The organism is Erythrobacter sp. JB2-19 (assembly GCF_057365005.1).
Window position 1 is genome coordinate 1,016,363 of the sequence record NZ_CP200290.1, and the last position, 57,671, is coordinate 1,074,033.

A 57,671-nucleotide genomic window follows, 5' to 3' on the forward strand; every position below is an offset into this window, starting at 1 on the left:
ACTTACCGTTTCGACGACGAGAGCGAATTATGCAACGTTTCCGGCAGACAAAAACACTGCAGAAGTTCTCTTCCATCCACGCCAACGTCCACAACCATTTCAACGCTCAACGCCACTTGATCGATAGACAAACTTACAAGGACTGCCGCTCGGCTGCGCTAGCCGAGTGGCAAAATCTCGCTGCCTGAAGTGAGGCTGGGGTAGGGCGCTTTTTGCCAATCAGAGACGAGTTCGCTTTAGTCTGACAGCACCGACCCGGGCGATGAGTTGAAACGATGAAATGGACTTGGTGGTTTAGCTCTCGATTTGCGGCTCATACCCCGCTTCTAACTACGCGCGCCCTCGCCTGCCACGTTAGTCTGACAAGACCTTAGTCCGACAAGACCCCCCCTCAGGCAGGCTCTGGAATTCGCTCAACTTCGACAGGATCACCAACCAACTCTAGTTGAGCAAGGTCGTAGGAGCTTTGCATCCTAAGCATAGTAGAGGCGCTAACTCCGAAGGCCTTCTCAAATCTTCGGGCCATATCGGGGGTAAGTGCGGCCTTCCCATTGAGTAACCTGCTCATATTGGGTCTAGCGATTCCTAGATGCGCGGCCGTCTCCTGAATAGTGAGTCCATACGGCTCGACAAAGTTTCGCTTCAGCCACGATCCGGGGTGAACGCGGATAGAGGGATTAATCTTGATAGCCATCAGTGGTAGTCCTCTAAGTCGAGATTGCCGATGGTAGTTTCGTCAATCTTAGTAAATGTCAGCCGCCAGTTTTTAGTGACGGTCATTGCGAACTCACCCTTTCGGTTTCCCTTGAGGGCATGAAAGCCAAAGTTAGGTGGAACGGTAAGCTCACTCAAATTTTCGGCTGCATCGATGAATTCAACCATATCGAGAACTCTGCCGGCTTCGATCACACCACGAGCATCGCCAGTTTCAAGAAACCTACGGAGCTTCTTGTGTTTGACGTTCTCAATTTCCATAAGGTATGTATTGTCATACATTACACGTAATGTCAAGCAATACGCCAGTCGGTCTGGCAGCGATCAGTCTGCTTTGTCGCAAGGGTCTTGTCAGACTAACGTGGCAGGCGAGGGTTGGGGCTGCTAACCAGTTGCGATGAAGCGCAAATCGAGAGCCAAGCCGCCTAGTCCATTTCGGTATTTCAACTCTTCGCCTGAGGTGATCTCGCCTTGTCGTGATGATGTACGTGCGTTTTCCACTGAGCTTGCGGAACGTCGAAGATTTGCTCTTCGAACGCGGGGTCGACATTTGCCATGAGACGGTGCGGTTCTGGTGGAACCGTTTTGGGCCGCTGTTTGCGGCAGACATCAAGCGCTAGCGGATCAGTCGGATGCGCAGCTTTAGACATTGGCGCTGGCACCTCGATGAAATGTTTGTGAAGATTAATGGCGAAACTCACTACCTCTGGCGGGCGGTGGATCAAGAAGGCGAAGTTCTCGAGAGCTATGTCACCAAGAAACGCGACAAATCTGCGGCTCTGCGTTTCTTCAAGAAGACGTCGAAGCATCATTGGAGTCCGTTCGAGATCGTCACCGATGGTCTCAAATCTTACCCATCAGCGATGCGCGAGATGGGCATCGAAGATCGGCGCGAAGTGGGAAGGTGGCTGAACAATCGAGCGGAGAATTCGCACTTGCCGTTACGGCGAAGAGAGCGGGTAATGCAGAGGTTTCGGAGGATGAAATCCCTGCAAAAGTTCGTTTCAGTTCACGCCAACGCTCAAAACCATTTCAACATCGACCGACATCTCACCGACAGACAGACTTACAAGACCAACCGCTCGATCGCACTGGCTGAGTGGCAAGACCTCATGGCCTGAAGAGCGGCGAGCGTAGGGTGCTTCGCGTCTAGCGGAGACGAGTTCGCGTTAGACTGACAGCACCGCCACCTAGTCCTGCCCGGGTCTTGTCAGACTAACTGTACCCGATTGACGGATTTTGATGTGCGGGTAGGTCGGTTTGATGCCCAGACGCCGCACACCATCCAGTCCATTCAAGCGTTTCAACTCGTCACCCGAGGTAATCAGGCTTGTGGTGATGATGTATTTGCGTTTTCCGCTGAGCTTGCGGAACGTTGAGGATTTGCTGTTCGAGCGTGGGATCGACATTTGCCATGAGACGGTGCGTTTCTGGTGGAACAGGTTTGGTCCCATGTTTTCTGCCGACATCAAGCGCCAACGTATCAGTCGGATGAGAGGGTTCAGGCAGTGGCGCTGGCAACTCGATGAGATGTTTGTAAAGATCAACGGTGAGACGCACTACCTATGGCGAGCGGTCGATCAAGAAGGCGAAGTTCTCGAAAGCTACGTTACCAAGAAGCGAGATAAATCAGCTGCTTTGAGGTTTTTCAAGAAGGCGCTGAAACGGCATGGAAGCCCATCTGAGGTAGTTACAGATGGGCTCAAATCCTACCGATCAGCGATGCGTGAACTTGGTATCGAAGACCGACGCGAGATGGGTAGGTGGCTCAACAATCGAGTGGAGAACTCCCACTTGCCTCTGCGACGAAGAGAACGTGTCATGCAGCGATTTCGTAGAATGAAATCCCTGCAGAAATTCGCCTCCGTCCATGCAAACGTCCACAACCAGTTCAACTCCGACCGCCATCTCACCGATAGATAGACTTACAAGACCAACCGCACAGCCGCACTGGCTGAGTGGCAAAACCTCATGGCTTGAGAAGCGGCGAGGGTAGGGCGCTCCTTGCCAATCGGAGACGAGTTCGCGTTAGACTGACAGCACCGCATCAGCGTACGTCGTGACAAATTCAACATATGGACTCCATCAGTATCTAAGGTGTCCTTTGATAATCTGCCCACGCATGGGTGACTTGTCCGTTTCGCGGAAAAGCTTGCCGAATTCGCGGATACTTGATTTTGGGACGCTCTAGACTTGATCGCGCTTCAAGTCTCTCCGGTACTCGGACGGTGTCACACCTTCGCTGTGTTTAAACGCGCGGTTGAATGGCGACAGCGATTTGAAGCCGCAGTCCATCGCAATCGTGAGGATTGGAAGATGCTCCATATCTGGGTCTTCGAAGCACTTTTTGACCGCTGCAATTCGACATGCGTTTATGAAGACGCTGAAGTTCTGGTGACCGAGGGTTTGATTGATGAAGGCGCGCAGCCGATGCTGCGTAACACCCAATTGCTTTGCCAGGCTGACAATCGTCAAGTCGGGGTTTTTGAAATACTCTTCTTCGCCCATCAATGCCTCAAGCTGCATTGCTAGATCTTGATCTTGCGAGCTTGGACTTAATGAGCGGTCTGATACTGTTTGAAAGTTGAAAGCCGCTTTGTCTGCCTCAAGGAGCCAGTAGCATGCCCATACTATTGCAGGCCAAATCGTCGCTATCCAAATTGTCGGCCGTGGAGGATAGGTCGAATTGATCAAAACAGCTTCAACCAGAGCAGCGCTGAGCGCAACAAAGGCTATGACAAGCACAAAATAGAGACAAGCGCGGCGGCGATTCTCGAGCAAATCATCCGCACGCCCCCGCAAGGCCGTAAGGACTAAGTGCCCCATCAGAAGCAGCGAGAAGAATTCCGATAGATAGATGAAACGCAGCGGCTCCGTCGTGATCAGATTGAACTCATGCAACCTTACGATCAGGATCGGCACGCAGTAGACGCATGCGACCATCAAATGGACAGGGCGCAATGCAAAGCTCGATTGGAAGAGAGACAGGGCAAAAAGCCAAACGAAGACCAAGTGAGGAACATCAAGAAATCGCAACTATCACATGCAAGGCCTCAGGCAGCTTTAGCTGGTCTATTGTGAGGCCCAAAACGCAGCCGCGACTGTGAGGCACGCCATGAACAGATACGGAGCACCAGGCCAACTGCGTAAGTCTCGAATTGTGAATGTAGCCAGCAAGAGCAGAAGGCCAACGCCCGTAAATCGTATGAATGCATCAACGAGGATCATTGTAGGTATCAGTGGTCAGGCAATTGAGGAGCGTCGTGGATGAGCTGCTGCCAGCGTTGCCTTGTCCTTTAGAGGTGCTTTTGGCGTCCGACTTGCCGCGAAGTAAGCTCAGTGATGGCCTCAATCCGCTTCCTTCCATCAGGTTGTAGCCAGATAATTGCTAGCGCCCCATAGCATCAGTCCGAGTCGTAAATGCTGATCAGATCTTTCCAGCTCTTATCCACTTGCCGGCCTCCCCCAATTTTTAACGCAGTTGAAGAGTTCAAGTTTGAGGTTTTGTGACTGAGAGTATTCGTCACACGCGCTGAAGCTGGCGAACGCGATATTGACCATTTCATCGAAATAGGACGGAATTTCCTTGCTCTCGTCGCATTCATCACTTGATCTGCGCCAAAACTCGTCATTTTGGTTTGATGCCTCGACATAATACTCGTCGAAAGAGCAAAATCTAGGACTCGGAATAAAGTCTGGATCAGGATCCAAGATTGGTTCCGCTATTTGCGGTAGGATGGCTGCATCCAGAGCAATCAATTCGTTCCATTTATCTAACGACGTAGTACCGGTCATGGTTTTGGAGATGTAACCGCCAGAGGTGCCTTCTGACTTGCGCCATTGGCGGGTCTTCGCGCCTACTCGCACGATACGTTTCACGTAATCCACCTTTATCTCAATTGAAATCCGGCTAGATTTCCTCTCATTCTCTCTCCTTACATAAGTTCCGCGCCGAACGCTTCGCTCATGCCAATCGAGTTCTGAAAGCGATCCATAACCCGCCCAATCATCGGGAAATGTCCGATCATTTTCTGGATCCGCAGCCGATAGAGGGCTTGAGACGGCTAAAGCCCAAATGACAAAAAGGGTGCGAACCAAAGACAAGAGCATACCTTTGAAGTATGAGGAATCAGGGTCTGTAAGATCGACGGTACTTCGCGAAAATTGAAGCGAAAGTGCTGCTTGTACAACTGGATGGCCTAAGCGAAATTGAAAGTCAAAAGCTTGATCGTAACATTCTCCGCCCGCTGAGCGAAGGCACATGAGTTATCGCAAAGTTTTGAGGAAGATGGGCAATGCTCATCCGTCGTACCCTCACCGCCTCATTCCGCAACAGGTGCAGTTAGTCTGACAACACCGTCCTGTGAGATGCCGTGGGAGGAGCTACGTGATAGTGAGCGCGCCAACCTGACTATCCAGAACACGATGCGTCGGATTGTCGAGAACTACCTAGTTGTGCTCGGCGGCCTGCGCCCGGACGATATTGTTGCGAAGTTCGAAGGCCGCGAGCGCAGATTTGCCGTTCCCTTTTTCCTGGCCTCATGATCGATCCCATACTGTGCATGATGAAATCTATCTCGCCGCAGATGACAACGCCGTGCAACAATACTTAGGTGTGTTGTCAGACTAACTGCACCTGTTGCGGAATGAGGGTAGGGCGCGTTCATGCCCAGACGTTGCAAACCAGACAGTCCATTCAAACGCTGGCGGTGGCATCATGAATGACTCGGCGCCGTAAGTTGAACCGACTCGCTTTAGCCTTCGAGGCTCCATGTGGAGGCAGGTTCAGCGTGGAGCTTTTCAATCTAGCGCAGCGCTGGACCTGCCCTAGCGTAAGGTAACAGGCTGGCGCCCGGACCCATCGCTCCGCGATGGGCATTCAGTATCGCCTTCCAACAATTACCTAGCTTGCTGATGCGGATGTCGAGGGTCGAGGCCGGAACTTGGCGGTGCTCATTGCTGACTCACGTACCACCCTCAAGCGCGCTTGGGAGATCGGCTAAGCCTTCCACGTAAGCAAAAAGGGACGCAACCGTAGCAGCGGTGCGTCCCTTGGTGATACTATAGCAACCTCTAGTGCGCTTGTAAGCTAGTGAGAACGAGCGCAATGTGCAATGGGATCCTCAGCAAGCTGGCAGTTCTGACCCACATCCGTTATTTAGAGCAACTAGACTCGGTCACTTCGGCCGGAAGTGGTCCGCACACTCTTCAGCTTACCAGTGCCAAAGCAGACCTTCTGCTAACGGCCCAACTCCTGACTGCTAGGAACGACTGCATTTGGGGGTGAAAGCGGACATAATCAGGATCTACTCGGATTTCCTCAATTAGGAGGCTTTGGTGCTACGCTAGTTTGGCTTTTTTCGTGCTTCCACCATCGCCGAAAAGCCACGGTCAACGGACGCAATGGGCTTTGGCGTTTTCCGCACCCGGTCCTCCTGCTCAACCCTTAGACCACCAAATAAAGCCGGAATGTTGTCGAAAGCTTCGAAGAAGATTTGCACACCTTCAGGTTCGTTCGGCAGAAGTGTATAAACTCTGCGGTCCTCGCAGCTAACTACGAGGTAACAGTTCCCAACCAAAGATGCTATTGGAGCACAGTCTTGTCCGTATTGCCTGACGATTTGAAGCGCGTACCCAAAGCTATTTGGACCATCACCTGGGCCGAAGATCAGGTCTAAAGCAAGGGTGCCTTCCTCAGTTTCGAGACCTGATTTTTCCTTCGGCGAGAACTTGACAGAGCGATCAAAGACGATTGGTCCAAGGTAGTCGTTCCAAACCTCCTTCATTTCCGGTGGGGCATTTGGTGTCTCGGTAAACCATTGAGAGAACGACTCTTCGCTTATCGGTGAGCCAAGTGTCCTAGCTTGTAGCTTCGATAGAAGTGTCATCAGTCAATCCAAAAACTCAAAATCCTCAGCGAAAGCCCATTCGTGAATGTTAAAGCGCAAGGTGCTCGGGATCAACCAAGGCAGTCAGCGGAATATATGAAGCAGGTAGTATTCCGCCCAAAATGGACTCCCGAAACTGGGTCGGCAACAGACCGCCCGTTTTCAGCCACAGTTTCAGCCAAGCAGACAGGCCGCTCATAGGTGGTAACAGCGATACCAAGGTTGTCGGCTCTTGGGAGTGGAGGCGAACGACAAGGATGCCCATTAGAATTGCAAAGTTCAGCCCGCGTAAAGGTTTCGCTAGTCACCTCAAGTAGGCGGTATGCCCCAGATTGTTTCGTTCGTAACAGAAACGCTCGCACTTTTTTCGTTGTAGGAGAGTGGCGAAACCAATTCTTGCGTAGGAGACGTCTTGATGAAGGTGCTTATTTTGGCAAAGTGCTTTGCGCTCGCAATTCTCATCTCTCCGGTGGCAGCGAATGCTTGTCGAGGCCAGGGGCACGAGACACTGGTTTATGCCAGCCAGGCGCCAATCACAAAGCTACCGGAAGGGGCAAAACAATATCTGGTTGAGATACTGCCTGCGACCGAAACCCGTGATCGCTATAGACCCGCGCTTTTGCAAGTCTTTCAACCAGACGAGCCACGCTCTGGCGACAACCCTTTGACCTTACAAATGCCTAATGGCCCCTCGTCTTGCCAACAGATCAAACCCTTGCCTGAAAAGGGGCGGTTTTACGTTGCGGGCTACGCAGTGAATATTGCAGGTGGGGAGCCCAATCGGTTGTTGGGCAACATTCATATCAAGTTGGCTCTGTTGCAAAAACGCGAAGGATGGGATTGATTTTGGGTGAAAGATCCATTGCGAACCAAGAGGAATGACATTGAGAATTGAAAAACTACTGCCCGCTTTTGCATGTGCGCTCGCCCTAGCAACGCCAACACAAGCGCAAGATCAATCTCTCGCGCCATCCGCACCCAATCTGACAGCAGAGCAGCAGCTTGAGAAGTTCGTCGCCGATTGTGACAACGGCGATATGGCCGCCTGCAACAATGCGGGTGCTGCCTACGGTAAAGGTGTCGGCGCTGATGTTAGCTCTTATCATGCGCAGCAATATTACCAGAAAGCGTGCTTTGGAGACCTTGGATTGGCATGCATGAACCTTGGCCTCATGTATCTCAACCCGCCACGGCCAATGGGTAGAGACGAAGAAAAGGCCAATGGGTTTATTGCTAAAGGCTGCGAGCTTGGGAACAGCAAAGCTTGTGCGAATTATGCCGCTCTTCTGAGGGCAGGTGCCGGAAGCGAGAAAGACCTTCCCAAAGCCCGCGAGCTATCGAGTCGAGCATGCGATGCGAAGGAGTCTGTTGCTTGTGAGACATTTGGTCTTATGGCTCTGAATGGTGAAGGGGGAGACAAAGATCCAAGTGGAGCAGCGCGTGCCTTTGATGCGGCATGCGAAAGCAAAGTGGGCCAGTCTTGCAACAACCTGGCCGTGATGGCGGCACGAGGTATCGGTATGGATGCCAACCCCAAGATTGCCTTGGCGCTGTTTGGTGAGAGCTGCAATTTGGGCTTCGCCAATGGGTGCAAAAACTATGCAATCACTGCTCACGAGAATGGTGACCTTTCGCAAGTGTATGATTCAAGCGGTGGTCGGATGCTGCTGTTTGGGGAAGCCCTTGCGGAAAATGGCCATCAACAAGAATCCTTCGAGATTTTTCAAATCGCTTGCGAGAGGAATTCTGGCAAAGCGTGCTATTATTCCGGGCTCAGCTACTTGAACGGCCTTCATGGCCAGACAGATCGCGCCAAAGCTAGGGAACTTTTTGAAAAGGCATGCAGCAAGGAAGAATTGTTGGGCTGCGCCAATGCTGAAAAAATGAGAAGGGGGACGTTGTAATGAAGCATCATTTGAGTGCTGAATCACTATTTCAATGCATGGTCTTGTCAGACTAACGTGGCAGGCGAGGGTTGAGGCTGCTAACCGTTTGCGATGAAGCGCAAATCGAGAGCTAAACCATCCAGCCCATTTCGTAGTTTCAACTCATCACCCGAGGTCATTCGGCTTGTGGTGATGATGTACGTGCGTTTTCCTTTGAGCTTGCGGAACGTGGAAGACCTGCTCTTCGAACGCGGGATCGATATTTGCCACGAGACTGTTCGCTTCTGGTGGAACCGTTTTGGTCCGATGTTTGCAGCCGATATCAAACGCCAGCGGATCAATCGAATGCGCGGCTTTGGCCAGTGGCGTTGGCACCTCGATGAAATGTTTGTGAAGATCAATGGTGAGACCCACTACCTCTGGCGGGCGGTGGATCATGAGGGCTAAGTTCTCGAGAGCTACGTGACGAAGAAACGAGATAAATCAGCGGCTTTGAAGTTCTTCAAGAAAGCACTGAAACAGCATGGCAGTCCTGTCGAAGTCGTGACAGATGGCCTAAAGTCCTATCTATCCGTAATGCGCGAACTTGGCATCGAAGATCGCCGCGAAATGGGAAGATGGAAGAACAATCGAGTTGAGAACTCGCACCTACCACTGCGAAGACGGGAACGTGTGATGCAGCGGTTTCGGTGAATGAAGAGCTTACAGAAATTCGCCTCAGTTCACGCCAACGTCCACAATCACTTCAATTCCGACCGCCACCTAAAACCGATAGAAATACCTATAAAGCGAACCGTTCAGCCGCCCTGGCTGAGTGGCAAAACGTCATGGCCTGAAGAACAGCGAGGGTAGGGCGCTTTTCGTCTAGCGGAGACGAGTTCGCGTTAGACTGACAGCACCCTTCCAGTAACTGCGTTCCGTCAATTGTTTAGTTTCTGGCTGTCATGCAAGAGACTTGCCTACCCATTTTCCGATATTTCAAGGGTGTCACATCAAACCAACGTTTGAATGCAGCAATAAAAGGTCTTTCAGATGAATAGTCGAGCAACAAGGCAAGCCGTGCTATTGATATGTCAGATTCAGCGAGCAATCGAGCGGCAGACCCTTTGCGAGCTTCTTCGAGGATGACTGAGAAGTTTGTACCTTCATCCACCAATAATCGCTGCAATTTCTTGGGACTTATCTCCAGCGATTTAGCGATTGTATTTAGGTCGCTGCAACCCGACCCAAAAAATGTTGGTATGAGTGCGGTGACTGTGTCGGTCATAGATCTACCACTAAATGAGGACTGCCGTAGGCACGACCAAGTGTAACCACTCAATAACGGGTTGACCAAAGTTTGCAGGATGTGGCTGCCTGTAGTGAGGCATTCGCGGCTCGCGACGATTCTATTTTTGTCCGCATTGAATGCTATCTCGCAATCCAGATAATTGAAATAGGGAGACATGTCTTCCGGCGGTGAGTGTTGGAAATCGATCCGCTTCACTTGAAATTTCGGAAGAAATTTCCGTCCCAATAGAACTGATGATGAAACCATCGCATTGCACATCTGCTTACATGGCACCGATTGAGGATGAAAATTAAGCTCGCAAATCAATTCATCATTTTGATGGTCATTGATGTAACGGTAATTCACACCATTGGTGTGAATTTTCTGATATTCAATCATTGCTTTGAATGCATGATCAACATCGAGCGACTGCATTAAAATGAGAACCGTTGGTCCACTGTTGAGCCAACTATCCTCGACATCAGCTCCGATCTTCAATCCTAAACAGGGGTCTTCCATCAAGTTGGCAGTGGTCTCGTAAAACGAACACACGGCATTCCAATCAAGATAATCAGCGTTATTCGGCCTTTCAGGAATACCGAATTCTCGCATTAAGCGATCTGGTGAACCACCTAATCTGCGAATTGTATCTGCCACACCGACTACACCTATAGCCCGTATTTTTAGATTTTCATCTCTCACATCGCACGACCCCGACTAACCAAGAATGGGATTCTTTTATCTTCCTATTCGGTATTCCGTGCGACGAATTGCTGCGCACTTCTAGAATTCAAATGACATTTCTAAATTTTGTAACCCAGTATTTATACTGGGGTCATAATCTTTATGAATCAAGATTTTACAAAATAAAAACTCATATTTCAGGACGAAAGTATATCGCATATTAACCAACAAATATTCACTCAATCATAGAACTGATCTCGTTGCAAAGAAGCAAGTATCAATTGCTTTCTAGAAAATGGGTCGGTCAAATGAACGAATACGGAAAATCTCTACCAAGTGTTCTGATTGGTAGTGCGGTACTAGGCTTGGTCTGCGCTGGTATTGGTGCCACGCCGTTGACGTCGTCAGCATATGCTCAGAACATCTCAACACTTGCACCGCCTGCACCTGCGCAACGCTGCATAGCGAACTGGTTCCGTTGGCAAACAACGGCACGACAATTCAACACGTCAAGAAATGCCGTCAATCCAACTGCGCACTCTTTCGTTAGGCGCGCAACTAATCTTGGCGCAAATACGTGGTACCATCCAACGCGAACACGTAACAGCCAACAATTAGCTATTAGCGCTCTAACGGAGCCTGGAGAAGGCAATGCCAACAGAGGTGAGATTTTTTACGGCATTAAGCGGTTTGAACTTGAACCGGGCACAAATACAATCTTACCAATTCGTGATCCGGGTTTGTTCGAGGGTCATGTATTTGCAGCCTTCAACAGTGCGGGCGATCAGATTTCTCGTTACCCGACTGTAGCGCAAAACAGTAATGGCATTCAGTACATAACCAGTTTTAATAATGGTGGTGGACGGCAGAATCAGAATAATGATCTAAGACGGCAAGCTAGCTGGTCAGACAACGGTTTCGTTGTACCTGTGCCGGCAGATGGCCTTGTATTTGTCCATTACATTATGATCGATGAACTATCTGGTTCTCGGACTGCATTTCAATATTGCCCGCAAGATTTTTCAGATGCTCCTGGAAGCTATGGGATTGCCCGGCACAACTATGATTTAGCGCTCACGATTGGATCAGTGAAGGACGTAGACCGCGTCGACCTGGCCAATGGAACAGCGTCTGGCGATGATGTGGATGGAGACGGCGATTCCGATGAGGATGGCATCAGCGCCTTCCCAGCTTTGAGCGTCAACAACACAAGTTACTCACTTGATTCAGAGGTGAGAAATACAGGAACAGTTGCAGCAAGACTTCACGGTTGGGTCGACTTTGACCGAAGCGGTACATTCGATGCTGATGAATACACATCGGTGGCAGTTCCGGCTGGGTCGTCAGGGGCGGTGTCCCTAAACTGGCCTAGCGCGCCTGGCATATCAGCTGGCAATAGCTTTGTACGCCTGCGCCTAACCACGGCTAGCTTAGCCGGAGGTAATGCGAGCGGCACGGCAGTTGACGGCGAAGTTGAAGACTATCTGTTGCGCATTGCGCCGACGGTCGCGGACCTTGCGATCACAAAGACCAACACGCCTGGGGCGAATGGCAACATTGATCAAGCGAATGACGGCGTCATTCGCGGATCCAGCACCGCCTACACCATCACAGTAACGAACAACGGGCCTGATCCAATCACGGGGGCCGTTGTTACGGACACCCCGGGCGCAGGGATCACATGTGTTGGCACAGACGCAGTAACAATCACGGGAGCTGGAGTGCCTTTGGGTGCTTTCTCAGTCGGAGACCTGACTGGTCTGGGAATTACTTTGGGAACTCTAAACGATGGCCAATCTGCCATCCTGAATTTCTCATGTGGGGTGAACTAAAATGAAAAACAATAATATCAAAGCCGCGCGTCGCTTACCCGAGTTCGCGAAAACGTTTACGAGTGCACTACCGTTTTTTGCATTGACCGCTGCAATGCCAGCTTATGCTCAATCGGCAAGCAACAGTGCCTCTGTGGCAGTTCCATCCGGGGCGCTAGACCCTGATATGGCGAATAATATCGCCACCGACACAGATACAATTCTTGCTGATTTGGTTGCTGCGAACGACACGGCGACGGGCATTGATGGCCTCACCGGTGCGAGCAATGTGCTCAACGTGCTCAACGATGATATGATCAATGGAGCAGCAGCGACCACCGCCAACGTTGCTATTAGTCTTGCGCCAAGTGAGACACTGCCTTCACAGCTCACATTTGACACATCAACTGGCCAAGTCGGCGTTGAGGCGGGCACGGCGGCCGGTACTTACTCATTTGATTATCAAATTTGCGAAGCGGCAAATCTGTCCAATTGCCGGATAGCAACAGCTTCAGTCACTGTTGTCCGGGATGACGCTGATTTGGTGACAGCCAAGACACTCGCCAGCAGCGACAGCACGCCAGACGAAGGCGATACAGTTTCCTTCCAGATCGTCGTGACCAACAATGGTCCGGCTGATGCCACGAATGTTACCCTTACTGACGCACTGCCTGCTGGACTCACCGCAACCACAGGCAATGGTGCAACCAGTGGCACAGGCGCATCAACAGGAGGCACTTACACTCCTGGCACGGGAGTCTGGAATGTTGGTGATCTTGCGAATGGTGAAACGGCCACTCTCACTCTGACTGGCACAGTCAACGCTGGTGAAGGCGGCGAAACTGTTCGCAACGTAACAACTGCAGCGACTGGCGATCAAACTGATCCAGTTACGTCAACGGATGATCTTGAAGAAGAAGTCACCGTCAACGACGGCACAAATTTGATCACCGTTAAGACTTTGGCCTCTGGCGACAATACCCCGTCAATTGGTGATACGGTTTCATTCCAAATCGTCGTCACAAACGCTGGGCCAGCGCGCGCGACAAATGTGACCTTGACCGATCGGTTGCCCGATGGCCTGACGGCAGCAGCGGGGAACGGTGCAACCAACGGTACTGGAACCTCAACCGGCGGAGATTACACTCCAGCGACGGGCGTTTGGGATATCAGAACGCTGGAAAATGGAGAGACCGCAACACTGACACTGACAGGCACCGTTGATGCCGATAGTTCAGGAGAAACGATAACAAACATCACAACAGCAGCCACAGCTGATGAACCGGATACAGATGCCACGGGCAATGACCTGACTGAGTCAGTTGATGTTCGCGAAGTAGCCAATTTGGTGACGCTTAAAACGTTGTCTTCCAGCGATAGCGAGCCGGCTGTGGACGACACAGTTACTTTCCAAATTGCGGTACGCAATGATGGCCCGGATGCGGCTACCAATGTGACGCTGACCGACACATTGCCAGATGGTCTTACAGCGACCGGCAATAATGGCGATGTGACACCGGGAACGACCTATGTTGTGAGCACCGGGCTCTGGACTATTCCGACGCTAGCATCGGGTAGTACGGCAACGCTGACCCTTGAAGGCACGGTAGACGCGGATCAAGCGGGATTGGTCATTAGCAACGTAACCACGCGCGCGGTTACGCCCGACCAGGATGACCCAAATACGGACGGTGATGATCTTACTGAAAGTGTCTCAGTTGATAACGCAATCAACGCACGAGATGACAGTGTAAGCGGCATTAACGGGTTAGCTGGCGCACTTGGCGTCTTGAATGTCTATGACAGAGATACCCTTGCCGGAGGCGCTGCCGGGACCGGCAATGCTACTGTAACGGCTAACACAGCCGTGCCGTCTGAGCTGACGTTCGACACCAGCACAGGTGCCGTGAACGTGAACGCCAACACCCCTGCTGGCACATATTCGTTCGACTATGAGATCTGCGAGATCGGCAACACATCAAACTGTGACATTGCGACAGCAACAGTCATCGTTGCACCATCGACTGATCTTGTTCTCACGAAGACCAACACTCCGGGTGCTGGTGCTAACGATCAAACTGATGACACAGTCACATCCGACACCACCACGACCTATACTCTAGTGGTTACCAATAACGGTCCCGATAGTGCCGCCGGTTCTATCGTGCGTGATGCTCCTGCCACAGGGCTAACGTGCCCTGCGAGCAATCCAATCAGCTTTAGCGGCAATGGCATACCAACGGGCACTTTCACCATCAGTGACCTGACCGGACCCGGCATCACGCTGGGCACGCTGGCCAACGGTGAAAATATCACCATCACATATAGCTGCGAGGTCAATTGATCGTGCTCAATTCAGTACAAAACACTCCGTACGGTTGCGGCAAAGCAGCCGGAATGCTTACCAGCGCCTTGCCCTTTGCGGCGATGGTCATGGCAGCGCCAGGCTACGCACAGGACGCTCGCAATTCGGCATCCGTTTCTGTCGCCTCCGGTTCATTTGAGCCGGAGCCTTCAAACAATACTGCGTTCGACAGCGATACCATTCTGGCTGCCCTTGGTGCGGTCAATGATGATGTCAGAGGGGTGATCGGATCGATCGGCTTAGACGACGCAATCAATGTGCTTGCTAATGATAGTGTAAACGGATCGACTGCCACGATAGCCAATGCAGATATTCGTGTCACAGTACCGGCCTCTCCGAATAACCCCGGAGATTTAGTCCCTGTATTGGACCCGGCAACAGGCCTCGTTGATGTGCCAGCCGGAACGCCGGCGGGCATTTACACGATCACATACGAGCTGTGTGAAGAAGGCAACTCTACCAATTGCGAACCAGCGATTGTCACGGTCGAAGTTCTAGCGGCACCAATTACAGCTAGCCCAGACAATCCGCCACCAACTAACGGCGCGACCGGCGGCGATGATGTTATAAACGCTTTCGACAACGACACCTTGAATGGCAATCCAGTCGCTGCGGACGAGATCAATGCAGTAATTACGACGCCAGCGATGCCGAACAATCCAGGCGATCTGGTTCCAGTCATGGATCCATTGACAGGTTTGGTAGATATTCCAGCAGGCACGCCGGCCGGTGACTACACAATCTCTTACGAGATTTGCGAAAAACTGAATCCGGCAAACTGTGCCGACAGCATAGTCACAATTACCGTTAATGCCGCGCCGATTGTGGCTGATCCCGACAGGGCAGCCGGGGTTAACGGCGCCACCGGCGCTACTGGCGTGGTGGACGTATTGGATGGCGATACGCTCAATGACGAGCCAGCGACGATCGACACGGTTGCAATAACCGTCACGACGCCAGCGACCCCCATCAATGCGGGCGATCCAATACCTGTACTCAATACGGAAACGGGTCTCGTAGATGTCCCGGCCGGCACGCCAGCGGATACCTACACAATCATTTATGAAATTTGTGAAAAGCTGAACCCTGGTAATTGTGCGACCAACACAGCCACAATTGAGGTGCGGCCGCCAGAAATTACTGCCGGAGAAGATACACCTTCACCGGTAAACGGCGCCGATGGTGCCGAAAATATCATCAATGCGTTCGACAACGACACGCTGAACGGCGCGCCGGTTGATCCTGATGAAATTACCGCGACTGTAACGGCACCAGCTACGCCACTCACATCGGGTGCTCCAGTGCCTGTTCTTGATCCAGAGACAGGTCTCGTTGATGTACCCCCGGGAACGCCTGCTGGCACATACACAATCGAGTATGAGATCTGCGAAGAGCTCAATCCGGCCAATTGCGCAGAAGCGACGGTCACAATTGAAGTTGAGCCTCCGGAAATTGTCGCAAGCACCGATGCCCCTGAGCCTGTGCGCAGCGGTATTGGTAACCCCAATGCAATAAATATTCTTGCGAACGACACGCTCAATGGCGAGCCGATCAATCCAGACGATGTAACGGTATCGGTCATTTCTGGACCAAGTGATCCAGGCATCATTCTCGATCTTGCAACTGGCAATGTTTCAGTTGGGCCTGACGTTCCCCCAGGAACCTACACGATTGAATATGAGGTTTGTGAAATCCTCAACCCGACCAACTGCGCCGTGAGCACAGTGAACATCGTAGTCGATCCGGCAATCAGCGCAGTCGAAGGCACTGTTTACCTCGACGCTGATGGCGATGGTCAGCTAACCGATAGTGATGAGCCACGCGGCGGCTGGATTGTCGAAATCCTGCGTGGTGACGAAGTCATAGCGACCACACGCACCGATGCTGATGGCAACTACCTCTTTGAGGATTTGTTGAGCGGGCCGGACTACTCGATCCAGTTCCGCAATCCAGAAAACAACGTTGTTTACGGTCGAATCGACGACCTCGAACTGGCATCCAATACCGTTGTGATCGACCAGAACCTGCCCATCGATCCATCAGGCGTCATCTACAACAGTGTGACGCGCGATCCGGTCGATGGCGCTGTTGTCAGCCTGCTTGGCCCGAACGGGCTTGAATTGCCTAGTGTTTGCTTCCTTGATCCGAGCCAACGGACACAGACGACTGGGGTAAGCGGAGAATATCGCTTCGATATTATCCCAGGTGCTGCACCGCAGTGTCCGACCGCAGAGACCGTCTATACGATCTCGGTCGCATCGCCCGCTGATTTCAGCTTTATATCAACTGTTCTGCCACCTGAAGCAGGGGCTCTCGATCCAACCGGACGGCCAGCACCTGTGCGTGTTTCAGACTCTCCCACGGCACCGACTGAAGCGGATCCGAGCTATTTCCTTACGTTTGAACTGGAGACCGGCGATCCGGATGTAATCTACAATCACATCCCGCTTGATCCATTCCTCTCACGCGACCCATTGGTCGTTACCAAGACGAGCACAAAGCGTGATGTTAGCACGGGCGAATTGGTTCCCTACACGATCGTGGTTCGTAATGTTGAGGGCGTCCAACGTGCGGGAGTAAACGTTATCGACGTTGTGCCCGCCGGGTTCAAATATGTCGCTGGTTCGGGCAGCGTGAATAGCGTTGCGCAAGAGCCGATTGCGACCAATTCGAACCGCCAGCTTGAATGGCGTGACCAGATTATCCCAGCCAATGGCTCGGTCAGCTACAATCTGATCCTGACTGTTGGTGCAGGTGTTACGACCGGGACGAGGACGAACACAGGTTTCGCTCTTGACGGTCCAAGTGGCGCACCGATCTCAAATCGCGGCACGGCCACTGTGCGGATCGTTCCAAGCGCGGTGTTTGATTGCTCTGAACTGCTTGGCAAGGTCTTCGAAGACCGCAATCGCAACGGCTACCAAGACCAAGGTGAGCCGGGTGTTCCGGGGGTTCGTCTGGCAACCGTCAACGGCTTGCTCATCACCACTGATGAATTCGGTCGTTACCATATCGCCTGTGCTGCCGTGCCAGACTCGCGCATTGGCTCCAATTTTATCCTGAAGGTCGATCCACGAACGCTTCCGCTCGGCTGGACCACCACTACCGACAACCCACGTTCTATCCGCCTGACACGCGGTAAATTCGGGGAACTCAACTTTGGCGTTGCTCCTAAAATCAACAAGGACACCGCTTCACGAGATGTCGATCAGGGGGAGAAAAATAATGAAACAGTCCCTCACATCATATAACCGAGGTCTATTCAACGGGGCAGCCGTGATCGCATTGGCGCTTGCCGCTATGCCAGCCACTGTATCTGCCCAGGTGGCAGGTACAGCTCAGGATACCTCTGAGAAAAGCGAAGCAGCGGTTAATGCCGTTGGCGAAGATCGGCACCAAGTTCGTTTCCGCGCTGACACGCTGATCCTCACTCCAGTCCTCAGCGTTGGCATGGTCGAATCCGTTCGCACCACTGTACGCGGGGAACAGGCCAAGTTTAAGACCTACAACAACTATCCTGCCTTTGTGGAGCGCGGCGAAGTCCGCATCTTTGCAGCAGATGTATCGCCGGATGGAGAACCGCTAGCGGTTCTTAATATCGACGAAAACGGTCATGCTCAGTGGACCGCAGGAGAGGCAGAGCCTGACGCTCTCTACTATGTCTACCGTGTCTACAGCGCGGATGGTAAATTCGATGAAACTAGGGCTCACGAACTCACTTTGCTCAAGGAAGAAATCGCTGAGCGAGTGGGCGAGGAGACGGCGACCAAACAACCAGAGTTTGGTCTCTATGACGAAGCGGCACGGCGCACGATCGATCTGGAAGGATTGATGGTCACCGTAATTGGCAAAGCCGACCCGAAGGCAGAGCAGGTGCTCGTTTCTGGCAAGTCAGTACCCGTTGGCGACAATGGAACTTTTGTCGCTCAACAAATTGTCTCACGCAATGGCGGCGAACTGGTCGTATCGATTATGCGCGGTGATGAAGAGATCAAACGCGTTGCGCAGAGCTTTGCCATCGAAAAGGATGACTGGTTCGTTGTGGGCCAAGGCGATTTGACGCTTGGTCAAAGCTTCGGCAGCGGCCCTTCACGGGCGGTTTCAGGCGATAGCTTGGCGGATGGAAGCTATGCGATTGGCCGGGGTGCGTTCTACGCAAAGGGTATTGTTGGCGATGATTGGCGCATCACCTCGTCGCTTGATACTGGCGAAGAACGGCTCGAAGATTTGTTCAGCAATCTGGATCGTAAAGATCCGCGTCAGCTTTTGCGGCGCCTGAACAGCGAACAGTTCTATCCCACCTATGGCGATGATTCCACGCTGATTGAGGATGCTCCGACCCAAGGCAGTTTCTATCTGCGAGTGCAGAAGGACCAAAGCCAATTGGTTCTAGGTAATTTCACGACCAACATCAACGGCGCAGAGCTGGCTCAGCTTGATCGCGGCTTGTTCGGAGCGCTGATTGATCTGAACAGCAAGGAGACCACTGAATTTGGTGAGCGGCAGCTTCAGATCACTGGTTTCGCCTCTGATCCAGGCACTGTACCAGCGCGTGAAGAGTTTCGCGGCACTGGCGGTTCGCTCTACTTCTTAAACCGTCAAGATGTGTCGGTAGGCTCAGAGCGCGTACGCATCGAAATTCGCGATCGCGAGACGGGTATCGTGCTGGAAACACGTGACCTTTTTGCTCAGCAAGACTATGATTTCGATCCATTCCAGGGCCGGATTACCTTGCTCAAACCTCTCGCTTCGACAGCGGCGAGCACGGGCGTAGTGCGAGAGGGCACTTCGACTGGCAATGTGCCTGTTCTGGTAGTCCGCTATGAATTTACGCCGCCTGTTGGCACACTAGAGGGATACACCTTTGGTGGACGGGCATCGGGCTGGCTGGGTGAGCATGTCCGCTTCGGCCTGACAGCGCAGCGTGATACGGTTGAAGAGGCTTCACAAACCATCTTTGGAGCAGATGTCTTGGTCCGTGCGAGCGCCGGTACCTATCTAAAGGCTGAAATTGCGCAGAGCGATGGTCCAGGCTTTGGCCAGTCAAACTCTGTCGATGGCGGTCTATCCTTTACCGATATAGCCACGCCCGGTTTGGCAGGTGTCGAAGCGAAGGCTTACCGCGCAGAGGCCGCTCTATCGGTCAATGAATTGATGGGCAAATCGGGTAAAGGCGCTGTGCTTGGTGGTTATTTCGAACATCAAGACCAGGGTTTCTCATCTGCGGGGCGCCTCACCCCATCGGAGACTGAACGTTGGGGTGTGTCGGCTTCGGTGCCGTTCGCTACGGGCCAGATTTCCGCTGGATTTGAAACGCTAACCTCTGAGAATGCAGGGACTAGCGAGACAGGGACGCTTGATTTCCAGAACGCCTTCGCTCTTGGCACGGGCGCTTTGACCACAAAATTGGGGCTTCGCTATGAAGACCGTGTGCCTGGTCAATTGTTCAACAGCGTTCAAGATGGCAGCCGGACTGATCTTGCCGTACAAATGGATTATGCCCCAGGTTCCGACAATTGGACGGCCTATTCCTTTGGTCAGGTGACCCTTGACCGGGATGCCAATCGTACGCGCAACAACCGAGTTGGTCTCGGCCTCAACGCTGAGCTGACTAAGCGTCTATCGCTGACCGGAGAGCTATCCGGCGGTGATGGCGGCCTTGGCGGCGATGTAAAACTCAACCGGCGCCTAAGTGAAGGCTCTGAGGCCTATGTTGGCTACAGCCTGTTTGCAGATCGCACCGACACCGGATTTGATAGCCAGAACATCTTCACCCGCTCCAATCGCGGAGCATTGGTTGTTGGCGCACGTCAGCGTTTCTCGGATTCGCTGTCGGTCTATGGCGAAAATCGCATCGGCGTGGGCGGTCCAGCACCGTCAATTGCACGGAATTTCGGTGTGACCTTCGAGCCGATCGAGCACTTCAGCCTGACGGGTAGCTTTGAAACGGGTCAGATCGATGATGCGGCCACAGGGCTGTTTCGCCGGACCGCTGCGTCATTTGGCGTCGGCTATACCGAGGAAGATGTACGGTTCGGCAGCTCGCTCGAACTGCGCCGCGAAACCAGCCCGCTTGGACTGGATCAAACGGTATGGCTGCTGCGCAATGATGTAAGCTATGCGGTCAATCCCGATTGGCGCTTTGTTGGCCGGTTTAACCTGGCGGATGCGGATAATTCCAACGGATCGATTTCAGCAGCTGAGTTTACCGAAGTGCTGGCTGGCTTTGCCTATCGCCCTGTCGACAATGAGCGTTTGAACGCGCTGGTTCGCTTCACCTATTTTGAAGATCTTGGTCCCGTTGGCCAAGTCACCGGATCGGGGCAAACACAAAGCCCGAAACAGATCAGCCACATCGGCGTTGTCGATATGAACTATGATGTCTCTCGCAAGCTGACGCTAGGTGGCAAATATGGCTATCGCACAGGGCGCGTATCGCTTGGCCGTGATAGCGATGACTTTGTTAGCTCAACCGCGCACCTGGCCGTGATGCGCGCTGACTACAACCTGGTGCGTGAATGGGATGTCCTGCTCGAAGGTCGTGCGTTGTGGGTGACCGCTGCGGATGATTTGAGGCTTGGCGCGCTGGGTGCGGTCTATCGCCACATCAATGACAATGTGAAGATCGGCGTTGGCTATTCGTTGTCGGATTTCTCAGATGATCTGACCGATCAGAGCTTTTCGAGCCACGGTCCCTTCATCAACTTGCTGGGCAAGTTCTAATGAGTTTGTGTCAGGCTCTTATCTTTCGGTGCTATGGACTGGGTTCGATATTGTTGGGAAAGCTCTTCGGAAAACTCGGAGAAGCAAATTTCTCGCCTTCACTTTGTATGACTGGCGCGGTGTTCCTTCCAGTTTTGCTAACGCTTTCCTGGCCTGCGCAAGCAGCACGGATAGAGGCTGGGACATTCACCGCGCATGACACACTGGGAACCAATCGCACTCCCGATCGCGTTACCTTCCAACAGCCTTTCGATACGCCGCCTATCGTGATCGGTATCCCATCGCAGACTGGTGACAATTCAGCGTCCATCCGGATCACCAATGTTGATACGACCGGCTTTGACGAATTGATCCTGGAGCCAGACAATTGGGATGGCCGCCATTTGGCGATGGTCATTCACTACGTCGCAATAGAGCCAGGCCGCCATGTTTTGCCGGATGGCACAGTCATTGAGGCGGGGTTCACTGACCTTACCAACGTTCAATTTGGCAGCGGCTTTACAGGAGGCAGCGCAAGTTGGCGAAATGTCTCGTTTTCAGCGCCGCTTTTCGGCACCCCGCTTGTCCTGCATCAGCTACAAACCGCGAACAGCGAAACCCGCAATGTCGCCGATGAGAGCTCGCGCCCGCATATCACCTCCATCGCTCGTAGCCCGAGCACTTTGGGTTTTGATCTGGCGATCGAGCGCAGCCAAGCAAACAGCGGTCCGTTCCCATCGTCAGAACGCATCGGATGGATCGCGTTTCCGACCGGGACGGCCGGCAGCTTTCCCGACACCGGCGGCTCCACCATAACGTGGAACACCACAACAACTGGCGCGACGATCCGAGGCTGGGATGATGGCTGCTTCAACAACGCCCACGGCCTGAGTGGGGGCAGTCCAATCGTGATCGCCAAAAAGATCAGCCGAAACAACAATGATGGTGGGTGGCTGCGCTATTGCACAATCAATGGCACATCAATTTCACTACGCGTGGACGAAGACAGAGACCAAGACACCGAACGTGCCATTGCCGCAGGAGACGCAGAGCAGGCGGCGATCATCGCCTTTTCTCAGAGCTTCCACGCTCTGCTGGAGGCCGATTTGGATATCACAAAGACGCGGATCTCGATCAATGACGGTCTAAGCGGCGACTTCGCGATCCCCGGCGCAGTGGTCGACTATCTGATCACCGTATCGAACACTGGCAATTCACCGCCCAACCAGAACAGCGTGGCCGTGACAGAGGTCATTCCTGATGAGTTAAATCTGGTGGTCAGCGATTATGGTGGCGCGGGAAGCGGTCCAGTTATGTTTGAGCAAGGCGCCCCAACGAGCACGCTAACCTGCGCGTTCATTTCCTTCGCTAGCACCAGCGATTGCTACCAATTCTCAGCCGATGGAACAGATTTCAACTACATCCCATCCGATAGCGGTGATGGCACAGACCCGGTCGTGCGCTTCATTCGAATTCGCCCGTCTGGCTTCATGGCTCCCGATGCCGGAAGCGGCACCCCCAGCTTCCGTCTGCGTTTGAGGACAGCGGTTAATTGAGAGGGGGAGTGTCAGACTAACTGTACCTGATTCAAGCTGAGGGTCGCGAGGGTAGGGCGGTTCGATGCCCAGACGCCGCAAACCAGCCAGCTCGTTTCTCCGTTTCAACTCTTCGTCTCAGGTCATTCGGTTGGTTGTGTTGATGTATGTGCGGTTTCCGTTTTCGCTTCGAAATGTGGAAGATCTGCTGGCTCCGCACGGGATCGATATCGCTCACTAAACGATGCGTTTCTGTTGGAACCGGTTTGGTCCACGGTTTGCAGCCGATATCAAGCGGCAGCGGATAAGCAGGATGAAGGGCCACGCCCCGTGGCGCTGGCATGTTGATGAGGTCTTTGTGACCCGAAGGGCCGCGTAGCGAACATCAACGGTGAGACACACTATTCGTGGCGTGCTGCCGATCACGAAGGTGAGATTCTGGAGAGCTATGTCACCAAGAAACGCGACAAATCCGCCGCTTTGCGCTTCTTCAAGAAGGCGCTGAAGAACCAAGGTGGCCGAGTCGAGATCGTGACTGACGCTCTACGCTCCTACCCGGCTGCTATGAAAGATCTGGGTATTGAAAGCCGCCGCGAAATGGGGAGGTGGCTCAACAATCGAACAGAAAACTCACACCTACCTCTACGCAAGAAGGAGCGAGTCATGCTTCGTTTCCGACAGATGAAAAGCTTGCAGAAGTTCGCGTCGATTCATGCGAATGTGTACAACCACTTCAACGCCCAACACCGCCTCATCGACAGAAAACCTTACAAGACCCGCTGCTCAGTCGCTTTAGTCTAACGGCACCTCTTGCTGAGTCATTCCAAGATTGAGAACACCGTGCGGTATCTAGGCATCGACATAGAAGACGCTCCTGCTCTCACCGAGAAAATCGAAATCTGACTTTTACCGGGCGCCAGCCACTTGGGGTGGCGTCCACCTATGGAGATCAAAGCAATTACTGTTCAATTTGAGCGGATGCTCATTTGTCCGCCTGCAGATCAATGGAGAATATTGGCAAATGATGCGGTCAGACGGCTGGCCACAGATTCAGAACTATCGACCAGCCGTCCAACGGTTGCATGATTAGTCGGTGCCCCCGCTGCAGCAATAGGCGAGCAGGAATGTATGTGCCTTTCCATCGCCGCTTCCAACGATCCGGCGAATTTCACCGTTCAGCTTGGCCATGGCTGCCGTAACGGGATCAGGTCCCGAAAAATTCGCGTTGTGAAAGTCGTGCACGTCAAGCTTCACCGTCTTGCCGCCAGCCGTCTTCGGTGAAAGCAGTCTTTTGTCGGCGGTGAGAAAGCGTTCATCTCGGCTAGCCACGGCGCCAATACGACCGTTGCAATAACCATGCGTGCCAGACATGATGTCGATTACATGATCGTCGCCGTTCAGGCCTTTTGCGATCCGATTGATAGCGCTCTTGATGTCGCTGGTCTTGCATGGGCCATGGAAACCCCAAACCGGGGCTGCTCCATCGGGACTGATCTTCACAAGTTGAGGCATTGTATTCTCCTTTTGTTATTCCAAACGCAGCATGCGCAGGGATCTGGTGGTGATTAAGAATAGGATTCAATGATTGCCGCGACGATCGAGGCACCTTGATTGATGCTTGAAAAAGTCACTGACTTTTCGGCAGAGCCGCCAGATTTCTTGGCGACCGATTGCCCAAATATTTGGGGGTCTTTGGCTTGATCCAACTGGGTCTGAACGGCTTCGCTGATCGTCGTTTTTGAGTTGAGTTTGAACGAGACTTTGTAAGCGACGAACATGGTCGATACTCTGCCGCGCAGCAGCCCATCGTCGCCGAAAAACACCTCTTGATCTGACAAGAAAGTTTTACCCAACTTGATCATTGCGGAATTGAACCAAGACCCAGTGCAGAATCGAAACCTGGCCCCAACAATCGGCGGAAATTGTGATGGATTCGAAATCCGAACCTGTCGGTGAAGTCATTGGCAAGAGCGCGCTACCGTTGGCTGAGGTCAAATAGGTGTCTCGTTCAGCCCTGCTGGTCAGATCGATCGTGAACGAGTTTGGATTGGAAATCTCGCCGGACTGAACCTTATTGAACCAATCGCTTGATGAAATGGACAGTTCCCAGACCGGGGCCCACCTGTAGACGCCGGAACGTTTCACCTTGCACCACCCGGCTGGCGGTGCTGTTCCGTCCGGTGACAAAGTCGGTTTGGCAACATTTTCTTTCGCGGTTTGCAACATTGACGACGAAGGAAACTTGTCGACCGGAATCATCTCCAGGAAAGTTTTGTAATTACTTGAAAAACTGTCGGAGGATGCGGCGTATTCCTGGCCGCCAGCTATCGACTTTGGAATTGTGTCAGCGAACTGAAATTGGGCGTATGGCGTCGAGTTCGCATTCGCATTCGGCCAATCCCACGACCGCGTCGGAAGGATTACCTGTGCATCGTTGGTGATCGGCAGCCCAGCAGCGGCACATACTGTATCGCCGGATGCGCTATCTGCACTATTTTGTACACCTTCAAGAAAGTTTGTGAGCATGAATGACATTGCGGGAAGCCTCTTGGTTCGCCAGGCACCGGAAGAACCGGTTGGATCGAGTGGGAGGGTGTGATGATCATGCCCAAGCTCAAAGGCTTGGGCATGATCACTATTTGCGCTTTGAATGCCCTCAGGTCAGGCTCAAAGCGCGTGGGGGTCAGGCCCCGCCGATGACATCATCGACGTCGTCGACCAGAACGCCCAGGACCGTTGGGTTGCCCTCTTTGCATTCTGAGGTGACGGTAAATGTGCCATCATCGTTGAAGGTCGTGTCGTGTTCCCAGCCGCCTTCGCCGCTGATGCTGAAGAACGGCCAGAACCCACCGCTGATGGCGGTCTTGAAGCTTTCCTGGCTGTCCTTGGCGACCGACGCTTTTGAGGTCATGGTGGACTTGATTCCATCAACAACGATCAGTGCGGTCGAAAGGCGTTTGAGGTTGCCGTTCGGACCAAAGGTCTGATCCCAGGTCGGGGCCGCATGTTTCCAGACCTTGTTGTTGTTGTTCGCCTGCGCGGTCTTCAGCGCCGCGGTGTTGAACCACGGGACACAATCGGCGAGGTCGGGATTGTTGGGTGCTTCTTTTGCGTAGGGACCACCGCTAACCTGCGCGACAGAGGCGTATTCAACCTTCATGTCGACGCCCTTGCTGTGAAGCTCTTCGGTGAATTTGTCCCAGCTTCCGCTGCCACCTGCGGAGAAGAAGTCGAACAGGCCTGACGCACTGACTTTAGCCCAAGAATGGGTGGTGTCGGTCGAGGTTGTTGCACTGTCGAGTGCAACAGATTTGGCCTGCCCCTGGTTCACCGCCTGCGTAAGAGAGGCCTGATTGGCGGTGTAGGCATAGACGCCATTTGCAGCCCGCCAGCTTGCGATCGCAACGGATATGACATCGAGTTGGTCGATCTGAGTGATGCCGTTGTTCATCGTCGCTGTATCGATCGCATTTAGCAAACACCATTGCTGAAACTGATCCTTCTGGGCCTGGACAAAATCCAGCCCGCCTGAAGCAGTCTTAGGCATCGGCTTCGGTAGATTGGCGGGATCGTTCGCAAATTTGGTCCAGCTCAAAAATTTGTTCTTGAGCAAGGTCTGCATCCCGGCCTCGCCCTGCGGGACGAGATTATTGATTACCGCGCCGTAGGTTGTGGAGAGGCTGTTGTGTTGAGCCGGGTTGAAGTAATTGTTCACTGATACAGGCGGGATCGAGATCAAGAATATTCCAGATTGCGTCGTCGGTGGTGCCAAGAGCGGTCGCACCTTGAGCGAGTTGGAAATGGGCCTGGTCGAGACCAAGACCTTGGGTCAGGGCGTTATACCATTGTTCGGTAAGCGCCTTCATTGCGTCGTTTGCAGCAGACATAACTATGTCCTCCATTCAGATGGTTCAGAGCAGCCAGGATGGCCGCACCGAAAGCTCTGCACGAAGGATGCCAAACTCTATTATATTTAACTTCAATGACTTGAGTAGTTCGTAGTTGGTGTCGGCCCGTGTCGGACACACTCAAAATGCGTGTCCGACACGTCCAATTGGCAAGCGCATACGCTTTGCTTGTCGCCGCGAGCGACCGGACTAACCGACGATGTCTCCGCCAGAGCCAGTTGTTCCCTCGGGATCAAAGAAGAACAGGCGCGTTTCCTTGACCATCTTGCCCTTTTTGTTACGCCGCTTGATTGTGACGGAAAGGTATCCTGAAATCTCCCACTGGCCGTTTGACTTTGCAATCTTGAGCGGGAACGCCGCACGGGTTGAGATCATGGTGAGATCTTTATCAGTTTGTTTGAACGGTCCCCATTTGTCGACAGAAACACAGGCGCGTTTTTTGTCAAAAGGTGACAGATGTTTGGCCGGGATCGGCGAGGTCGGAAGAGACGCGATTGTCAGGTTGTTGATCTTATAGCTAAAGTCCTCACTTACCCGTCCAATGCCAGTGACGGTGATTTCCAATATGCCTCCGTCGCCAAAATGGAAGCAGCCAGCGCACAAGCCGCTTTCCTGGAAAATGGAACCATTTTCGCCTGAGAACTTGTAGTTAAGCGCCTTGGTGACCTGGCTCACGTCGAACATAAGTTCAAGCGCAAAGTATTGTTTCTGTTTCTTCGTCATTCTGTTTCCCACTCCAATATAAGCATCTGATATTCAAGGCCTTGCCGCAGTAAAGCAAACTCCGGCTCATTCTCAATTTCGCTCTTCGGATAGCCAAGTGCGACGGCTTGTTGCAGCATCTCAAATGCCTCATCCTGGCGGCCCAAGATTTCCCAAGTCATTGCCACGCGATAGAGTTCAGCGGGTCGTCCATCCAGCTTTCCCAAGATGAGATCGAGATTGGACAGTGCCAGCTCCTCGTCTCCGGACTTGGCAGCATACAGCGCCAACCGACTATAGATCCGCAGAGATTCTTCTTGCCTGATGGTTTCTGACAATATGATCTGAATCGCCCTGCGATAGGCACGATTTGCGTCAGCTTGCTTGGATGGAACTTGGCGATAGGCATCAGCCAGATTAGCCCAGTAGAGGTAGCCGTGGCTGTTGCCCTCCAGTTCGAGTACGCGCTCGAACGCGCTCGCAGCCTCCTCATACCGTCCCTCGAAATAGAGGTAGGTGCCAAGGTTGTTGTACAGATTCTTATCTGCGCCGATCTCTAGGCCTTCCTGAACAACCTTGATCGCCGCATCCGTTCGCCCTAGCAAATGGAGCGCTTGGGCGGTGTTGACGTAGCCAAACGGGTTGTCTGGATCGAGAGAAATGGATCGTCTGAAGACTTGCTCCGCCTCAGAATAGGCCGCACGGCGGATCAAAACATCGCCAAGCTCGTTCAGCAAACTTGAACTGTCAGGGAAGGTCTCAAGCCCGAGTTCGAGTTCAGCTTGTGCCTTTTGAAACTGGCCCATTTTCTTGAGGCTTCTCGCTCTGCCTTCGACATAGAGGATATTGTCGCGACCGAGCGTTTCAGCGTTCGAATAGTGTTGCAAGGCGCCGCTAAGATCACCGTTGAATTCGGCCGCCCAACCTGCGGCAATGTGAGAAAGAGCCAAGTGCGGATCTTCCTCAATCGCTACATTTGCTAGAGACGTTGCTCTCCGCAAAGTCGCTGGGTCAGATTCCTGGCTTGTGTACTCCCTAATCAAACTTATCGCCAAGCCCGCAGTGGCTCCGGCATGCTTCGGATTCTCGCTTAGAATGGAACTGTAAATTGTCTTCGCTTGGTCAATTGAACCAGCTTCGGTGAAATTGAGAATATGCGCAAACGCAGCATCCATTCGTTCGCTGATTGAAAACGGCGGCGATGCGGCGCGCTCGGTATCGCTCAGGACAATCCCGGTTACTCCTACTGCCAGCAGAGCTGGGGCCAGATAACGCCAGTTCGAGAAGATACGGCTTGATAGGCTCTGCTTACGTAGAGGCCCGGATACAATCGGCAGCCCACCTTCCTTTGTCGCGTTACTTGCGAATACTTCTAACACGTCGTCCATCGTGCCGATGCGCCGCTCTGGCCGTTTCTCAAGCATGTCCAAGACCAGATTGGTGAACCAATCTGGAGCGTTGCGGCGCACATCTCTTGGAATCTTTGGCTGTGAATTCAGAATAGCATTGAGCGTCGCGGCACCGGTCGATGCAGAAAATGCACGTCTGCCGGTCAAGGCCTCGAAGAGTGTGCAGCCCAATGCGAATATGTCGGATCGTGCATCATATGCCGCACCCATCACTACTTCTGGAGCGGAATAGGCAAGTGTGCCTTCAAGCGGTTCTGTCCCGTCAGAGTTCGGTGCGATTGTCGATGCGGGATCAATATGGCCGCGGAGCTTTGAAAGTCCAAAATCAACGAGTTTGACCCCAATATCTCGAGCAAGAATAATGTTCGCCGGTTTCAGATCTCCGTGGAGCACGCCATGCTTGTGCGAATATGCCAGTGCGGTGCTCAGCTCGGCAGTCATTCCGATTAGTTTTGAGACTTCCAGCGCCCCGTCATTCAACAATTCGGACAGGCACGGTCCATCTGCATACTCAAGTATCAGATAGGAAACTCCGTCGAATTCCAAAAATTCATAGATAGAAACGATGTGGGGGTGAGACAGTCTTGCAAGACTTCTCGCTTCCTTCTCGACCCGATTGTGATCTACACTTGCTACCTTAAGCCTCTTTATTGCGACGGCGCGTTCAAGTTTTGCGTCATAGGCCTTTGAGACGCTTCCATGCGCACCATCGCCCAGTTCGGACAAAATCAAATATCTTCCTAGATATTGAGTCACCCCAACTGGCCGCTCTGGATTGCAGTCTTCCGGCACAAATTAATCTTCACCCAATAAATTCAAATACGTTATATAACCCAACAGAGCACAAGGAACTAAGATGGTGAAGTTAAATTGATGGAGAATGAAAAGAGATGTCTTGACATTGAGACAATAGTCGCTGGCCCATCAGATTCTGATGCATTGCGTCTGGATGTCTCAAAATTGTGCTTGGGAATAGTTCATCACCCTATTCGTGAGCGAATTGGCGAATTTGCTCAATTGGAGTTCGACCGTCAGGGTACAGCGGCGCTTTCTCGGTTGGTTCCCATGTTTGGCAAGAGCCCCTTTCAAGAAGCGAGGCCCTTGCTCGATCCACACCTCTCTCGATCGCCTGTTCGCATCGAGCAAATGGGCGGCACGCAATTTAAATTCATTCCAAACGGGAAGTTCCCCCACCTGACCATCAATGGCAGATTGGTCGAAGAACCGGCCGTCTTCGACATGACTGAGTTGGGAGACGAAATCGTAATTGGGTTGGCGAATACTGTCTTGCTAGCGCTATTTCGCCGGGCCGTGACGCAGCACAAGGCGAACGATCAACATGACTTGGTCGGCATTAGTCACGCGATATCGACTGTTCGTTCAAAGATCGCACTGGTCGCGCAAACAGATGTATCCGCTCTTATTCTGGGCGAGACTGGCACAGGCAAGGAGCTTATCGCTCAAGCGATTCATCAATCCAGCAGGCGTTCAAGTAACCGGCTGGTCAGCGTGAACATGTCTGCGGTTATGCCGTCACTAGCGGCGGCTGAGCTGTTTGGCGTTCGGCGCGGCGCATTCACTGATGCATCAGCGGACAAAGCGGGATTGTTTGAACAAGCGGACCGAGGCACTTTGTTTCTAGACGAGGTGGGAGCGACGCCTATCGAGGTCCAACCAATGCTCTTGCGCGTACTGGAGGATTGCAAAGTTAAACGATTGGGCGATGAGAAATCCAAGCTCGTCGACGTAAGAATTTTGGCCGCCACGGATCAACTTGACATCGTCAACGCTGAGAAATCTGCATTCAATCAACCTTTGTTTCGGCGTCTTGAAGGGTTCTCTATCGAGGTGCCCCCGTTGAGGAAGCGCCGGATCGACGTAGGCTTGCTCGTGGACCACTTCATGATGAAAGGACAAGAACATACAGCGCTAGTGGGACCTACCCCATTTGCCTATAGCAACGCACTCTCGTTCAGTCTTCATCATTGGCCCGGCAATGTCCGTGAGCTTCGCAATGCCGTCCAAAAACTAAGCCTTGGCGAAACAGCCATTCCGCTCCGGACCGCTTCTAAAATGGAGTCGGCGCTGATCACCCAAAATGATCAAAGACCCAGATCCAAGGCACCAAGAAGGGCCTATCGCAAACCTGCTGATGTCACTAAATCGATGATGTTCAGCGCGCTGAATGATTCTGATTGGATCATCAAGAAAGCCGCTCAATCCCTGAATGTGTCTCGTACATCAATGTATGAATTGATGCGAAAATACCGGGCCAGGCGTCGACTGACCGATATCACCGACGATGAGATATTGAAAACGACTGGCGAAGTCGACGGCGGTATTGTGCGATGGGCAGCACACCTTCGCGTAGGACATCAAGAGCTGCGAGATCGTGTCAGCCTATTGCACGTGCCCTCCGACGAATGATAGAGAGCTGCATTGCCGTTCTTTGTCTTGTTGAAATTTCCCGAAGGCATCGGATTGCCGCAAAATTACAATTTTGTTGGACAGATGTCTAACATCTGAGCCTGCGGAGGTTCGGCTGAAGTCCAGTAGCCGAAATTGGCCTGTGTACTAGATGACCGCTTTGCAATACTCTACGATACCATCCCGACAATCCGCTTTCGGTCCAGTTCGAGCCGTCATTCGGGACAAGAGCACCGCTAGTAACAGTTTGACGGCAGTAGCGAATGAACAAGCGGACAACGTAGCCTTGATTCGTGTTACATGTGTAACATATATGCTGACTTATGTCACAGCCCAGCAAATCCGAACTCGCGATTCTAAAGATCCTTTGGGCCGAAGCGCCTTTGTCGGCTCGAGAAATTCAGGAGAAAGTTGGCCCGAAGATGGATTGGTCATTCTCAACGACGCGGACCACTCTGTCGCGGATGTGCGATAAGGCCCTGTTAAAGCAGAGTTCGAAGCATGGGGTTCGCGTTTTTTCTCCTTGCGAAAGCAAGGCTCGGACATTGTCCGGCGTTATGCGCGAGTTTTTCGCTACAGTATTGGAGATTGATGGGCCGCTGCCAACTGCAGCCTTTCACGACAGCAAAGTGCTGACGGAAGAAGAGTGGTTGGAATTAGACGACTTTCTCAACGGGAGCGATAATGATGATTGAGGCGTTAGGCCTCGTCCATTTGTGGAGCCTCATCGTTGCTGTCGGTGCCTGGTATCTCCAGCGCGATGGTGATCAAGGGACAGGCTCGCGCTTTCCCGGTCCAAGTGCTTGGGCAATGCTAATTTGGGTAAGCCTCTTGCCTGGACTAATCTATCCCATTCCATTCAGTGACTATGTCATCTTGCCGCAAATACCGGGCCTCGAAGTTGAAGCATTGCGAACCGAAGTGGGATCGCAGGAAGGCCCCTAATTGCCGAGCCTCCTGATGCTCTATCTTTGTGGTGCTGGTGTATTGATGGCTCGCACTTTGTGGCGGTGGTTGCAATTGCAACGTTTACCTTTGAAACCGACAGGAAAAACCGATGTCTTTTCGACGTCTGAGCCGCTCCCCCCGTTAACATTGTCTTGGCCCAAGAGAGCGGTTGTCATCCCCGAAGGAATGGAGGCCAACCCCGCATTGATACGGCACGAGCGCGCTCACTTGCAGCACAATGATGGCGAACTCACCTTGCTCTTTCTGCTTTTGCAGCACGATGTTCGCCGGAACGGAAGCGTCCATAATCTGTAAGTTTTCGTTTCTACCAACCGCTGTTTTGAAGCTGAAGCCGCAAACGCGCTCCTGCAATGGAGGGCCGAGCCACAACCCAAATCACTCAAGAGCGTCATCGTGAGGATGCACTTCGGGATTTCGGGTGAAGACCCCGATGAACTGAAAGAACAGATCGCGGACTTTGGTTGGTGACCTCATCAGATTTAGCCTTCGCATCTCAGAGCAAGGTTTGATGCCATTCAAAGGATAAGTTATGACGCGTATGCGATATCTTATCGCTCTCCTGACCGCACCTTTGATAGCGGGTACCATCGCATCTCAAGCTGCTTTAGCAGAAGAGGTCGCGCAAGAGGCCAAGCACTGGGGCGATCCCAATGTGGACTATGTTTCAACAGCGTGGCCAATTGAGGCAGACAGCGATCTATTAGACATCCGAGAGGTGCCAGTACTCGGCAGCGGCTTTTTCGACGTTGCTCCTGAGGACAGAGACGACGGCGCCGCCGTCGGCGAATTGGGTGTCAATGGCGGCAACAAAGAGATGATCGTTGGACTGGCGGAGGAACTGTCCCACGGTCAGCACGGTGCAGTCGACAGTTTGCTCATATCTCAACAAGGCAAGCTGCTGTTTGAATCCTATTATCAGCGGAGCCGGGTTAACCTTAGCCATCCGCAGGCATCAGACACGAAAACTTACACGGGGTTGGCTCTCGGACGTGCGATTCAGCTAGGCTATCTGACCATGGACGATCTACACAAACCCATGATCAGCTTCCTCAACGATATTGATCGGTCCGACCTTGTAGAAGGCGCGGACAAGGTCAGGTTACACCAAGCACTGACCATGCGCTCCGGTATTCGCTCAAAGCTGAAAAGGTAGAGTAATTTGAGCGATATCGTGACCTAATTGATGGGCAAAAACTGGTGCAGTCCGTACTCGAGCAAAGCGATCCGATAACCGATGAGGTGCTGACCGAGTTTACTTACGGGAACTACAGCAGCATGATCGTCATGCAGGTTATTGATGCCGTTGTTCCCGGCAGTGCCGAGAGTTTCGTCAAAACCGAACTCCTCCAGAAAATGGGCATCGCCGGTTACGAGTGGCGTATCGGTCTGGGCGGCCTGCGAGCAGGAGGTTGGAAATCCAGTTTCACTTCGCGTGATATGCTCAAGTTTGACACCCTCGCAATGAGCAAAGGGCAATGGAACGGAGAGCAGCTGATCCCAGAAGCTTATATCTCCAAAGCAACCAGCAGAATTCTCTATAACGGTGATGATCGCATCTTTGGTGGCGGTAAGGATGTCTCTGGCCAGGGGTATGGCTACCTCTGGTGGAGCGGCGACCTGAAAGTTGGCGACAGAACTTATTTGGCGACATCGGCCCAAGGGTGCGGTGGGCAGTTCATCATTCTGATTGAGGAGCTTGATCTGGTCGTTGTGACAACAGCAGGCATGCGAGAGCCAACAGCATTGCAGATGGCAGCAGAAAGGATCGTGCCAGCTTTCGTGGACTGAGATGCCAACCGTTGTGTCGCAGTGGGCGATGGTCGCAATGATTTGCTCGCGAAGCCTGCGGCGCGGCTTCAATACAAAGAAAGGCCAAAGGAATGCCGCAAAATCTGGGGTCCTATACTGCGATGATTTCCCGATCTTCGCTAGTTATCTGCGCTCTTCGAAGTTTGCGTGTTCTGCTCATTACGATGTTCGCGGTTTTGATGTCAGCATGCTCAAGTGACTTTTCTCTGAAGCCATCCGATGCGCGTCAGATGCGCATTGCTATCGAGTCGATACATTGGGGCACGCCCTGGCACGTTACAGTCACACTTCCTGAAGGCTATGATGCCGCAAATGAGGGTAGGTATGCCCTGCTCCTCCACTTTGCGTTTGATCAGGAAAGCTATGAATGGACGCGGGAAGTAGTGGACGAGTTCAACGCCGGCGAAGGTCAGCATAACATCATTCTTGCGTCGCTTGACTACTTTGATGGCTCTGCTGAAGTAGGCGACGAACACGCGAGCGAAAACGCCAACAAGACTCTGGCGCATATCGAAGATGCAGTGCTTCCGTTTCTGCGTGAAGAATATCGCGTTGATGGGAACGTTATCTTCGCTGGATGGTCACGTTTTAGTCGCTTCGCCACCGATGCTCTAACGCGAAAGCCGGAATTATTCGACGCAGCTATCATCATCAGTAGCGCTCCAAATGACAGTGACCTTCATGATCGAGTGCGCAAGATGCTGGAGAGCAAGCCCCAATTGAAGCTCTTTGTCTATCATTCGATCGGCACTGAAGGGAGTGAAGCCAAGTTACTTGATTCACCAATCAACGAAGATCAGATCTTCTTCCCCAATCAATCCATGGGCGGTGACATATTTTACCTCAGTCTATCGAGTTTCCAAAACTTCTATGCATCTAATGAAGGTAATGACTTTTCGAAAATTGAGCCCGTCGGGCTAGAGTTCGGCGTTCATGCTTTCATGGCATCATCGCAGGATTATATCGCACTGAATGCCCGGCACCAGGAAGACGAAGGCCGAAACGACAACGATATCTAGTTTCATTTAAGGCAAGTGACGGCTCATGGAACAAGCCGATCGATCTAGGTAACGACATCAATTCAACTGCCAGCGATAGAGTTCCAACTATCTCTCCCGACGGAAAGTACCTCTTCTTCGGAAAGGATGAAGTAGGAGGCGACGGAGACGCTGATATCAAATGGGTGAGTACGCAAGCCATCGAAAATCTAAGGCCGACGGCAAACTAGGGCGATCGGTCGTGGTAAGGCATTTTCGACCCCTCGTAATCGTTCAGACTGTGACGATTGCCATTTTCGTTGTTCTTAAGCAGCTGCGACCGCAGCTGGCACAAGCGTTTCCCCGATCCAGCTTTCGAGGTTTTTCTATATTCGTTTCCCAATTTCGCTGAAAGCTTGGCTAGCTTTCTCGTCCTTGTGATGCTGCTGACTTTAGCATGGTATAGAGGTGGTTCTGCTGGCCGGTTTCTCACTTTCCCGCGGGGATATGCGCGCTCGCATTCCTCAGTGCAGGTTTCCAAGCAATCGGCCAGGAAATTGGGGTCCACAGCCTCGGAGGGGAGCAGGTCTACGATCCTTACGACGTCTATTTCTCAGTCGCAGGATTGGTTGCAGGACTTGTGGTATTTCTTGCCTGAAGCCCGAGACCCATTGATTTGAGCTAGCCTGCTAGCTGCTACTTATGCTCGACGAAGATAGGCAGGCATGATTGAGCTTGGTGTCGCCTATTGCTGGGCCGATCGCTGACTGTCTGATCCTAGCCCCCGAGGTTGGAAAAGTAGACTAACAGCATCTCTAACGAATATCGGGATAGTGCTCGCCAAGCCGTTCACGTGCGCCCATCGCCCACATCAATCCAACCTTTAGATAGATCCAATTGGCTCTCCATCGACCCCATTTTGTGATCCGTCGATCAGACGTCCAAACCCAGCGCGGAACCATGCGCACTTTGCCGAAACGGGCAAGCTTGATGCAAAGATCCGCCTCCTCCATCACCGCCAATCGTTCATCACAACCGGCGACTTCAAGGAATCGCTTTCCTCGGAAAAACATCGCGTGATCGCCAAACAATAGCCTTACGCCGCTCATGAACAAATGCGGTCGAGTGATCAGAGGTACGTACCAGGTCTTAATCCAATTGTGGCAGGTCGATCCCCAACGCGTGCCTTGCGGTCCGGCGATACGTGGCGTGAAACTGGCGAGGCTAGTTCTTCCGTCCGCCATTGCGGTCCGTATCACAGTTACGGCATCGAGAGGTAATATGGTATCAGCGTGCAGCACACAGATGATCTCTGAACTCGCCTCCCCCACTCCAAAGTTAATTTGAGCGGCGCGGCCTCTCTTTGGAGCTGTCAAAACTCTGAAGCCGGCTGCTTGGACTAAGCGAACAGAGTCGTCGGTGCTACCGCCGTCGACGATCAGGATCTCATCTGCTGGAGGATCAAGCGAACAAAGACGATCCAATGTCGCAGGCAGTGCGAGTTGTTCGTTTAGCACTGGGACAAGAATTGTGACTCGGTCCACGTTGTTAGTCGCGGCCATCGATGCGGTTCTCATGAATGGTCACAATCGTCATACAGCCCGCATAACCTATATTCGAACACCAGATTATGTAAACGCACCACGAAGCAGGTATCGTCAGAGCAAGTGCACCTGATGGAAAGCTTAGGTTGAACGAGTGTGGCCGAGCGATGGCACGACTTACGAAACAGCTAGCTTGCTTCGGTATTTCAACTTATCGCCGCAAGTGATCCGTCTGTTTGTGGTGACGTAGGTCCGCGTTCGCTCGCACATTGCTCGCAATCAGCGCCCGATATGCTGATCCAGAAAGTTGAGATAGGCTTCGGAGGCTTCGACGCGGTTTTCCTTCTTGCGGAAACCATGGCCTTCATCCTCGAAAAGCACGTACTCTACGTCAACGCCATTCGCTTTAACCGCAGCAACCAACTCGTCGCTTTCAACCTGCAGAACCCGCGGATCATTCGCCCCCTGCACGACAAGCATCGGCTTTACGATATTGGAGGCATGGAACAGTGGTGAGATTTTCCGCAGGCGCTCCTCATCTGTCTCTGGATCTCCCAATTCATCCAACAAAGCCTTGCGGTTAGCGCCCCACCATGGCGGGATTGACTTAATAGTGCGGACCCAATTGGTTACGCCAAAAATGTTTACCCCAGCGTCGAATACTTCCGGTTCAAAGGCCAGTGCGGCGGCAACCATGTAACCGCCGTAAGATCCGCCCATGATCGCAATGCGATCATCTGCAATCCAGTCCTTGTCCTGAAGATAATCCTTGGAGGCGACGACATCGCCTAAATCGGCCTCGCCATGGCGCTTATCATCCATGTGGAAGAAGGTTTTGCCATAGCCCGACGAACCACGATTGTTGATCGCATAAACGGCATAGCCGTTGTTCACCAAATGCTGAATCGTGGGGTTATATCCACGCCGACTCTGGCCGCCAGGACCGCCATGAACCCAGACGATAGCCGGGGCCGGATTATCCGCGCTTGCGCCGTTTGGACGATAGAGCACACCAGGAATTTCAACCCCGTCATAACTCTCAAATCGTCCGATCGAAGCGGTGACGAGGTCTGCTTCGTCAATCGCCGGGTTCAGCGCGCTGGTCAGACGCTTCGTTTGGCCTGAGGCCAAGTCAGCGACATAGAGATCAGAAGGCGATGTATCCGATGATACGGTAAATGCGATCTGGCTTTCTGCTTCGTTAAAGCGGATGCTGCCTAAATTGCCTTCGGGAATCCCACTGAGCTCAACCTCACGACCCGTCGTTTGATCAAGAAGAGTCAATTGCGTGAGAGCATCAGCATTCACCGCGCTAACCCGGTAGCGACCCGAGCGCGAATAGCTGACGAAGCTGACATCCCAATCTGCTTTTAGATACGGTGCAGTTTCCCCACTTGTCAGATCATAAGTCCATGCTTGATTGAATTCGCCATGCTCGTTGGTTGCGAAGGTCAGTTTCGAGCTGTCGCGGGTAAAGCCATAGCTGCCATAGCTGATATTGCCCTCGTGTTCGGTGATCAACTTCGGCTCGGTGCCCGCTGCCAAATCGACCAGAAACAGGTCGCTATCTGCGCTCGAATTGTTGCGTGACAGGACCATCCAGCGCCCATCATCCGATACGCCACCAGGAAAGAAGTTACCCGGATTCTCAAACAGCAGTTCACGCGAGTAATCATCCGCGTCATAGACGTAGACATCGAAGGCCTGTGGGTCGCGCTCATTCGTGGCGATGTAGAAGGAGGTGTCGTCTCCGCTCCATCCGGCAAAGCTTGCAGTAAGGCCTTCACCTGGAGTGAGATCACGCACCGTACCATCAAGCTCGCGGAGATAGACGTGGTTCAGCTCGTTACCGCCACTGTCCGAACTGTAAATCACGCGATTATCGTTCGGAAACAGCGAGCTCGCGAAAATCGCGTTTGTGGTTGAATTGGTAAGCGCTACCGGTTCACCGCCCGACACAGGCAGCAGATAGGCGTTGAACACGCCTGAACTATCCGAATTGATCAAGACATTCGCGCCATCAGATGTGAACACATGTCCGCCCGAAGAGCCAAGGCCAAAGGACGTGGAATCGAAGAACTGCTGCGCATTGTATGTCTCGTTTTCGCGCTCAACCGTAGACTGTTCAGTGCGCTCCTCATTCGAAAGGGCGGGTGCGCTCAGCGCCAGCAACGAAGCGGCTGTTGCCCACTTGAGTGTATTGAGCATCTGTTGTCTCCCAGAGATAAGGGCGCTGTGCGCCTGAACGTTCCAATCGTAAGAGCCTACCAATCCTTCGCGCAAGAGCAAGAGTACGCATACTCCGATGCCAGCTTGAATGGTTGTTCTGTCGGCTGTGAGCGGAATGTCGAGTTATGGCGAAAAATAATCAGAACGTTGCCTATCCGCCCCAGTCACATTTACAAGCTACGCTCTTCAATTGTTGTTCAGAAACGCTATGAAGAAATCGTGCTCAAAGAGCACATTCGAGCTGGCTAACGGGAAACCGGTGTAAATCCGGTGCTGACCTCGCAGCGGTGATCGAGTGATTGGCGACATATGCCACTGTGCCCGGGAATGGCCCTGGGATGGGAAGGCGTCGCTAATCGATACTCGTAAGTCCGAAGACCTGCCTCTCGAATTCAGCATCCACCGCTCGGGGACTAGCGGCCAGTGGAGATCGAATGATGAGCGATCATGCACGGCATGGTTTTATCGCCATGATGGTTATGTTTGCGGGGGTCGCGTCACATGCGTTGCCTCATCCAATGGGTGTTTCGACGGTCGGGGCAATCGGAATGCTCGCTGCCTCTTACCTGCCCAGAAAGCTTGTAATGATACCGGTTCTGGCGACTGTACTTATCGTCGATGCCATGAACGGTTTTTATAGCCTGCTGGCGATGAGTTTCGTCTATTTGGGACACTTGGCAGCGGCTTTGTTTGTCAGCCCCGTTCTATCGGCGATCAAAGTGCGTTCGGTGGCGATGGCCGCCGTGATCAGTGCAGTAGTCTTCTACCTTCTATCCAATCTCACCCCCATGGTGATGGGCTATTATCCGAATACACTGGAAGGCTGGATCACCTGTTATGTGAACGCCCTGCCGTTTCTTTTGCGCGGCATTCTCGCCAATGCGGTTTACGGCGGAATCGCATTCGGCCTGATTGCCTTGATAGGAGCGAGCGATGCGCGTCGTCTCTTTGCTGCCCAGCGCGACTGATATCGCCGTTGCTCTTGGCGCGAAGGATGATCTGATCGGTGTAAGCCACAGTTGCTCGGGCGATTGGCAACATTTGCCAAAGCTCACCAGTACATGGCTCGACACTTCGGCGTCGGCCGCTGAGATTGATCGACAGGTGTCCACCGCCAATCGGCCCCTGTATCAACTGGATATAGATACGCTCGAACACCTTGCACCGGATGTGGTCATCAGCCAGTCGCTATGTGATGTATGTGCGGTGCCTTCGGGGGATGTCCGTGAAGGGGTGCTTGCGCTTTCGAGTAGGCCCAAGCTGGTTGATCTCTCGCCCTATGGCCTCGCGGATGTGCCGGTTTGCTTTGAGCAAGTCGGCGAAGCGATTGGCCGCGAGCGGGAAGCGGCGGCATTGATTAAGCAATGGTATCGCACCTTGGAGGAATACCGAGGCGCCCAAGCCCAAACCGAGCTTAAGGTTGCTTTCCTAGATTGGCTCGATCCACCTTTCATCTCGGGCCACTGGGTGCCCGAGATGGTCGAGCTGCTAGGGCTGACCAATATCCTTGGCAGGGCCGGAGAGCCATCGTTTAAAGTCAGCTGGGAAGAAGTTGAAGCAGCGCAGCCCGATCTCATTATTGCCGCTGCCTGCGGCTTTGATGCCTCACGCGCGCAAAGTGACACAATTCCGCTCGAAGTGCCTGTCATTCATCTCGACGGCCACCTGCACTTTAGCCGCCCCAGCCCAGCCTTACTGCCCAGCCTGAGAATGCTCAGCGAAGCAATTGCGGAATTTGTGGAACTTGCCTGATATGAATTATTGGGCCCTGCATGAGGACGCCTGCAAGCGCGGCGAGAAGAGCTACACCGATCCGGAAACGGGTTTCATGGTGTTCACACGTCATGGGCTGCTTGAGAGGGACAGGTGCTGCGGCGCCGGGTGCAGGCATTGCCCGTTTGGACATGAAAGCGTCGGTTTGTCCCAACGTGCCAAGCGTATCCAGCAAGCGGCTTGGCTTACTCAAGCGCGGCCCGACCCCTCCCGAGAAACTGCTGTCTTGTTCTGGAGCGGAGGCAAGGACAGCTTTCTCGCATATCGGGCCCTGGAGCGTGAGCAGCGATTCAGCCTTACACTACTTACCACATTCGACGCGCGTAGTCGGATTATCGCGCATCAGGAATTCCCCATTGATGATGTGGTGGAGCAGGCCACAAGGTTGGATGTGCCGCTGATCGGAGTGCCGCTGCACTCTGGGCCGGATTATGTGGAACAGCTGCTGCCCGCGTTGGATCTAGTGCCCAATAGCAAGGCTCTTTGCTTTGGCGATTTGCATCTGGAGTATATCAGGAGCTGGCGTGAGGACGCCTTTGCAGCGCGTGAGCGAACCAAGTCCATGACGCTCGAGCTTCCGCTCTGGAACGCGGACTACGCCTCACTCATGGAAGACCTGACCGCTTCAGGTGCCGAATGCCGCATCAGCGCCATCGCCGCAGATTTGCCCGGTATCGCGATTGGTGATCGCTTCGATGCCGAACTGATCAAGCGCCTGCCCGAAGGCGTCGACCCATTCGGCGAAAACGGCGAATTCCACACTAGGATCATACCGTAGTGAGACTGTCGATTCCGATTCTGGGTCGATAACGGACTATCTGGTCCGTGTCATGTCAGAGTGGCGTGGCGTGGCAGGTCAGGGGTGATGCTGCTTCTTCAACTTCAAGCTGCTGAGGCAGGAAAGTTTGCCACATCAGACAAATCCTCGCTGAATTACGCCTATCATCTCGATTCCAGCCTGTATGCGAAATATCTGCGCAAACGCAGCGAGGCGCAGGGCGTCACGCGCACTGAAGGACTGATCGAAGACGTTACACTTAACCCTGAAAAGGGCGATATTGCCAGTTTGCGACTGCAAGATGGGCGAGTGATCGAAGGCGATCTGTTTATCGATTGCACTGGCTTTCGTGCCTTGCTGATCGGGCAGGCGCTGGGTGTGAAATTTGTCGATTTCGGCCATTGGTTGCCGATGGACCGGGCGATCGCCGTTCAAACGGAATCCACCGGCGATATCCTGCCCTATACCCGCGCCATTGCGCATCAGGCCGGGTGGCAATGGCGTATCCCGCTGCAACATCGCGTCGGCAATGGTCATGTCTACTCCAGCGCCTATATGGAGCAGGATGCAGCGTACGAGATTCTGATGAACAATCTCGATGGCCCGACCCGGACTGATCCGAATTTCATAAAGTTCAACACGGGGCGGCTTGAGCGCATTTGGGAGAAGAATTGTATCGCTGTGGGCCTGTCTTCCGGCTTTCTTGAACCGCTCGAATCGACCTCGATCCATCTGATTCAGATCGTTGCAACGCGGTTGATCAAAATGTTCCCGTTCCAGAAATCGTCACCGGCACTCGCCGGTCATTTTAATCGAGAATTTGTCGAAGAGTTTGATAGCATTCGGGATTTCATTATCTTGCACTACATCGCCACACAGCGTGATGACACGCCATTTTGGCAAGATCGCCAAAGCCTTGATATACCGGACAGTCTCGCGAGCCGCATCGCCTCGTTTCGTCGGCGCAAGGAGCTGATCAATCAAGAGACCGGCCCATTGGCAGAATCCCAACGATTGAGTGCGAGATTACAAGAAAACCTGCCGACAAACCGTGAGTTTTTGAAGGCCTTCTCGTAGGCCAAAGCAAGTCAATCAAAGGCGGCGGGCTACATGTTTGGATTGTGTGGTTCTTTGTGGGCCAGGGCCGGCAAGAGCGATCAGCGATTGGCATTGTAAGGCGAACTCCCCCTTGGCGGATTGAGTGGCGAGGGTAAGGCGCTCTACATCTTGCAGCGACGATTTCGCGTTAGACCAACAGTACCCCCTTTTGGCTAAAGCCATTTAGGGACAGAGCTTAACGAGGCGATTCAAGTGCCGATTCCAAGTCATGTAACAGGTCATCTTCGTCTTCTAGACCGATGGAGATCCGAACAAGTCCGTCATCAATGCCGTGATCATGGCGCTCCTGAGGCGAGTAGGTGGAATGTGTCATGCTTGCTGGATGCTGAATCAGAGTTTCAGTATCTCCCAGCGATACGGCGCGCTGGATGAGATTTAGTCCATTCATCAAAGCTAGTCCGGCATCATAGCCGCCATCCAGTGTAATAGCGATCATTCCGCCGAACTGGTCCATTTGCCTACTTGCCAGATTGTGCTGAGAGAAAGTGGGAAGACCTGGATAGAACACTTGCGAAACAGCGTCATGAGTGTGCAGATAAGTAGCAATTACCTTAGCCGATTCAGTGTGTTGCTGCATTCGTATTTGCAGGGTTTTCAATCCTCGCAATACCAACATGGCGTTGAACGGTGACATAACCGCGCCGGTCATATCTTTCATGCCCACCAAGCGGATTTCTGAAACATCGTCAGCGCTGCCGATAACAAGTCCGGCGACCACATCACCGTGCCCTCCCAGATATTTGGTTGCTGAATGGACGACAATATCCGCGCCCAGTTCAAGAGGGCGGGTAATGACTGGTGTAGCATAGGTATTATCGACGACGCAGCGGGCACCTGCCTGCTTTGCTATTGCCGAAATTGCGGCAATATCGACAAGCCGCATATTGGGATTGGCAGGTGTCTCAAAATACACGATTTTGGTTTTGGATGAGATAGCTTGAGCAAGCTCTTCGGGGTCCGTCATATCGACGTGTGTGATCGTGATTCCAAACCTTCCAAGGCCATGGCGCATGAATGCGAACGTACAGCCGTATAAGGTTTTGTCGGTGATCAGTTCATCGCCCGGTTCCAGAAACGTCCATAATGTCGACGTAATCGCGCCCATACCGGAGGCCGTGGCCAGAGCAGCTTCTCCATTCTCCAGTGTCGCAATTCGTTGCTCCAATAGAGCTGTGGTTGGATTTGAGATGCGAGAGTAGAAGTGTCCTTCTCTTTCTCCAGCGAACATCTCACCGCCTTCTTGGGCGCTTTCAAATACGAAGGTCGATGTCAGATGCAAAGGAGGCGTAAGTGCGCCTTCCGCTCCTGCTGGATCATATCCGTGATGAATTGCACGGGTCGCGAAACCCATTTTTTGAGATTGGGATTGATGCTTATTGAACATGTGCACTCCTCTGCATGCACAATCATAGCGTGGTTTGGGCGGCGATAGATTGCTATATTAGCTTAAAAAGCATGGTATTTTAGCATATATGACCCTAAAAGTCGCTCATGGATATTAAAGACCGGCAGATCATCCGCGAACTCCAGAAGAATGGACGCCTTACGAACCTTGAGCTTGCGGAGCGGGTCAATCTGTCGCCATCGCCCTGTTTGCGCCGCCTCAGAAACCTTGAAGACACTGGAGTTATTCAGGGATATGCTGCTCTCGTTGATCAGAAAGCATATGGCGTTCCATTGACTGTCTTCGTCAGTATATCACTGGAAAAACACTCCAAGGAAGTCGTGCGTTCGTTTGAACGGAAGGTTGATGCGATAGATTCAATCTTGGATTGTTTTATGACAACGGGAGATGCTGATTACTTTATGCGCGTCGTAGTTTCTGATTTGGAGGTGTACGAGAGTTTTGTTCGAAAAGAACTGCATGCATTGCCGGGCATCCGTTCCATTGATACAAAATTCGCATACAGCGTCGTCAAGAATACGCAGGTCTATCCCGATATGAGTTAGGGTGATCATCGCTAAGCCGGCCGGCAAAGGTGTGCCGGACTGACGCTTTGTTTCTGTCCGGACTGTTGGCGTTTAAACTCTTTATTGTTGGAATAGGCTGGCGAGGTTTCCAGTGATCGCACTCCAACTAGCGAGGCGGCGAGTGGTTGCCCGAACTTGCTATCTCCCTCGATCTCGAAATAGCTGAGATGAATGTTGTCGAAAAAACTATTCGAACGTGGCTAGGGCTCCTTTAGCTCCGCTAGGCGCCAAAGATCGTGCGTTGTTAGAGGGTTGGTCTCAAGAATTCGGGCCAGCCCTTAGGAGCTATTTCAGGAAGCGTGTTCCATCGCCTGGGGAAGTGGACGACCTTGTGCAGGATGTCTTTGTTCGCTTGGCGCATCGCGCCGATCTGAATTCGATCGAGACGGTTGAAGGTTACATCTTCCAGACCGCACGAGCATCGATCGCCGAATATTATCGTAAGCGCACAACCAGCCGTGCCGACCTGCAAGATATGTTTGATGAAGATAAGCATATTTTGGCGGAAATCTCGATCGAAACCGTCTTGGCAGACAGGGAGGCTGTAAAACAGCTTATTTCAGGACTCTATGAATTGCCGGAAAAAACGCGCGATATATTCGTCCTTTATCACTTTGAAGGGTTCAAACAGATGCAGATTGCGCAGGATCTGAACGTTGGGATCAGGACGGTTGAACGCCATCTCGCACAGGCAAACACCTTTCTGTTGAAGCGAGTCGAGCGTTATCGATGAACGCGCCTGCCGAAACAGATATGGATACCTGCGAGGCGGCAGGATTTTGGGATGCCCGTTTGCGCGCACCCGACTGCAGTGATGCCGATCGTGCTGAGCATGAAGAATGGAAAAGCGCAGATCCAGATAACGCACAGGCTTTCAACGGCCTGCAGGAAATGATCAAGGACTTGCCGACGATCGCATTGATGCCGGAAGTGCAGTCTATGCGCTCAGCGGCACTAAGCCGCAGTCAAGAAAGTGCTGCGCCTACCCCGAATTCAACCCGTTGGTCGTTTGCAAGCAAGGCCTTTGCTGCGAGCGTTGCGGCTGTCGCCATGACTGCACTGCTTGTCATGCAAACAGGAAGTAACGTCGAGGGCGTGACGCATGCGGTTAACGATCATACACCGGTCTTTGAAACAGCGGTGGGTGACCGGACCGACATCCCGCTTACCGATGGAACGATCGCAACGCTCAATACTGACAGCGAGATTGACGTGCGATACGGCCTGGACGAGAGGGCTATTCATCTTACTAGAGGGGAGGCGCACTTCGATGTCGCCCATAATCCCGATCGCCCCTTCGTCGTCTATGCAGGCGATTACAAGGTGATAGCAGTCGGAACTGCGTTTGATGTTAGAACGTTAGAGGATACGGTCGACGTAACGGTCTTAGAGGGTGAGGTTGAAGTTAAGCGGATCGATCAAGATGATCGGGAAGGTCTGCAGCGAGGTGCGATGCTTGTTGCAGGACAGAAGCTTAGTGTGCGTCAGGCTGGTCCAGCGCTACGCCGTCAGGCGAATTTGTCCGTTGCCGCGTCCTGGCGAAATGGCAACGCTGTATTCGAAGATACTCCCCTGATGATCGCAGTTCAGGAAATGAATCGTTACAGCGAGGTCAAACTTACGATCTCCGACTACGAGCTAGCGAATACCGAAATCAACGGAGTGTTCATCGCCGGGCGGCAAGACAGTTTCGTTGCAGCATTGGAAGCATATTTCGGAGTAGCGGCCAAGCGTGTTAGCAGCACTGAAATTCACTTGGAGCCATCAGCGCGTTAGTGGTTTGGTTGCTTGGGTGCCTCTCGTCAAAAAAAGTTGGCGGGTTTTGGTTTCCGTATCGCTCTACCCCACTGACAATCGAGAAACGATTGCAGACTGAATGATGGGGGAATCCTGAGATGAATCGTACTACCGCCAAAAATACCACCGCATGTCGAGCCGTGCTTCGCATGGGTGTCGCCTCGGTTGCTTTGGCTTTCGCGAGCCCGGCGTTGGCGAACCCCGTCAATTTCGATATTGATCCGCAGCCACTTGGTGATGCTCTTAGGGAATTTGCTCAAGAGAGCGGTAAGGAGATCCTCTTTGCCGGCCATCTCACAAATGGAAAGCGATCAAACGACGTCGATGGTCGCTACGAGCCTGAGGTTGCACTTGAGCATTTGTTGCGCGGTACTGGTCTGCACTTCACTAAGACGCGACATGATGTCTTTCTGGTGCAAGCGGCGCAGGCGCGAGAGGGTGCTAACGGTCAGGCTACTGCTGAAGAGCAAGGGGCAACTATTCGCCCTGCCTCAACAGCTGGACAGGCAGCAGCACCTGACAACACGATCGTTGTAACGGGGTCACGCATTCGCCAGGCGGCCGTGTCAAACGCTACGTCAAACATTCCCCTGCAGGTTTTGACTGCCGAGGATATTGCGCAAAGCGGCTCTCGGGATATTGCCGAGCTTCTACGTGATCTGCCTGGCGTAGATCGAGGCTTTACGCCGGAAACCACATCATCAAGCGTCCAGAATAGCGGGTTGAGTACAATCAGCCTTCGACGCTTGGGGCCAAATAGGACATTGACTCTGATTGACGGGCTGCGAGCTGTTTCCAACTCAGGCAATGGCGAAAGCGTAAGTCTTAACACGCTGCCGAGCGGGTTCGCAAAAAGGTTGGAGGTCACCACTGGTGGTGCGTCAGCAATTTACGGTTCGGATGCAATCGCAGGTGTTGTAAACATCATCCTGGAAGACGACTTTGAGGGTGTTGAGCTGAGTACACGCTATAATACGCCGGAAGCTTCTGGTGGCGAAGAGTTCTCGATTGATGCCACGTTTGGCAAAAAGTTTGCGGATGATCGCGGCTATTTCCTCGCCGCATTTAGCTATGATGATCACAGTGCAATCTTAGCGGATGCCTCGCGTCCGCAATCAATCGCAAATGTTGAATTCAATCGACCTCTGACCAACCCGCTGGACCCGGATAACCCTGATGCTTTCAGGGATGAGACCGCGTTCGGCGATTGTGATAATTCGGGGCGCTTTTGTATTAATCCTTCGGGTAGTGCTGGATTGCCGGGCGGCATCTTTGAGGGCGATGATGCCTTCAACATTGGAGGTGTGTTTTTCAATGATCGTGCAGGGAACCTTCCAGATGACCGCGATCCGCGGTTTGGCTTTGAAACGGATGTGGACGGCTTTAACTTTCGGCCTGGCCGATCGCTCTTCCCATCGTTCGAAAACTATAATGGTGCCGTTCGAGCGTCGTTCGAAATCACACCGGACACAGAAGTTTTCTTCAATCTATTGTACACAAATTCGACGGTTGTATCGACCAACAGCGCAATAGTCATAACCAGCGGGACAGATATTGGGCCGTTCAACGCATTGGGTGATATTGGCCAAATTGCTGCTGATAATCCCTTCATTCCGCCATTGGTTGAAGAGACTCGGATAGGTACGGTGTCTTTCGCACGGCGACTTTCCGAGTTAGGTCCTGCAATCACAACCAATGAGCGCGAGACGATCCGCGGCCAATTCGGGCTAAAAGGCGCAGTATCGGACGATCTGAATTGGACTTTGGGCGCCACCTTTGGTCGTTTCAATCAGCGGCAGGTGTCTCAAAACCAAGCGAACTATCTTAATATCCGTAGTGCTCTAAATGTTACTCCAGATGGCCTGCAGTGTGCCGACGACGCGGCGCGAGCCCTGGGGTGCGTTCCACTGAACCTCTTCGGTGAAGGCTCGATCTCGGATGCTGCCGCAGATTTTATCCGTTACACTGGGCTCCTGCGGCAGTTCCGTGAACAGGCGACTGTTTCTGGTGCGATCGATGGTTCGATCTTCGAGTTGCCTGCCGGTGATGTGAAGGTTGCGTTCGGTTTCGACTACCGGCACGAACTTCAGGATACAACGGGTGACCCTGATCAGGACCTGGAGCTTACATCGCTCACGACCACACCAGATTTTCGTGGTTCCTTCGATGTGATTGAAGGTTTCGCGGAATTGGATATTCCGATTATCGAAGACCAGCTCTCGTTGCAGCTTGCTGGGCGAGTAGCCAATTATTCAACCGTCGGCACGGTTTACAGCTACAACGTTGGTGGTACTTGGCAGCCAATCGATGATATTCGTTTCCGTGCGCAGTATTCGCGGTCCCAACGGGCCCCTAGCCTGACCGAATTTTTCTCGCCATCGCGGCCAGATTTCGGAAATTTGCGGGACCCTTGTGATGGCCTGATGCCAGATGGTAGTGGGGTAACGCCAGCTCCAGGCAGCACAACATCAGCTGACACCATTGCTGCCAATTGTTTGGCGGAACCCGGGATCGCAGCATTTTTTGCGAACCCAGACAATGCAGGACTGGCATTTGAAGGTGTCCCGACCGTCGCCGAACCGAATGTTGGCAATCAAAACCTGCAGGAGGAAACAGGTACTACTTATACGGTGGGTGGCGTATTCACACCATCATTCATTCCAAATCTGGTGGTTGCGGTTGATTACTACGATATTTCCATCACCGATGCGATCAGCAGCATTTCAACTCAACTAACTGCTGACCTCTGTTTCTCGGATGCGGATTTCCCCGACAACCGTTTCTGCGATGTGATTACCCGTAACGCGACAAATGGCGAGGTAACGCAGATCATCAATCGGCAGGAGAATCTTGACAGTTTGGACGTCTCGGGGCTGGATGTCTCAGTTCTGTATAGAATTGAACCTCTCATAATTCCCGGTGAATTTAGCTTTGATGTGCGTTATTCGCACTACTTCACAGATGAATTCACCTTTCCCGCGATCGAAGGTCCTACGACAGAAAGCGTTTTGCGTAGAATTACACAGTCAGATGATGAATTTCGTGCGCGTGCAAGCTGGGCGTATGACGGTTTCAGGTTGACGTGGACGACGACCTTCAAAAGCGGGGGGCTTGATGAATTCGTCGAGCCTGAAGATCCAAGCTTCTTCCGAGCAGGGTCGGAAACGCTTCATAACCTGTTTGTGCGATATAGCTTTGGTGATGATGACAGATTCTCGATAAATGGCGGCGTCACCAATGTCTTCGATAGGATTGGTCCTATTCTGCCGACCGGTTTGACGTTGGGAAATAGCCGCAACATTCTCTCCACATTGAACGACATTGAAGGGCGAGAGTTCTATGTTGGAGTGAGCGCTAGATTCTAGGTTGCTCCCGCGTCAACGAAGCGCTGATCTTTTGTGAGAGGTCGGGTTAGCCCCCGGTCTCAAACAGAAAAAGGATGTCTGGATAGGGTCAGGGTATTGCCCTGACCCTACAGGCTTGTTTGTCCTTTCAAGCGCTTGGATTCAATGTTCTGGCCATCCACCTGATCGTTATGGTGTATGTCGAGTCCTCATTGGGCCTACGGAACGCAGAAGATCTGCCGCTTTAACCCGCGACCGATATTTGCGACGAGGCTATTCGGTTGGTGGAACCGCTAGGGCCGCTGTTTAGAGCGGATGTTGAGTGGCGATCGAGCACATAGAATGTGGAGCTTCGAACATCGGTGCTGGCACCGCGCGTTCATTCAACTAAAGATCACAACCCTGATTTGATACTGTCGCTATATTTGGCCGGCCAACGTGCAGTTGGTCTAGCGTAGACGCGCTCTTGACTGAAGCCGTATGTGGACGCGGCACCAGCGCTAGCGTTAAAGTTAGTATGGGCGTATTCATAAAGATCTAATCCGCCAGATTTGCAATGTGTGGCGGCTAACCTATGATCGTATCTTGCGCAGGGGGCCATTGTTTCGAGTTTGGCCTGGACTGCGTCGGGGAGATAATTATCCATAACGATACCGTCAGCGGCACGAGCGCGCCAACCAGCGCGCCGATTGCGCCTCCACTTGTTGATCTGCCAATTGGGACACACGACAGCGGCTTCTACGATGGCTTTAGTAGGGCGGTGACGATCCCGTCCAAGATTATCGTCTCCTTTATCATCATGTGGGCGATTTTCTTTCCGGTAAACGCGCTGGAGACCTTAGGCGCGGCCAACACATCGATTATATCGTTGTTTGGCGGCTGGTACATCTATCTCGTTGCCGCCTTAGTAGTGGTTTGCACGGCGCTGGCGCTGATCCCGCAATCGGGCAGTCTGCGGTTGGGTGCGCCGGATGAAAAGCCTGAATTTTCGCGCTTCTCCTGGTTTGCCATGCTGTTTGGTGCGGGCATCGGCATTGGGATGCTCACTTTCTCCACCGGAGAACCGTTGGCACACTTTGCCAACAATCCTGATATTATACGCGGCCAGATGGAGCCGCTGACGGCAGAAGCGGTGCGTCCCGCCTATCTGTACACCTTCCTGCATTGGGGTTTCGGGGCGTGGTGCACCTATGCCTTGGTGGGGTTGGGCATTGCCTATGTCGCGCATCGACGGGATCTGCCGCTTACAATCCGGTCCAGCCTTGCCCCTTTGTTTGGTAAGGTCATGTCAGGTCCAGCGGGTCATATCGTCGATGTTGTGGCGGTGGTCGCCACCATATTGGGGGTGGCCTACACGCTCGGTTTCGGTGTCGAGCAATTCGTCGCTGGCCTTTACCGAATTGGCATGGGCGGCTGGCTCATGACGGCCGGGGATGATGGGGCGCTCGCCGCATCAAATGCTGGTATCATAACCGCGCTATTGGTGCTGGTTGGAGCTTCTACGGTCAGTGCATTGTCCGGGGTTGGGCGTGGGATCAAATGGCTTTCTAACCTTAACATGGGGCTGTCTTTTGCCCTCTTGGCGTTGTTCGCGACCGTAGGGTCGGGACTGTATGGGCTTAAGCTGCTCGGTGTTGCGACCTGGGATTATGTCATCACCCTGCCGCAGCAATCTCTAGCACGCTTCATCTCCGATGGCAGCGAAGTGGGCGATGCTCTGGTCTCTTGGCAGTTGGGCTGGTCTGTTTCTTATTGGGCTTGGTGGATCGCCTTTGCGCCGTTTGTGGGTATGTTCATCGCACGGATCTCGCGTGGCCGAACCCTTCGCGAATATGTGTTCGGGGTGGCGATGGTGCCTTCGCTCATGTGCTTTGTGTGGATGGCGCTGGTAGGCGGCACTGCCATTGATCTGGAACTTAGCGGCGCTGCGGGTGGAGCTATCTTGGCGGCTCCTATGGCGGATCAGCTCTATGCGACTTTGGCTGTTATGCTTGGCGATGGGGTTGCACTGCTTGTCTCAGGCTTGGTCGTCGTGCTGCTGATGACATACCTTATCACATCGGCTGACAGTGCGATTCTGATCGTCAACACGATCAATGGTGCGGGTGAAGACGAGGGTTCGCGCCGCTATCATATCTTTTTCTGGGGCATTGCGTTGGCGTTTGTCGTTGGATCCATGCTGATCCTGGGCGGGATAGAGGCGATCCGTATCACTATGATCATCGGCGCATTGCCGTTCTCATTTGTGGTTCTGTTGATGATGGTCTCTATCGTGAAGGCTATCGTGTTTGACGTTGTGCGCAAACACCACGGCGTACCCACTACTGCGGAAGCATGCGAAGAATGGAATGAGAAAGTAATGGCAAAAGAATAACTTGCCTTATAGATCGATTGCCGTTGAGAGTAAAATTTTCGATATTTGCCATAACTTGGAAAATTTGAATACAAAGGCAGAGTATAATTCTGAAAATTTAAGAATAAAAAACTTATATCTATAAGTATGTGTTTCTTATTTCGCAAAATTCATTCTATATTTGCCAATGTTGTTATTTTGCAACATGACTTTTCTAAGTCCCCAAAATTTGGTCGCTAGCTGTGGCCGGGCCATGGATCGCTTGTTACCTGCCCCTTCAAGGGCGCGAAGTCTTTCTGATTGCGCTATTTTACTGACTCAGCGGCCCATTCGGGCATCGCGGGTCACCTAATGTCTATAGGGGACAAGCATAATGGTTAAGTTCGCAAGGCGCGCCTCAGTGAGTGCGCTGGCAATTGCTGTCGCATCACCAGCGGTCGCACAAGATGCGCCGGCAGGTGAAGCAGAAGAAGCGCGCGGCGGGGTTCCAACGATCGTTGTGACCGCGCAAAAGCGCAGTGAAGATTTGCAGGATGTGCCGGTATCGGTTTCTGCCATTGGTGAAGAGCAGCTCGATGAGTTGAACATCGATACATTCGAAGATTACCTCGATCAGCTACCGACAGTTACCGCCGGTGGCAGCGGCCCAGGCCAAAGTACGATCTATATTCGCGGCCTTGCATCAACCACGCCGAACCTCTCGGTTGCTGGTGTCGCAGGCCTTGCTCCCAACGTTGCGCTGTATCTCGATGAGCAACCGCTTGCGCAGCCAGGCCGTAATCTAGACGTTTACGCCGCTGACCTTGAGCGCATCGAAGTGCTCTCCGGCCCGCAAGGCACTCTGTTCGGTGCAAGCTCGCAAGCTGGCGTTGTCCGTTTGATCACCAACAAACCAGATCTGAGCGGATTTGACGCTGGGTTCTCTGGCGGTGTGTCTTTCACCAAGGGCGGTGAGGCGAGCTACAAAGCCGAGGCGATGGTCAATGTGCCCGTGACTGACACGTTTGCCCTGCGCGGCGTGGTGTTCCTCGATGATCAAGGCGGCTATATCGACAATGTCGCAGGCACTCGCAACGTCAGCGAAAGCGCGCGTTTCCGTCCATCGGGAACGGTCCGATCAAACGGTGTACCGGTAAACGCCAATCGCGGCGGTTTCCAGGCGGGCGCTGATCTGTCTGCGGTCACCTTCATCGACGCCGACAATGCTGGCTTGGTCGAAGACAATTTCAACGACACGCAATATTCCGGCTTCCGCGCGAGCGCTTTGTGGGAAGTGACACCTGACTGGAAAGTCACCTTGTCGCACACTCGCCAGAGCGTTGAATCTGACGGCGTGTTCTTCGCGGACCCAGATCTGGGCCTCGACAATCTCGAAATCCAGCGTTTTGAAGAAGATCGACTAGAAGACAATTTCTCGAACACCAGCTGGACGGTCGAAGGTCGTTTGGCGATGCTCGATATCGTCTACACCGGTGCCTACACCGACCGGGAAACCGAACAGCGGGTCGATTATTCCGACTATCTGTTCGTCGGCCAATACCTGCCGTATTACATTTGTGACGGTTCGGTCAGCTATCCCGGCGCTGCTGCGCCAAGTGGTACGTGCCAGGCGCCCAACCTGTTTGTCACCTCGGACAGCAACACCACTGTGTTCACACAAGAACTACGCTTCAGCACTCCGGCGGAAAATCGCTGGCGCGTGACGGCAGGTGGGTTCTACTCCGATCTCGAACTGCAAGAGCGCAACGATTTTGCCTATCCGGGCAATGTGCTGGCTCAGCCGTTTGGTCCATTCGCGCCTAACTTCCCGCAAGATGGCTTCATTACTGAAGAAGGTCCGTTTCCAGCGAGCACGATCTTCCGCAATGACATTCGCCGGACCGACGAGCAGTTTGGCATCTTTGGTGAAGCTAGCTTTGATCTCGTTCCAGATCTGCTGACTGCGACATTTGGCGCACGCTACTATGACGTCGAAGTTGATTTTGAAGGCAGTGCCAACGGCTCGTTCTGTAATTCGGGCGGAACCGACCAGAATGCATTCGGCACCAATATCAACGACCTGTATGATGGCGATGGGCAGTTCACCTTCATTGGTTCGTGTGATCCAGCCTTGCGCCAAACCTTCACTTTGGGCGATAGCATTGCCGATATTGAAGCTGCTGGCCTGAGCACCGCTCAGGCAACGCAAGTGTTCAACGCACTTCAAGCGCCTGACGTCGCTAAGACCAGCGGCACCATCTTCAAAGGCACACTGACCGTGACGCCTAACGAAGACATGCTGTTCTATGCGACCTATTCGGAAGGCTTCCGTCCGGGTCTGCTTAACCGTCCTGGCGGCGCGCAGGGTGCCAATGGTTTTACGGTTCCGTTTGAACTCGAAACCGATGAGGTTCAAAACTATGAGCTGGGTTGGAAGCTTGATCTGATTGACGGTCAGTTGCGCTTCAACGGCAGCGCGTTTTATGTCGACATCAGCAACCTGCAAACGACAATCTTCGATCCGAGCATCACCAATCTGTTCTTCTCAGACAATGCTGCCAATGCAGAAATCTATGGTCTGGAAGCGGACTTCACGATCGCTCCGTACGCGACACCTGGGCTGACAATTGCCGGTGCCTTCTCAGTGCTCGATACCGAGATTACCGAGGTTCTCACGCCGACCGATGATGTGGTTGCGGGAACAAACCTCGCCTTCGCACCGTCTTTCCAGGGTAATTTGCGGGTCCGCTACGAATGGGATCTGAGTGAAACTCTGGGTGCTTATATTCAGCCTCAAGTTAGCCATTCAGCCTCGAAGTTGACCGACATTATCGAGATCAACAAGCTTGAGCTCGACAGTTACACGTTGGTTGATCTGGCTGCAGGCGTAACCTCGGACAATTGGAAGTTTGAGATCTATGGTGAGAACCTGTTCGATGAGCGCGCCGAGATTTCGGGCAACTTCATCAACGATCGGGCTCGCATCACCACCAATCGTCCATTGACGGTCGGAATGCGGATTTCCTACGACTATTGATCTTACAAGATCGGCAAGACAATGCGGCGGGAATGGATCTTAGTGGGTTCATTTCCGCCGCTGTTGTTTTGGGCGCTAGGCTTATGCGGACAGGATTTGTAAGGCGGTGAAATGGCGACACGCGAAGAGCTGCTGAAAACTGCGCAAGAAGCGCTGCAACAGGGCCGCTTTGAAGAGGGGCTGGCGCAGGCGAGCTCTGTGCTTGCTGACAAGCCTGATGATGGCGAGGCGCTGTACCTGGCTGCGGTTGCATGCCGATACCTTGGGCGGCTGGATGATGCAGCAGACCACCTGGGAAAACTGCATGCCGCGATGCCAGAATATGGCCGGGCTTGGCAAGAAGAGGGGCATCTAGCGCTCGCTCAAGGTGAGAGTGAAAATGCGCTTGTCGCCTTTGCTCGCGCCACCCGGTTTAATCCAGCGCTTGAGGCCAGTTGGCGAGAACAAGCGCGCATCGCCAGCGGGGCAGGGCGCGCCGCAGAAGCTTCTGCTGCGAGCGCTCAGCAGCAAAGGCTCGCCACTCTGCCGCGCGAACTGATCGCAGTGACCAACCATTTGGCGGAAGGGCGCGTGCTGCGCGCAGAGGAGATCTGTCGATACTTCCTGCGTTCAAACCCCCGCAATGTTGAGGGGATGCGGCTGCTCGCCAAGATCGGCCTAGAGCTTGGTATTCTGGATGATGCGGAGTTTTTGCTGGAAAGCGCGGTGACGTTTGAGCCAGACAATATCCAGCTTAGGTTGGACTATATCGATGTGCTGCGCCGCCGGCAAAAGTTTGAGCGCGCGCGAGAAGAAGCGGACGCGCTTCATGCCGGCGACCCTGAGAACCCGCTATTCCAATCACGCCTTGCCATAGAAAGCATGCAGACAGGTGATTTTGACCGAGCATTCGAGCTGTTCGAAGCGGTGCTCGCGAAGCTCCCCCATGATGCCGCAACGCTGACCAGCATGGGCCATGCGCTCAAAACCAAGGGGCGCAGTGAGGATGCGATTTCGAGATATCGCGCGGCCATTGCGGCCAAGGCGGATCATGGCGATGCCTATTATGCGCTCGCTAATTTGAAGACTTACCAGTTCAGTGATGATGAACTGAATGTCATGAGCGAGCAGGTCTCTCGTCCGGATTTAGCCTTTATGGACCGGGTTCACCTGTCCTTTGCTCTGGGCAAAGCGCATGAGGATCGCGGCGATTATACGGCCAGTTTTGCCGCCTATGCGCGGGGCAATGACCTGAAACGCGCTCAGACCCGCTATAGCGCCGATGCAATGACCGCTGAGCTGGCGAAGCAGCGCGAACTGTGCAACGCTGAACTGCTCGAGAAACATGGTAGCGCAGGCCACGATGCGCCGGACCCGATCTTTATTCTTGGCCTGCCGCGGGCTGGATCAACACTGCTTGAGCAAATTTTGGCTAGCCACAGTCAGGTCGATGGAACGCTTGAATTGCCTGATATTCTCGCGCTCGCGCACAGGCTGCGCGGGCGAAAGGCTGGGCAATCGCTTTATCCAGCGGTGCTGCATGATTTGAGCGACGAGCAATTGGTGAAGTTTGGCGAGGATTTCATCAACAACACCCGTGTTCACCGGCAAGGCGCGCCGTTCTTCATCGACAAGATGCCCAACAATTTCCGGCATATTGGTCTGATTCATCTGATACTGCCCCACGCTAAGATTATTGATGCCCGCCGCGATCCGATGGATTGTTGCTTCTCCGGCTTTAAGCAACTGTTCGCCGAGGGGCAGGAGTTTACTTACGGCTTGACTGAGATTGGCCGCTACTACTCTGACTACGCCGCGCTAATGGAGCACTGGGACACAGTTTTGCCCGGCAAGGTGCTGCGCGTGCAGCATGAAGATGTGCTCGATGATCTCGAAGGGCAGACGCGACGGATGCTCGATTATCTGGGTCTGCCGTTTGAGGAGGCCTGTCTCAATTTCCATAAGACAGATCGTGCGGTGCGTACCGCCAGTAGCGAGCAGGTGCGCCAGCCGATCAATCGCAAAGGGCAGGGGGCACTGGAAGCCGTTTGAGCCGTATCTTGATGACCTGAAAAGCGCGTTAGGAAAGGCGTAGAGGATTACGCAGCTGCGGTGCTGTCTGACTGCGTTTGAGGTTCGTCAGATACTTTAAGAAACTCGAGAAACTCGGTCCAGTCCATTGGCTTACCGATTTCCCAGCCCTGCACATAGTCACACCCGAACTCGGCGAGCGCTTCTATCGTTGCCGCGTCTTCAACGCCCTCTGCAACGATGTCGAACGAGAGCGCATGGGCCAGATCGATCGTGGATTGCACCATAATCCGATCTGCGCGGTTCGCCACGAGGTCGCGCACGAAGCTTTGGTCGAGTTTGACCTCTTGTGCTGGGAAGCCTTGCAAATAGTTGAGCGTTGCCTGTCCCGTTCCGTAATCATCGATGGAAATACGTGCACCGGCATTGGTAAGGCGCTTCAACGTAGTTTTGGCCAGCTCCGGATCAGCCAACGGCGCGCTCTCTGTCACTTCCAGAGTGATTCCGGATGCGCCCTTGGCATGCGCCTCTTCCATCATCGCGATTGCGCTGTCGACGAAGGTGGCATCGGACAGCAATTGCGCGGAAATGTTGACGGCCAATTGCACCGGTTGCCCGGCTTCATTGGCTTCGCGGCTGCGCTCTAACGCTTTGGCGAGGACGAACTTGGTCAGCTCGCTG

The 57,671-nt window shown here is 53.0% G+C and carries 43 protein-coding genes, 4 pseudogenes and 1 riboswitch (2 of these 48 running past the window's edge); of the genes and pseudogenes, 30 read left to right on the plus strand and 17 right to left on the minus strand.

Annotated elements, in window-relative coordinates; genetic code table 11:
• Positions 1-188: the 3' end of an IS6 family transposase gene (locus AC0V6O_RS04925; RefSeq protein ID WP_486142042.1), read on the plus strand. The gene continues 535 nt to the left of window position 1, outside the view; 188 of the gene's 723 nt are visible here — the last part of the coding sequence; its start codon lies beyond the left edge, outside the window; the stop codon is at positions 186-188.
• A 203-nt stretch (positions 189-391) separates the two neighbouring features.
• On the opposite strand, the gene AC0V6O_RS04930 is transcribed toward AC0V6O_RS04925, so the two are convergent.
• Together AC0V6O_RS04930 and AC0V6O_RS04935 are read right to left on the minus strand one after the other, a co-directional pair.
• Positions 392-694, minus strand: a complete 303-nt coding sequence (locus tag AC0V6O_RS04930; protein ID WP_486142044.1) for a HigA family addiction module antitoxin — start codon at positions 692-694, stop codon at positions 392-394.
• Positions 694-975 (minus strand): type II toxin-antitoxin system RelE/ParE family toxin, encoded by a 282-nt coding sequence (locus AC0V6O_RS04935; RefSeq protein WP_486142046.1) that lies wholly within the window; start codon positions 973-975, stop codon positions 694-696. The genes AC0V6O_RS04930 and AC0V6O_RS04935 overlap by 1 nt, the downstream gene beginning before the upstream one ends.
• 136 nt (positions 976-1,111) lie before the next feature.
• Between AC0V6O_RS04935 and AC0V6O_RS04940 the strand changes: the two are divergent.
• Together AC0V6O_RS04940 and AC0V6O_RS04945 are read left to right on the plus strand one after the other, a co-directional pair.
• Positions 1,112-1,835: pseudogene (locus tag AC0V6O_RS04940) on the plus strand (IS6 family transposase).
• Between the two features lie 142 nt (positions 1,836-1,977).
• Positions 1,978-2,637 (plus strand): IS6 family transposase, encoded by a 660-nt coding sequence (locus AC0V6O_RS04945; protein ID WP_486142048.1) that lies wholly within the window; start codon positions 1,978-1,980, stop codon positions 2,635-2,637.
• Between the two features lie 264 nt (positions 2,638-2,901).
• Here the strand turns inward: AC0V6O_RS04945 and AC0V6O_RS04950 are convergent, their stop codons facing one another.
• A complete protein-coding gene (locus AC0V6O_RS04950; protein WP_486142050.1) occupies positions 2,902-3,657 on the minus strand; it encodes a helix-turn-helix transcriptional regulator in 756 nt (251 codons plus the stop codon).
• Positions 3,658-4,158: 501 nt separating this feature from the next.
• The gene (locus AC0V6O_RS04955) at positions 4,159-4,977 is read right to left on the minus strand and encodes a hypothetical protein (protein ID WP_486142052.1); all 819 of its coding nucleotides are present in this window, start codon (positions 4,975-4,977) and stop codon (positions 4,159-4,161) included.
• A gap of 105 nt (positions 4,978-5,082) precedes the next feature.
• Between AC0V6O_RS04955 and AC0V6O_RS04960 the strand changes: the two genes are divergently transcribed.
• A complete protein-coding gene (locus AC0V6O_RS04960) occupies positions 5,083-5,259 on the plus strand; it encodes a hypothetical protein (protein ID WP_486142054.1) in 177 nt (58 codons plus the stop codon).
• An 800-nt stretch (positions 5,260-6,059) separates the two neighbouring features.
• Here AC0V6O_RS04960 and AC0V6O_RS04965 read toward each other — a convergent pair.
• On the minus strand, positions 6,060-6,602 hold the full coding sequence (locus AC0V6O_RS04965; RefSeq protein WP_486142056.1) for a hypothetical protein: 543 nt from the start codon (positions 6,600-6,602) through the stop codon (positions 6,060-6,062).
• A gap of 415 nt (positions 6,603-7,017) precedes the next feature.
• On the opposite strand from AC0V6O_RS04965, the gene AC0V6O_RS04970 reads away from it, so the two are divergent.
• The 3 genes and pseudogenes from AC0V6O_RS04970 (at position 7,018) to AC0V6O_RS04980 (ending at position 9,324) form a co-directional block, all read left to right on the plus strand.
• Complete coding sequence (locus AC0V6O_RS04970) at positions 7,018-7,446, plus strand: hypothetical protein (RefSeq protein WP_486142058.1); 429 nt, start codon at positions 7,018-7,020, stop codon at positions 7,444-7,446.
• Between the two features lie 34 nt (positions 7,447-7,480).
• Entirely contained in the window at positions 7,481-8,506 is a 1,026-nt protein-coding gene (locus tag AC0V6O_RS04975) for a tetratricopeptide repeat protein (RefSeq protein WP_486142060.1), read from the plus strand.
• A 174-nt stretch (positions 8,507-8,680) separates the two neighbouring features.
• Positions 8,681-9,324: pseudogene (locus AC0V6O_RS04980) on the plus strand (IS6 family transposase).
• 92 nt (positions 9,325-9,416) lie between these two features.
• On the opposite strand, the gene AC0V6O_RS04985 reads toward AC0V6O_RS04980, so the two are convergent.
• Entirely contained in the window at positions 9,417-10,415 is a 999-nt protein-coding gene (locus AC0V6O_RS04985) for an AraC family transcriptional regulator (RefSeq protein ID WP_486142062.1), read from the minus strand.
• A gap of 287 nt (positions 10,416-10,702) precedes the next feature.
• Here AC0V6O_RS04985 and AC0V6O_RS04990 point away from each other — a divergent pair, with 287 nt between their 5' ends.
• From AC0V6O_RS04990 to AC0V6O_RS05015, 6 genes and pseudogenes are all read left to right on the plus strand, one after another.
• Complete coding sequence (locus tag AC0V6O_RS04990) at positions 10,703-12,274, plus strand: GEVED domain-containing protein (protein ID WP_486142064.1); 1,572 nt, start codon at positions 10,703-10,705, stop codon at positions 12,272-12,274.
• A gap of 94 nt (positions 12,275-12,368) precedes the next feature.
• Positions 12,369-14,597, plus strand: a complete 2,229-nt coding sequence (locus tag AC0V6O_RS04995; RefSeq protein ID WP_486142066.1) for a COG1361 family protein — start codon at positions 12,369-12,371, stop codon at positions 14,595-14,597.
• An 89-nt stretch (positions 14,598-14,686) separates the two neighbouring features.
• Entirely contained in the window at positions 14,687-17,869 is a 3,183-nt protein-coding gene (locus tag AC0V6O_RS05000; RefSeq protein WP_486142068.1) for an SdrD B-like domain-containing protein, read from the plus strand.
• The gene (locus tag AC0V6O_RS05005; protein WP_486142070.1) at positions 17,844-21,341 is read left to right on the plus strand and encodes a hypothetical protein; all 3,498 of its coding nucleotides are present in this window, start codon (positions 17,844-17,846) and stop codon (positions 21,339-21,341) included. The genes AC0V6O_RS05000 and AC0V6O_RS05005 overlap by 26 nt, the downstream gene beginning before the upstream one ends.
• A gap of 107 nt (positions 21,342-21,448) precedes the next feature.
• Positions 21,449-22,876, plus strand: a complete 1,428-nt coding sequence (locus AC0V6O_RS05010) for an H-type lectin domain-containing protein (protein ID WP_486142072.1) — start codon at positions 21,449-21,451, stop codon at positions 22,874-22,876.
• A 64-nt stretch (positions 22,877-22,940) separates the two neighbouring features.
• A pseudogene (locus tag AC0V6O_RS05015) lies at positions 22,941-23,656 on the plus strand (IS6 family transposase).
• Positions 23,657-23,941: 285 nt separating this feature from the next.
• On the opposite strand, the gene AC0V6O_RS05020 reads toward AC0V6O_RS05015, so the two are convergent.
• The 7 genes from AC0V6O_RS05020 to AC0V6O_RS05050 form a co-directional block, all read right to left on the minus strand.
• Positions 23,942-24,367 (minus strand): hypothetical protein, encoded by a 426-nt coding sequence (locus AC0V6O_RS05020; RefSeq protein ID WP_486142074.1) that lies wholly within the window; start codon positions 24,365-24,367, stop codon positions 23,942-23,944.
• Positions 24,368-24,420: 53 nt separating this feature from the next.
• Positions 24,421-24,693 carry a hypothetical protein gene (locus AC0V6O_RS05025; protein ID WP_486142076.1) on the minus strand — a complete coding sequence of 91 codons (273 nt, stop codon included), beginning with the start codon at positions 24,691-24,693 and terminating at the stop codon, positions 24,421-24,423.
• Positions 24,694-24,700: 7 nt separating this feature from the next.
• Positions 24,701-25,390 carry a hypothetical protein gene (locus AC0V6O_RS05030; RefSeq protein WP_486142078.1) on the minus strand — a complete coding sequence of 230 codons (690 nt, stop codon included), beginning with the start codon at positions 25,388-25,390 and terminating at the stop codon, positions 24,701-24,703.
• Between the two features lie 148 nt (positions 25,391-25,538).
• Positions 25,539-26,402 (minus strand): hypothetical protein, encoded by an 864-nt coding sequence (locus AC0V6O_RS05035; protein ID WP_486142080.1) that lies wholly within the window; start codon positions 26,400-26,402, stop codon positions 25,539-25,541.
• A gap of 100 nt (positions 26,403-26,502) precedes the next feature.
• On the minus strand, positions 26,503-26,742 hold the full coding sequence (locus AC0V6O_RS05040) for a hypothetical protein (protein WP_486142082.1): 240 nt from the start codon (positions 26,740-26,742) through the stop codon (positions 26,503-26,505).
• Positions 26,743-26,952: 210 nt separating this feature from the next.
• On the minus strand, positions 26,953-27,486 hold the full coding sequence (locus tag AC0V6O_RS05045) for a hypothetical protein (protein ID WP_486142084.1): 534 nt from the start codon (positions 27,484-27,486) through the stop codon (positions 26,953-26,955).
• Complete coding sequence (locus tag AC0V6O_RS05050) at positions 27,483-29,606, minus strand: protein kinase domain-containing protein (protein WP_486142086.1); 2,124 nt, start codon at positions 29,604-29,606, stop codon at positions 27,483-27,485. Before AC0V6O_RS05050 ends, AC0V6O_RS05045 begins: the two co-directional genes overlap by 4 nt.
• A gap of 141 nt (positions 29,607-29,747) precedes the next feature.
• Between AC0V6O_RS05050 and AC0V6O_RS05055 the strand changes: the two genes are divergently transcribed.
• From AC0V6O_RS05055 to AC0V6O_RS05080, 6 genes are all read left to right on the plus strand, one after another.
• The gene (locus AC0V6O_RS05055; RefSeq protein ID WP_486145511.1) at positions 29,748-31,301 is read left to right on the plus strand and encodes a sigma 54-interacting transcriptional regulator; all 1,554 of its coding nucleotides are present in this window, start codon (positions 29,748-29,750) and stop codon (positions 31,299-31,301) included.
• A 323-nt stretch (positions 31,302-31,624) separates the two neighbouring features.
• Complete coding sequence (locus AC0V6O_RS05060) at positions 31,625-31,996, plus strand: BlaI/MecI/CopY family transcriptional regulator (protein ID WP_486142088.1); 372 nt, start codon at positions 31,625-31,627, stop codon at positions 31,994-31,996.
• Positions 31,986-32,246, plus strand: coding sequence for a hypothetical protein (locus AC0V6O_RS05065; protein ID WP_486142090.1), 261 nt, complete (start codon positions 31,986-31,988; stop codon positions 32,244-32,246). Before AC0V6O_RS05060 ends, AC0V6O_RS05065 begins: the two co-directional genes overlap by 11 nt.
• A 553-nt stretch (positions 32,247-32,799) precedes the next feature.
• Positions 32,800-33,423, plus strand: coding sequence for a hypothetical protein (locus AC0V6O_RS05070; protein ID WP_486142092.1), 624 nt, complete (start codon positions 32,800-32,802; stop codon positions 33,421-33,423).
• A 44-nt stretch (positions 33,424-33,467) separates the two neighbouring features.
• Complete coding sequence (locus AC0V6O_RS05075) at positions 33,468-34,058, plus strand: serine hydrolase domain-containing protein (RefSeq protein WP_486142094.1); 591 nt, start codon at positions 33,468-33,470, stop codon at positions 34,056-34,058.
• Between the two features lie 185 nt (positions 34,059-34,243).
• A complete protein-coding gene (locus AC0V6O_RS05080; protein ID WP_486142096.1) occupies positions 34,244-35,098 on the plus strand; it encodes an alpha/beta hydrolase in 855 nt (284 codons plus the stop codon).
• Between the two features lie 773 nt (positions 35,099-35,871).
• On the opposite strand, the gene AC0V6O_RS05085 is transcribed toward AC0V6O_RS05080, so the two are convergent.
• Positions 35,872-36,618, minus strand: a complete 747-nt coding sequence (locus AC0V6O_RS05085) for a glycosyltransferase (protein ID WP_486142098.1) — start codon at positions 36,616-36,618, stop codon at positions 35,872-35,874.
• A gap of 261 nt (positions 36,619-36,879) precedes the next feature.
• The gene (locus tag AC0V6O_RS05090) at positions 36,880-38,808 is read right to left on the minus strand and encodes a S9 family peptidase (protein ID WP_486142100.1); all 1,929 of its coding nucleotides are present in this window, start codon (positions 38,806-38,808) and stop codon (positions 36,880-36,882) included.
• 227 nt (positions 38,809-39,035) lie between these two features.
• Positions 39,036-39,230: riboswitch (cobalamin riboswitch) on the plus strand.
• Positions 39,231-39,263: 33 nt separating this feature from the next.
• On the opposite strand from AC0V6O_RS05090, the gene AC0V6O_RS05095 reads away from it, so the two are divergent.
• The 4 genes from AC0V6O_RS05095 to AC0V6O_RS05110 all read left to right on the plus strand — a co-directional run bounded on the left by AC0V6O_RS05095 (position 39,264) and on the right by AC0V6O_RS05110 (position 42,457).
• Positions 39,264-39,797 (plus strand): DUF6580 family putative transport protein, encoded by a 534-nt coding sequence (locus AC0V6O_RS05095; RefSeq protein WP_486142101.1) that lies wholly within the window; start codon positions 39,264-39,266, stop codon positions 39,795-39,797.
• A complete protein-coding gene (locus tag AC0V6O_RS05100) occupies positions 39,763-40,581 on the plus strand; it encodes an ABC transporter substrate-binding protein (RefSeq protein WP_486142103.1) in 819 nt (272 codons plus the stop codon). The genes AC0V6O_RS05095 and AC0V6O_RS05100 overlap by 35 nt, the downstream gene beginning before the upstream one ends.
• A 1-nt stretch (position 40,582) precedes the next feature.
• Positions 40,583-41,380, plus strand: coding sequence for a Dph6-related ATP pyrophosphatase (locus AC0V6O_RS05105; RefSeq protein WP_486142105.1), 798 nt, complete (start codon positions 40,583-40,585; stop codon positions 41,378-41,380).
• A gap of 87 nt (positions 41,381-41,467) precedes the next feature.
• Positions 41,468-42,457: a tryptophan halogenase family protein gene (locus AC0V6O_RS05110; protein ID WP_486142107.1), complete on the plus strand. Its 990-nt coding sequence runs from the start codon at positions 41,468-41,470 to the stop codon at positions 42,455-42,457.
• Between the two features lie 217 nt (positions 42,458-42,674).
• Here AC0V6O_RS05110 and AC0V6O_RS05115 read toward each other — a convergent pair whose 3' ends face one another.
• A complete protein-coding gene (locus AC0V6O_RS05115; protein ID WP_486142109.1) occupies positions 42,675-43,883 on the minus strand; it encodes a methionine gamma-lyase in 1,209 nt (402 codons plus the stop codon).
• A gap of 107 nt (positions 43,884-43,990) precedes the next feature.
• Between AC0V6O_RS05115 and AC0V6O_RS05120 the strand changes: the two genes are divergently transcribed.
• The 7 genes and pseudogenes from AC0V6O_RS05120 (at position 43,991) to AC0V6O_RS05150 (ending at position 57,054) form a co-directional block, all read left to right on the plus strand.
• On the plus strand, positions 43,991-44,449 hold the full coding sequence (locus tag AC0V6O_RS05120; RefSeq protein WP_472638276.1) for an Lrp/AsnC family transcriptional regulator: 459 nt from the start codon (positions 43,991-43,993) through the stop codon (positions 44,447-44,449).
• 217 nt (positions 44,450-44,666) lie between these two features.
• Positions 44,667-45,203: an RNA polymerase sigma factor gene (locus tag AC0V6O_RS05125; RefSeq protein WP_486142110.1), complete on the plus strand. Its 537-nt coding sequence runs from the start codon at positions 44,667-44,669 to the stop codon at positions 45,201-45,203.
• On the plus strand, positions 45,200-46,246 hold the full coding sequence (locus tag AC0V6O_RS05130; protein WP_486142111.1) for a FecR family protein: 1,047 nt from the start codon (positions 45,200-45,202) through the stop codon (positions 46,244-46,246). The genes AC0V6O_RS05125 and AC0V6O_RS05130 overlap by 4 nt, the downstream gene beginning before the upstream one ends.
• 119 nt (positions 46,247-46,365) lie before the next feature.
• Positions 46,366-49,632, plus strand: coding sequence for a TonB-dependent receptor (locus AC0V6O_RS05135; protein WP_486142113.1), 3,267 nt, complete (start codon positions 46,366-46,368; stop codon positions 49,630-49,632).
• 553 nt (positions 49,633-50,185) lie between these two features.
• Positions 50,186-51,985 carry a BCCT family transporter gene (locus tag AC0V6O_RS05140; RefSeq protein WP_486142114.1) on the plus strand — a complete coding sequence of 600 codons (1,800 nt, stop codon included), beginning with the start codon at positions 50,186-50,188 and terminating at the stop codon, positions 51,983-51,985.
• Between the two features lie 352 nt (positions 51,986-52,337).
• Complete coding sequence (locus tag AC0V6O_RS05145) at positions 52,338-54,980, plus strand: TonB-dependent receptor (RefSeq protein ID WP_486142116.1); 2,643 nt, start codon at positions 52,338-52,340, stop codon at positions 54,978-54,980.
• 111 nt (positions 54,981-55,091) lie between these two features.
• A pseudogene (locus AC0V6O_RS05150) lies at positions 55,092-57,054 on the plus strand (tetratricopeptide repeat-containing sulfotransferase family protein).
• A 4-nt stretch (positions 57,055-57,058) separates the two neighbouring features.
• Here AC0V6O_RS05150 and AC0V6O_RS05155 read toward each other — a convergent pair.
• Positions 57,059-57,671: the 3' end of an EAL domain-containing protein gene (locus tag AC0V6O_RS05155; protein WP_486142118.1), read on the minus strand. It continues 1,730 nt past the right edge of the window; 613 of the gene's 2,343 nt are visible here — the last part of the coding sequence; its start codon lies off the right edge, out of view; its stop codon occupies positions 57,059-57,061.

Coding starts and splice junctions, on each gene's coding strand:
- AC0V6O_RS05085 (WP_486142098.1), bottom strand. CDS start 36,618: ATGGCCGCGACTAACAACGTGGACCGAGTCACAATTCTTGTCCCAGTG.
- AC0V6O_RS05090 (WP_486142100.1), bottom strand. CDS start 38,808: ATGCTCAATACACTCAAGTGGGCAACAGCCGCTTCGTTGCTGGCGCTG.
- AC0V6O_RS04965 (WP_486142056.1), bottom strand. CDS start 6,602: ATGACACTTCTATCGAAGCTACAAGCTAGGACACTTGGCTCACCGATA.
- AC0V6O_RS05035 (WP_486142080.1), bottom strand. CDS start 26,402: ATGCCTAAGACTGCTTCAGGCGGGCTGGATTTTGTCCAGGCCCAGAAG.
- AC0V6O_RS04955 (WP_486142052.1), bottom strand. CDS start 4,977: ATGTGCCTTCGCTCAGCGGGCGGAGAATGTTACGATCAAGCTTTTGAC.
- AC0V6O_RS05120 (WP_472638276.1), top strand. CDS start 43,991: ATGGATATTAAAGACCGGCAGATCATCCGCGAACTCCAGAAGAATGGA.
- AC0V6O_RS05055 (WP_486145511.1), top strand. CDS start 29,748: ATGGAGAATGAAAAGAGATGTCTTGACATTGAGACAATAGTCGCTGGC.
- AC0V6O_RS05045 (WP_486142084.1), bottom strand. CDS start 27,486: ATGACGAAGAAACAGAAACAATACTTTGCGCTTGAACTTATGTTCGAC.
- AC0V6O_RS05060 (WP_486142088.1), top strand. CDS start 31,625: ATGTCACAGCCCAGCAAATCCGAACTCGCGATTCTAAAGATCCTTTGG.
- AC0V6O_RS05065 (WP_486142090.1), top strand. CDS start 31,986: ATGATGATTGAGGCGTTAGGCCTCGTCCATTTGTGGAGCCTCATCGTT.
- AC0V6O_RS05115 (WP_486142109.1), bottom strand. CDS start 43,883: ATGTTCAATAAGCATCAATCCCAATCTCAAAAAATGGGTTTCGCGACC.
- AC0V6O_RS04960 (WP_486142054.1), top strand. CDS start 5,083: ATGCCGTGGGAGGAGCTACGTGATAGTGAGCGCGCCAACCTGACTATC.
- AC0V6O_RS04935 (WP_486142046.1), bottom strand. CDS start 975: ATGGAAATTGAGAACGTCAAACACAAGAAGCTCCGTAGGTTTCTTGAA.
- AC0V6O_RS04975 (WP_486142060.1), top strand. CDS start 7,481: ATGACATTGAGAATTGAAAAACTACTGCCCGCTTTTGCATGTGCGCTC.
- AC0V6O_RS04945 (WP_486142048.1), top strand. CDS start 1,978: ATGCCCAGACGCCGCACACCATCCAGTCCATTCAAGCGTTTCAACTCG.
- AC0V6O_RS05000 (WP_486142068.1), top strand. CDS start 14,687: ATGGCAGCGCCAGGCTACGCACAGGACGCTCGCAATTCGGCATCCGTT.
- AC0V6O_RS05105 (WP_486142105.1), top strand. CDS start 40,583: ATGAATTATTGGGCCCTGCATGAGGACGCCTGCAAGCGCGGCGAGAAG.
- AC0V6O_RS05030 (WP_486142078.1), bottom strand. CDS start 25,390: ATGTCATTCATGCTCACAAACTTTCTTGAAGGTGTACAAAATAGTGCA.
- AC0V6O_RS04950 (WP_486142050.1), bottom strand. CDS start 3,657: ATGGTCGCATGCGTCTACTGCGTGCCGATCCTGATCGTAAGGTTGCAT.
- AC0V6O_RS05070 (WP_486142092.1), top strand. CDS start 32,800: ATGACGCGTATGCGATATCTTATCGCTCTCCTGACCGCACCTTTGATA.
- AC0V6O_RS05140 (WP_486142114.1), top strand. CDS start 50,186: ATGATCGTATCTTGCGCAGGGGGCCATTGTTTCGAGTTTGGCCTGGAC.
- AC0V6O_RS05130 (WP_486142111.1), top strand. CDS start 45,200: ATGAACGCGCCTGCCGAAACAGATATGGATACCTGCGAGGCGGCAGGA.
- AC0V6O_RS05100 (WP_486142103.1), top strand. CDS start 39,763: ATGCGCGTCGTCTCTTTGCTGCCCAGCGCGACTGATATCGCCGTTGCT.
- AC0V6O_RS05080 (WP_486142096.1), top strand. CDS start 34,244: ATGTTCGCGGTTTTGATGTCAGCATGCTCAAGTGACTTTTCTCTGAAG.
- AC0V6O_RS05020 (WP_486142074.1), bottom strand. CDS start 24,367: ATGCCTCAACTTGTGAAGATCAGTCCCGATGGAGCAGCCCCGGTTTGG.
- AC0V6O_RS05040 (WP_486142082.1), bottom strand. CDS start 26,742: ATGTCTGCTGCAAACGACGCAATGAAGGCGCTTACCGAACAATGGTAT.
- AC0V6O_RS05110 (WP_486142107.1), top strand. CDS start 41,468: ATGCTGCTTCTTCAACTTCAAGCTGCTGAGGCAGGAAAGTTTGCCACA.
- AC0V6O_RS05135 (WP_486142113.1), top strand. CDS start 46,366: ATGAATCGTACTACCGCCAAAAATACCACCGCATGTCGAGCCGTGCTT.
- AC0V6O_RS05145 (WP_486142116.1), top strand. CDS start 52,338: ATGGTTAAGTTCGCAAGGCGCGCCTCAGTGAGTGCGCTGGCAATTGCT.
- AC0V6O_RS04995 (WP_486142066.1), top strand. CDS start 12,369: ATGCCAGCTTATGCTCAATCGGCAAGCAACAGTGCCTCTGTGGCAGTT.
- AC0V6O_RS05095 (WP_486142101.1), top strand. CDS start 39,264: ATGATGAGCGATCATGCACGGCATGGTTTTATCGCCATGATGGTTATG.
- AC0V6O_RS04930 (WP_486142044.1), bottom strand. CDS start 694: ATGGCTATCAAGATTAATCCCTCTATCCGCGTTCACCCCGGATCGTGG.
- AC0V6O_RS05005 (WP_486142070.1), top strand. CDS start 17,844: ATGAAACAGTCCCTCACATCATATAACCGAGGTCTATTCAACGGGGCA.
- AC0V6O_RS05010 (WP_486142072.1), top strand. CDS start 21,449: ATGACTGGCGCGGTGTTCCTTCCAGTTTTGCTAACGCTTTCCTGGCCT.
- AC0V6O_RS04970 (WP_486142058.1), top strand. CDS start 7,018: ATGAAGGTGCTTATTTTGGCAAAGTGCTTTGCGCTCGCAATTCTCATC.